Raw genomic sequence first — 55987 nt, forward strand, 5'->3', positions numbered from 1 at the left:
AAGCCGCTGCAGCAATCCATCCCCCAGGATGCCCGCTCATCCTACAACGTTGTAGACTCACGTCACGCGTGACGTACCGAGCATCACGGGAGGACCCTAGGGGGCGGCATGGCGGCCACACTCAAGGACGTTGCGCTGGCGGCAGGTGTCTCCATCAAGACCGTCTCGAACGTCATCAACGACTACGAGCACATCCGTGCCGAGACGAAACAGCGGGTCATGGAAGCCATCTCGGAACTCGGCTACAGCCCCAACCTCTCCGCCCGGAGCCTGCGCTCGGGCAGGACCGGCGTGATCGGCCTCGCCGTCCCCGAACTGTCGCTGAGCTACTTCGCGGAACTGGCCGACTCGATCATCAAGGCCGCCGGGCGGCGAGGGCTCAAGGTCCTGATCGAGCAGACGGGCGGCGACCGCGATCGCGAACTGGAGATCCTCTCGAGTCCCCGGCTCCAGATGACCGATGGCCTGCTGTTCAGCCCGCTCGGCATGTCCAACGAGGACGCCCATCACCTGGACGTGAACTTCCCGCTCGTCCTGCTGGGGGAGCGCATCTTCGGCGGGCCCACCGACCACGTGACGATGAGCAACGTCGAGTCCGCACGCGCAGCGACAGCGCATCTGCTGTCCAAGGGACGGCGTCGCATCGCCGTCGTCGGGGGGCATCAGGGCGAGGTCATCGGTTCCGCGGGGCTTCGGCTACGCGGCTACCGGCAGGCGCTCGACGAGGCGGGCATCCCCTTCGACCCCGCCCTCGTGGCCTATGCGACCCTCTGGCACCGGGCCAACGGCGCCACCTCCATGCGGGAACTGCTCGGATCCGGGGTGGAGTTCGACGCCGTGTTCGGTATGAACGACACCCTGGCCCTCGGTGCCATGCGCGTGCTCCAGGAGGCCGGCCGGAAGATCCCGGACGACGTCGCCGTCATCGGCTTCGACGATCTCGACGAGGGCAGGTACTCGCTGCCCACGCTGTCCACCATCGACCCGGGCCGGATCGAGATCGCCGACACCGCCGTGCTCGTCCTCCAGGAGCGCATCTCCGGACGGGAGGCCGACCTGCCGCCACGGGAGTTCGAGACGCGCTTCCGGCTGATCGAACGCGAGTCCTCGGCCCTGCCCGCATGACGTCCCCGTCGCCCGAGGACCTCCTTCCGACTGCTTGACACGGATGCCGGTCATCGACATGCTGTCTTTACATCGTTTACCTTCAACGATGTAAACCGCGGGATCGATTCCTCGCGGATGGACGAATCCACCCCTGCGGAAGCCCGCCGGGAAGGTAGCTCCCGCGGCCGGGAAGCAGCACCTCCGCCCGCCGCGGAACAGGATCCGCAGAGAGAGTTGCCCCATGCAGACTGCACGCCTCGCGCTCGACCCCCACTTCACGGTCGGCCGGATCAACCGCAACATCTTCGGCGGTTTCGTCGAACACCTCGGCCGCCACGTCTACGACGGTATCCACGAGCCCGGTCATGCCACGGCCGACGACGAGGGGTTCCGCGGGGACGTGATCGACCTCGTCCGGGAGTTGGGTGTCTCGACCATCCGCTATCCCGGAGGCAACTTCGTGTCGGGCTTCCGGTGGGAGGACAGTGTCGGTCCCCGCGAGCAGCGTCCCAGGCGACTGGACCTCGCCTGGCACTCGACCGAGACGAACCAGGTGGGCATGCACGAGTTCGCCTCGTGGCTCGGGAAGGTCGGCAGCGACCTCATGCTGGCGGTGAACCTCGGGACGCGAGGGACGTCCGAGGCCCTCGAGCTGCTCGAGTACTCGAACCTCCCCAAGGGCACGGCCCTCGCCGAGGCCCGCATGGCCAATGGTCGGCCGGATCCCTTCGGCGTGAAGATCTGGTGCCTCGGCAACGAGATGGACGGCTGGTGGCAGCTCGGCCATCGTTCAGCGGACGACTACGGCAAGCTCGCCTCCCGGACGGCGAAGGCCATGCGCCAGCTCGATCCGTCCATCGAACTCGTGGTGTGCGGTTCCTCCAGCGCCCACATGCCGACCTTCGGCGAATGGGAGCGGGTGGTCCTGTCGCACACGTACGACGACGTCGACTACATCTCCTGCCATGCCTACTACGAGGAGAAGAACGGCGATCTCGCCTCGTTCCTCGCCTCCGCCGTCGACATGGACCACTTCATCGAGTCCGTGGTGGCGACGGCCGACCATGTGAAAGCCGTCCGCGGCAGCTCGAAGACCATCAACATCTCGTTCGACGAGTGGAACGTCTGGTACCTCAGCCGGTTCGAGGACGTCGAGAAGATCCAGGGCCTCGACAACTGGCCCGTGGCCCCGCGCCTGCTCGAGGACCACTACTCGGTCGCGGATGCCGTCGTCGTCGGGAACCTCCTGATCTCGCTGCTCCGGCATGCCGACCGCGTGACCTCGGCCTCGCTCGCGCAGCTCGTCAACGTGATCGCTCCGATCATGACGGAGCCGGGCGGACCTGCATGGCGCCAGACCACGTTCTTCCCCTTCGCCCTCACCTCCGCGCTCGCCCGGGGGGTGGTGCTCGAGCTCAAGCTCGACGCCGGGACCTACGGAACCAGTCAGTACGGCGTCGTCCCGGTCGTGGACGCCGTGGCCACGCACGACGACGCCACGGGGGCCACCGCCGTGTTCCTCGTCAACCGTTCCCAGACCGAGGAGGTGACGGTGACCATCGACGTGGCAGCGCTCGACGACCTCGACCGGGTGGATGCGCAGTCGCTGTACGATACGGACGTGTATGCCAAGAACACCCTCGAGGAGCCCGAGCGCGTGACCATGAAGCCCAACACCTCCGCGACGCTGGAGCGGGGCGTCGTCACCATCACGCTTCCCGCCGTGTCCTGGACCGCGGTCAGCCTCGCATGAACCGGCCGGCCCCTACTGAATACAGGATCGAGGGTGGCGGCTATACGGCGGTCGTCCTCGGTCTCGGTGCCGCAGTCCGCGAACTCACGCACGAGGGGCGCGCTCTCGTCGTGGGCTTCGGCGCCGACGAGGAGATGCCCAACTTCCGGGGCGCCTTCGTGGCACCGTGGCCCAACCGCATCGAGGACGGCCGCTACTCGTTCGACGGCGCGGACTACGAACTGCCGATCAACGAACCCGAACGTGGAACGGCTCTGCACGGGCTCGTCTTCGACATCCCCTGGACCCTCGTGGAGCGCACCACCTCCGCGGTGACGCTCGCCTGCACCATCGTGCCGACCGAGGCCTACCCCTTCGAACTGGCTCTCGAAGTCCGGTTCGCTGTCGGGGACGAGGGCTTCAGGACGGACGTGACGGCGGTCAACACCGGGACCCGGCGTGCACCCTACGGCGTCTGCCCCCACCCGTACCTCGTAGGAGGAGCGTCGCCGCTCGACGAGTGGGTGCTCGAACTTCCTGCCTCGACGGTCCTGGCCGTCACCCCCGACCGCCTGCTGCCCGTGGCGAAGGAATCCGTGACCGGGACGCCCTTCGACTTCCGGTCGGCTCATCCCCTCGCGGACGTGCAGATCGATCACGCGTTCACGGACCTCACCCCCGACGCCTCGGGCGGGGTCGCCGTCCGCGTCACCGATCCAGTACACGGAACCGGAACCGCGATGATCTGGGACGAGAGCTGCCCGTGGGTACAGATCCACACGGCCGATCTTCCGCAGAAGCCCGAGAACACGCGCCTCGGGCTCGCCGTCGAACCCATGACCTGCCCGCCTGGAGCGTTCACCACCGGCGAGGACCTCGTGGTGCTCGAGCCCGGGGCATCTCATCGCACCGGCTGGACGATCGCCGCCCTCTGACGGGGGACGACCCTGGGGACCACGGTCTCGGCGACCACGGTCTCGGCAACCACGGACTTCCGGGACGCCGGGGTCTTCCGGAATGACGCGGACCGACCGGAAATCCCGGTCGCCCGGGGTTCCGGATCAGAGGTCCGCGGCCCCCGGGTCAGAGGTACGTGGGCCGCCGGTCGCCCGGGGTTCCGGATCAGAGGTCCGCGGCCCCCGGGTCAGAGGTACGTGAGCCGCCGGTCGTCCGAGGGAACGCCGTCCCAGCCGGTCAGGGCGAGCAGATCGGCGGTGATCGCCTCGCGCGGGCCGGCTGCCTGCACGATGCGATACGTCGGATACGTCGGGAGGCGCCGGTACGCCGACTGCAGCGACTCGAGCCCGGACCAGGTTTCGCGGTCCGTGGCGCGCCGGTTCACCCGCTCGAGGGCGACGTCGAGCGGGAGTTCGAGGTGGGCGACGACGTCGGGATCCGGCAGGACGCGCTGAAGCCACGGGAGGACGACGCCTCGGGGGAGGCCGCGTGCCTCACGCAGCGCGAACTGGCAGTCGAGTCCGCGATCGAGGATGGCGACGCCGTCGAACCGGAACAGGCGTACCTCGTTCAGGAGGACATTCACCACACGCGTGACGGTCTCCAGGAAATCCAGCAGCCTCGGTCCGGGTGTCCATCGCAGGGCGTGCCACCATCCGGACATGGTCCGCCTTCCGGCCGGGTTCTTCAGCACGAGAGCGGTGCCGCCCCTCTCGGTGATCGCGCGAGCGAGATCATGGGTTGCCGTGCTCTTGCCGGAGCCGTCGATACCGGTCAGGAGGATGCGCACGGGGTGAGCCTTTCGAGGAGGTGTATCTCTTTTCAACGGCACGCCGCCGTATCCCGTTCCCGCGCGGCGCAGCGGCGGCCCCTCACGCGGCGGTAGTGTCGGGTCCGGTACACCGCTGCTGAGGGGACAGAGCCATGCCTGACACGATCATCACAGCGGCCGCCGGGGGCTGCCTGGTGGCTGCCGGTGTCTATTTCACCTTCGCCGTGATGGTGATGCCTGCCCTCCTCACGGACGCGCGGACCGGGGCGGCGGTCATGCGAGCGGTCAATCGCCGGGCGGTGCGCCCGCCCTTCATGATCCTCTTCTTCGGGACGACCGTCCTCTGCATCGTGGTGCTGGTGCTCGGCATCGTCGGACGCGACCTCCTCGCAGGTCTGGGCGCAGCAGGCTATCTGGCGAGTGTGGCGATCACCATCGTCGGCAACGTCCCCCTGAACGACGCACTCGACCGAACGACGGACGACGAAGGCTCCTGGGCAGCGTTCGCCGGTCCGTGGTCGCGGCTGAACCTGGTCCGTGCCGGAGTGTCGGCACTCGGTGGTGCCCTCCTGCTGGTGTGTGTGCTGACCTGACGTGACGTGTACCCGGCTGCTGTCGCCGGTCGCGGCTGTGCACCAGGTCCGGGCACCTGGTCGATGCTCGGTGGTGCCCTCCTGCTGGAGCGTCTACTGGGCTGTCCAGGGACTGCATCGCCCGACGTGCGGCAGGGTTGCGGTCCTCTTCGGCGCAGGTGGTCGTCGTGGTCCTGCGCGCCGGTCCGCCTCCGCGCAGGACTGGCCGGGCAGCCGGACCGTCAACGCGCGGGAAGGTTCGTAAGGAGTTCGAGCTCGTCGGCACGCGTGAGCCCGGCCCTGCGATCCCGCTCGAGCCCCCGAGCGCGTTCGTCGTCGAGCGTGTCCTCGAGTGTCTCCCGAAGATCCCTGAGTGTTCCGCCCGCTGCCCGGAAGGCCGCGTTGCTGCGTCGGCAGAAACCCGCGAAATCCTCGGGCAGCCAGAGTGGCAGTGACCTCGGGCCGGACCAGTACGCCACGCCCTGGTCCACCAGCCACTCCGGTGTCGCTTCTGCCAGGGCACCCGCATGCCCTGCAATCGATCGCGCCCGGGCGAGGACGTCGCCGAACGCGTGGACGTCGCCGACGGCGTTGACGGCCCCGACCGTACCCCCGAGACCCGCCCTGATGGTCCAGGCGGCGAGATCACGTACGTCGATGACCTGCACGTACCGGTCGGCGAGGGTCGGTACGAGGACGTCCCCGTCGCCGGCGAGGGCGCAGCGCGAGACCCAGTAGCCGAACCGGTCGCTGCCGTCCCCGGGCCCGCAGATCAGGCCGGCACGGACCGTCAGGAGGCGGTCCGCGAGCACGTCGGCAGAGGCCTGCTCGCAGGCCGCTTTGGCCCGCGCGTAGTCGTCGTCTGCTCCATCGGTCGCCACGTCCACCAGCGCTGCGTCCTCGGCCGCGCCGGGCTCGCCGTTGGAGGCGTACACGGAGCACGAGGAGATCAGCGTCCAGTGCGCTGCCCGTGCTGCGAGGGCTTCGAGGGCGCCGGCGACGTGGTCGGTGTTCCAGGAGATCTCGACGACCTCGTCCCAGTCGACGCCGCTGACGTCGTCGTACGCGCCGGGCGCCGAGCGGTCGACGGCGACGAAACCGGCATCGTGCGGCGGTGGTCCGGAGGTACCCCGGGCGAGGCAGGTGACGTCGTGACCGCCCGCGACGAGCTGGGTGGCCACTTCGCGGCCGAACCACGCGGTGCCACCGAGGATCAGGATGCGACTCATGCACCCCACTCAACAGGAAGGGGCCGGTCCTGTCACCGTTCGTGCTGCGGGGGCCTGTCCGACGCCTCCGGGGGACGTGTCGATTCGACCACGCGCGCCGCAAGCAGTCGGGCCTCGCGCAGGCGTTCGGGGGAGCAGGAGCCCACGGGCGGCATCGAGAACTCGGCCGTCCCGCCGTCGTCGGAGTGCCGGGCGTGGGGATGTCCACCGCGCTGGAAGCACGGTAGCGCGACCACGATGCCGCCGACGGCGATCAGGAGGAGCGGGAAGCCCCGGGCGCCGGCGAACAGGGCGAGGATCCCGAGGGAGATACTGAGCATGCCGAGTGGAACAAGGAGCCTGGTCATCACACGTCCGTCGTCGTTGACTGATTGTGGTGGCACCGATAGTACTCCCGGCAACCCCGTATGCTGCACCCGCGCGGCCGTGTCCGTTCGAGGCGCTGCTGCGCCGTGGGTCCGGCGGGGAGCACCCGCCGCCTGCTCCACCGGTATGGACGCGGGTCGGCATGCCGGCGCGACCGATCAGGCCAGGATGCGCTGGTACAGCAGATGGTCCTGCCACGAGCCGGCGATGCGAAGATACGACGGCGCCGTGCCGATGAGCGTGAAGCCGGTCCGGTCCAGCACAGCCCTCGAGGATGTGTTCCCGGGTAGGACCGATGCCTGGACGCGGTGCAGCTCCAATTCGTCCCGCGCATACGTCAACACCGTCCCGACGGCGGCGGAGCACACGCCCCGACCCTGGAGGCGGGCGTCCACCCAGTAGCCGATGTGCGCGTTGAGGAAGGGCCCGCGGACGATACCCGTGAGGGTGATGGTGCCGACGATACGGTCCTCCGACGTCAGGACCCACGGCACGTCGGTGCCCGCTGCGAGGCCTTCGAGGCTGCCCGTGATCCGCTCCGCCTGGCCCTCGGGGGTGAAGAAGGCGTCGTCACGGGACGGCTCCCAGGGCGCCAGATGCCGGCGGTTCTCCCGGTAGGCCTGCGCGAGGGCGATCGGGTCGGCTGCGGTGAGGACCCGCAGGCCGACTCGGGACGGCAGGGTGGGAAGCGACACCGGGCAACAGTAGCGGACGTACGCTGCAGGGATTCGGTCGACACGGGGGCGACACGTCCGCCGGAGGCCGGTGTCCGTGCCTGCCGTGCCGGCGGCGTTCCTCCCCCTTCCCGACCGTTCTCCTCCGCTGGCACACTGTCTCCATGGCAGGAGCGCCGGACACCCGGGTCGACGACTACATAGCAGCGTTGCCGTCGTGGCAGCAGGACATCTGCCGCACGGTGCGCCGCCTCGTGCACGAGGCGGATCCGGAGGTGGCGGAGACGATCAAGCGCACCCGGCAGCCCTACTTCGTCCTCGAGGGCAACGTCTGCGCGTTGCTCGCCACGAAGGACCACGTCAACGTCTTCCTCTACGACGGCGGACTGGCCCCCGATCCGCAGGGCATCATCACGGGCGGCACCACCAACTCCACGGGACGGACGGTCGCGCTCTACGAGGACGGGCCGTTCGACGAGGACGCACTGCGCGAGATCTTCAGGGCGGTCATCGCCGACAACCGTGCGGGTGGTTGGCGCAGCATCAAGAAGCGTGCAAGCCTAGGCGAATGAGCCAGGTCGAGGACATCGTCATGCCCACGGGCACCCTCTCCGCCTACGTGGCGCGTCCGGAGGTGCCGGTGAAGGGCGGACTCGTCCTCGTCCACGAGGTATGGGGACTGGTCGCTCACACACGGGACGTCGCGGATCGTCTCGCGCGGGAGGGTTACGTCGTCGTCGCCCCTGATCTGCTCGCCGACCAGGGCATCACCGAGGAGAACACCGCCGGCATCGGAGAGGCCATCGCAGGCCCGGACGAAGCGGCGCGCAACGAGGCGCAGCCGAGACTGAGGACGCTCCTCGCGCCCCTGCGGAACCCCGAGTTCGGGGCGCTCACCACGCAGCGGGTGCGAGCGTGCTTCGACGTCCTGTACGACGACGCCGACGTCGCCGGGCGCGTGGGCATCACCGGATTCTGCTTCGGCGGAACCTACAGCTTCTCTCTCGCCGTCCACGAGCCGCGTCTGATGGCATGTGTGCCCTTCTACGGCCACGCCTCGTTCTCCGACGAGGAACTGGCCCGTATCGAGGCACCCGTCCTCGCCTTCTACGGCCAGGACGACGACGCGCTGATCACGGCGCTGCCGGCGCTCGAGGCAGCGATGGGTGCGGCGGGTGTCGACTTCACGCCCAAGGTCTACCCGGACGCCGGCCATGCCTTCTTCAACGACTCCAACCGGTTCGCGTATCGGCCCGGGCCCGCTGATGACGCGTGGAACCTGACCCTGGAGTTCCTCGCGCGGCATGTCGCCTGACACCGCCTGATGTCGCCTCATGTGCCGGAGCGACGGCGTCCGCCTTCCGCCGGCGGGCCCCCTCACCTACGGCCCGCCTGCCTCCTGCTGGTGTTCGTCGGTGGGACGGCGGGCACCCTTGCCCGCTTCGGACTCGCCGGGGTGCTCCCTACTCCGACGGGTCTACCGCTCGGGATCTTCCTGATCAACATCACGGGTGCCTTCGCCCTCGGATCGCTGCTCGAGGCACTTGCGCAGCGTGGCCCCGACGAGGGGGGTCGCCGGGCGCTGCGACTGCTCCTGGGTACGGGTTTCCTCGGTGGATTCACCACGTACAGCGCGCTCGCCGTCGACTCCGCACTCCTGTTCGGCTCGGGCCGGGCGGCCGAGGGATTCGCATACCTTGCCGTGTCGGTGCTCGTGGGACTGGTGGCAACGGGTGCCGGCATCGCCGTCGGAGCCCGTCTTCGCCGTCGCCCGGGGGCCGGCCAGGCGGCACCGTCGAGAGTCGCGCCGTGAGCATCTCCTTCGTCCTGGTGCTCGGCATCGCCGGCGGGCTGGGGGCGGTTGCGCGTTTCATGCTCGACGGCGTGATCGCGGCACCGGTGCGGGGGGTGATCCCCATCGGCACGATGACCGTCAACATCAGTGGGTCGTTCCTGCTCGGACTCCTCACCGGGCTGGTCCTTGCCTCGGCGCTCCCGTCGTCGTGGCTGTTCGTCGGTGGCACGGGGTTCCTCGGCGGCTACACGACCTTCAGTACGGCGAGCAGCGAGGCGGCACGCCTCATCCAGGCGGGTCGGATCAGGGCGGCGCTTCTCTCGGGGGTCGGAACAGCTGTGGTGGCCCTGGTGGCGGCAGGTCTCGGCCTGTCGATCGGGTCCATGGTCGCGGGATAGGCGGGATAGGCGGGATAGGCGGGATAGGCGGGTCCGGCGCGCCGGCAGGAGGGATGCGCAGCGGCACGGCTGGTCATCCTGGCGGACCGGGGAGCATCCACATCGCTTCCCGGTTCACGACGAGCGCCCGCTACCCCTGCCGAACGGCGTCCGCCTCCCAGTCCTCCGGTCCAGGAGCGGGATGCCCGGCTCGTCGGAAACAGGTCGCTGGCGGGTCGGGATGGAATCGGCGGCACCGTCGAGTTCGCTTCGAACCGCGGAACCTGCCTGCCAGTACAGGTTTCTTCGCGGGTGGGCGGTCCGTCTCTGGTGGACGGGCGGAGTGAACCATGGGATGCCACCGCGGGATTCGACGGTCCATGTGTCCTGATGGATGACATGGTGGTGCCGTGAGCACAGCAGTACCCCGTTGTCGATGCTGGTCGAGCCCCCGCGGGACCACGGCGTCAGGTGGTGGGCCTCGCACCAGTTGGCCGGGATGGAACAGTCAGGGAACGCGCACCCCTTGTCCCGTGCAACGAGTGCACGTCGCAGATGTGGCGGGAACAGTCGCTGCGCGCGTCCCACGTCGAGCACCTGCCCGTTGCCGCTCAGGACCAGCGGGATGATGTCGGCATCACAGGCGATCCTCCTGATGTTCCGGGCACTGACCTGCTCGGAGAAGACAGCATCGCCGGCCCGCTCGGTCTCGCCGATCAGGTCCTTGTAGTCGATGGTCACCATCACTTGCGGACGATGTCCACCGGTCGCCGGCAGTCCGCTCGTCGACAGGGCGATCCTGCAGGCCGACACGAGACCTTCGAGGAGCTGTTGCGCTCGCGTCGGGCTACCGTCGACCGATGTTCCCGACCCGGTCCCGCCCAGGGCGCGGCCGGGCGTGCATCCCGGCGCTCCAATACGTGTCGGACCGCTCGCCGTGGGTAGGACCCCGGTCGCCGCATCTCCGGCTGCCGCGCCCGGTGCTGCCTGGTCCGGTGTCCCGGGCGTTGCAGGACCCGTCGATCCCGGTCCTGCATCGTCCTCCGGATGATCGGCGCGCACCGAGGATCCTCTCGGATTGGCGGCCGCGTTTATGACCGTTGCGAGCTGTTCGAACTGCTCGTCCGTGGCACCGATCTCCAGGAGGTGCAATCCGTGGCGTCGTCCCTTGAGGAAGACGCCCTGACGTGCCCGGAGCACCTTGTCCGTGGGCTCCTGCCCGTCCTGGTCGAGGACCCCCTCCCAGCGGCGCGCGAGAATGCGGAGGATGTCCTCGTCGGTCTCGGTCGCCTGCCTCGTGAGGTGGTGCTCCATGTTCTCGAGCTGGTCGGGCGTCGCGAAGGACCGGACGCGCTCGAGGGCGTGCGCGACGACGGAGGCTGCTCGTCCGCTGATGACGAAGGAGCCCACGGCTTCGCCCAGTACCCCCAGGAGGGGAGGGACGGGGTTCCCGGTCGGCGACAGGCTCGGCAGCACGACCGCAGCCAGAGTGAGCCGGCGTCGCGCCTCGGTGCGGCTGATACCCAGCGTCTCCCTCAGGAAATCGGCACAGGTCCTGGAGCCGCCACCGACATCGGTCGGCGAGGCCGGTCCGGGATCCGACACCTCGTCCATCGCGCCGGACGGGATGGGAGCGCCTCCCGCTTCCGCGGCGAGTCCGTGCTGATCCGCGATGCGGGCGGCGAGGACCTGCAGGTGATCGACGACCTTCGACACCTGCTCCACATCGAGGACGAATTGGAGGGCATCCTGCCGTGAGAGCAGGTGGTGGTACTGGACCAGGCCGTGTGCACAGTCGCCGAGGAGGGCTCGGGCCTCGTCCAGGGAGGATCCCGATCGGGAGGGCTGCTTGATCGGTGTGACGGCCATGGCGCGATTCTATCGAACAAGCGTTCTATTAAGCACGGTGGGGGAGCCGTTGTGGAGCGGTGATCGAGGACTGGTTCTCCACAGGACGGCCGCAGTCGGGGTCCGCGTGCGCCGGGGTCAGGGCTTGTCGATGACCAGATGGCGTACGCCGTCGAGGGTGAGGACCTGGCGGTCACCCTGATCCGTGAGGCAGAGCAGTACGGCGGTGCATGTGGGGCATCGCAGCACCATGCCGGGCGCCTTCGTATAGAGCAGTGCAGCAGCAAGGGGGCCGGAGGATCCGCAGCCTGCGCACATGCACTCCGCGCTCGTCAGGTCGGAGACGAACTGGTCGAGTGCCCCCGCCAGGGCATTGCCGTCGAGGTGGTCCTGGTCGAGGGGATGCTGCCCGGTGCTGTCCATCGCGGTCCTTCCCTATCCTCCGTACCGCTCCGTGCGGATGCGGTCGGCGTCGTGCCCGTCGTCGACGAGCCACGCGGCAACGGCCTCGACGAAGCCCGTCGAGCCGCAGATGTAGATGACAGGTTCGTCCTCCGGCGGGAAGCAGGACGCCGTGACGGCCTCATGGGTCAGGCGGCCCACCGGCCGGCCGTCGGGAGCCTCCCGGGAGTACGCGATGTCGATCACGACCTGAGGATCCTCCTGCCCGATCACATCGAGCTCACCCCGGTAGAACACATGGTCGGGGCTGCGCACCGAATACAGCAACCGCGCGGGGACGGCCGATCGGGCCTCGGAATGCGAGCGGAGCATGGCCATGAGGGGCACGACGCCTGAGCCGCCGGCGATCAGCTGCAGCGGGCCGGCACGATCGGGCGTCCACGTGAACCAGCCGCCCACCGGACCGCGGACCTCCAGCTGGTCACCGACGGCCAGCACGTCGACGAGGAAGGGGGAGACCTCGCCGTCGTCGAGCTCCTCGACCGTCAGTTCCAGCTCGCGCGGTGGCACCCACGCCGCCACGGAGTACGACCGCACGGCCTGATACCCGTCGTCGGCGGTGAGCCGCAGGTCCACGTGCTGACCGGGGACGCCGGCGACCATGTCCGGGAAGCGGAGCCTCAGGGTCCGCGCCCGGGCGGTCTCCGCGCGGACGGCACTGACCTCGGCGACCTGCCACGACCGCCTCACCAGTAGCGTTCCTCGCGCCACGGGTCCCCGTACATGTTGTAGCCGTTGGTCTCCCAGAAGCCGGGCAGGTCCTGGTCCATCAGCCGGATCCCGTTCACCCACTTCGCGCTCTTCCAGAAGTACAGATGCGGCACCAGCAACCTGGCCGGTCCGCCATGTGCGGACTGCAGGGGTTCGCCCTCGAACTCGGACACGATCCAGGCCTTGCCGTCGAGGAGGTCGTCGAGTGGGACATTCGTCGTGTAGCCGCCGTAGGAGTGCACCATCGTGTACTCGGCCTCGGACTCCACGTCCTCGAACAGGGTGTCGAGGGAGACCCCGCGCCAGGTGGTGCCCACCTTCGACCAGTGCGTCACGCAGTGGATGTCGGTCGTGACGTCCTCCTGCGGAAGTGCCTGCATCTGCTCCCACGTCCACTGGTGGGTCTCGCCCGGGCCCGCCACGATCTGGAAGGACCAGTCACGGAGGAGGACCTGGGGAGTGGGGCCGGCAGACATCACGGGGAAGCCGTCGGTGAGGTACTGGCCCGGCGGGAGGTCCGCGTCCCGGTTCTGCCGTCTGCCGGTGAAGCCTGAGGTCGGTACAGCCATGCGGTACTCCCGTCAGAGTAGGGCGCGCCGGGTCGATGGTACGAAAACGTAGTGCAACGATCGGATGCTGTCCAGAGCGGGAGGGCGGCAGCCCACCCCGCGGACTAGGGTGGAAGGGTGCCCAAGGAAACCTTCGATCTGCGTGCGATCGCGGTGGGCGCCTATGGTCCGTCGCTGCTGTACGGGGTAGCCACCGGGGCCATCCTGCCCGTCATCGCCCTCACGGCCCGCGACCTCGGTGCCGACGTGGCTACCGCGGCCCTGGTGATCACGCTGTCCGGTGTCGGCTCACTCGTCACCAACGTCCCCGCAACGCTGATCGCCACGCGCTTCGGCGAGAGGAAGGCGCTCGTGGGTGCCGCGGTCTGGTGTGCGGCGGCGATGTTCCTGGCACTCGCCGCCCCCAGCCTGCCGGTGTTCGCCGCCGCGGTCTTCATGGTGGGCATGGCAGGGGCGGTGTTCGGCCTCGCGCGCCAGAGCTACCTGACCGAGGCGGTACCGCCACATTTCAGGGCTCGGGCGCTGTCCACGCTCGGCGGCGTCACGCGGATCGGTGTGTTCGTGGGCCCCTTCGCCGCAGCCCTCGCCATGAGCGCACTCGGGCTCGACGGCGCGTACTGGGTGGGGGGTGTGGCGAGCCTGGCTGCTGCCGCGCTCAGCTGGCGTGTCCCCGAACTCGGGGTACCCGGCCGGACTGTGCCCGGCCGGGTACCCGTGGAGGGCGCGGAGGCCCTGGCTCCGACGGTGCGTTCCGTCCTGCGCAGTCACCTCCGCATCTTCGTGACCGTGGGTGTGGGGGTGCTGCTCATCGCCGCGGTGCGCGCGACCCGACAGGCCGTACTGCCCCTGTGGGCGGAGGACATCGGACTGGACGCCTCGTCCACCGCCCTGATCTACGGACTGTCCGGGGCCATCGACATGCTGATCTTCTACCCCTCCGGCAAGATCATGGACGTCAAGGGCCGTCGCTGGATCGCGGTGCCGTGCATGCTCATCATGGGCACCGCCCTCGCGCTGCTGCCCCTCACCGGCGACGCGGCGGGGCTGCTCCTCGTCGCGCTGCTCATCGGCTTCGGCAACGGCATCGGATCGGGCATCGTGATGACGCTCGGCGCGGACCTGTCGCCGTCACCGGGGCGCCCGCAGTTCCTCGGGCTCTGGCGCCTCCTGACCGACACGGGAACCATGGGCGGACCCGCACTGCTCGCCCTCGTGACAGCCCTGGCGACGCTCTCCGCGGGCATCTGGGCGACGGCTGTGCTCGGCTTCCTCGGCGCGGCGGTCCTCTGGTACTGGATACCGCGTGCCGCCCCCGGATCGGCCGAACCGGCAGCGACACGCAGCTGAGGGCAGCGACGGAGGGCAGGACTGCAAGGACCGCGACGATGGGCTGGAGCGGTCGACGACGGCTCCCGGCGCCGACCAGGCCGGTAGGGCTGCAGAGCCTCGGACGCGACGTCGGCGCCCACCTCCAGTGCCCGGCGACGGCCGGACGGGCCGGCCGCCCCGCGGGCCGAACCCGTTCTCAGCGCTTCCCGCGACGAACGACGGCACGGCCTCCCAGGACGGCTCCCGCCGCGGCGACGACCCACGGTCCTCCCACGACGATCGGGTCGATCCACTGGTGGTTGACGTCCACGCGCTTCTTGCCGAAGCGCGACGCGATGCCGTGCCTCCGCCCCTCGGACAGCACGCCCGTCTCGGTGATGGGGTTGTCGGGGCGGAGCGTCGCGAACGAAACCACGTGCGCACCCCATGCGTCCACGCGGTCGCCGAGCAGCAGCAGCAGCCAATGGGCCGCACGACCCTCGCCGTAGCGGTAGGCATAGCGGCGGATGGAGCCCGAGACGCCGTGGAGAGGGGCGCTCGTCCCGAAGACGGGAGGAAGCTGCCCGTGCTCGATCGATCGTTCGCGGCCCTCCCGGTTCGGCTGCTCGTCGGGGTAGTCCCAGTGTGCCCCGGTGCTCCCGGGGTCGTAGATCTCGCGCGGGAACGACGGACGGTCCTTGGGGTCGAGGTCCACGCCCCAGCCGGGGATCCGGGCCCGAAGAGCCTCGGCGGTGGGGATGTCCTTCGGTTTGTTCGCGACGTAGGGCGTCGAAGGCCCGGATGCTGCCATGGTGGTCTCCTAGCTGGGGTTCGCGATGATGAGCGGCTTGATGCAGTTGTCGAGTTTCGCCGAGAAGATGTGATATCCCTCGGCGATGTCCGCGAGAGGGATGCGGTGCGTCACGATGTCGTTCGGCTTCAGGTAGCCGTTCTGGATGTGTTCGAAGAGGCGTGGCCACTGCCGCTTCACCGGTGTCTGGTTCATGCGGAGCGTCAGTCCCTTGTTGAGCGCATCGCCGAACTTGACCGCACTGAAGATGGGACCGTAGGCGCCGACGACGGACACCGTCCCGCCCTTTCGCACCGAGTCGATGGCCCAGTTCAGGGCGATGGGCGAGCCGCCCTGGAGCTTGAGCTTGGTGCCCGTGACCTGCTGGATGAAGTTGCCGTCCGCCTCCGCGCCGACGGCGTCGATCACGACGTCCGCACCGAGGTAGTCGGTGGTCTTCTTCATCTCGACGATGATGTCGTCGTACTCGGCGAAGTTGAAGGTCTCCGCCTGGGCGAAGGTGCGTGCCTTCTCCAGCCGGTACTCGAGGTGGTCGATGACGATCACCCGGCCGGCCCCCATGAGCCAGGAGGACTTCGCGGCGTAGAGACCCACGGGGCCGGCACCGAACACCACGACGGTGTCGCCCTCGACGATGTCGCCGAGCTGCGCCCCGAAGTATCCGGTGGCCAGGGCGTCGGTGAGCAGGACCGCGTCCTCGCTGTCCATCCAGTCCGGGATGATGGTGGGCCCGACATCGGCGAACGGGACGCGCACGAACTCGGCCTGGCCGCCGTCGTAGCCGCCCGTGGTGTGGGAGTAGCCGTAGATGCCGCCCACCGCGGTGGCATTGGGATTGACGTTGTGGCAGTTCGAGAACAGGCCGCGGGCGCAGTAGTAGCAGGACCCGCAGTAGACGTTGAAGGGCACCATCACCCGGTCGCCGCGCTCGAGGTTCTGCACCGACGGCCCCACCTCCTCGACGACGCCGATGAACTCGTGCCCGAAGGTGTGGCCGATCCGCGTGTCCGGCATGAGGCCGTGGTAGAGGTGCAGGTCCGAGCCGCAGATCGCGGCGGTGGTGACCTTGATGATGGCGTCGTTCGGATGCTCGATCCTGGGCATCGGCTTCTCCTCGACCCGGATCTTGTAGGGCCCGCGGTACACCATGGCTTTCATCGGTCGCCTCTTTCCGTCGCTGGTCCGGCCAGCGTGGCACCGTCGCGGCGGTGCTTCAACGGGCGGCGGACAGGCGGAAAAGGGCGTGCGGAGCAGGCCGGGGGGTGTTACGGACGCCGGACCCGGGAGGCCGTCCTGCCGGCCTGTGCCGCGAAGAGCCAACCCGCGGACGCGGAGAGGGTGAAGCCGACGCCAATGATCCAGGTGAGTCCCCACCAGAAGAACAAGGGGACGCTCGCGGTCCCCGGCAGGGGTGCGGGCCCGATGGCGTGCACGGATACATAGAGCACGGCGGACACGGCGAGCGCACCGAGTCCTGCGATCCAGCACAGCAGCAGCCAGCCGCGTGACGACGCCCAGTGCGCGCCGAAGCCCTCCCAGTTGTTCCAGTGGTCGCCCGTCCTCATGACCACGAGACCGCCGAGTAGCGTCCACGTGCCGACCACGAGGAGGGCGGCGACGACGTCCGCGGGACGGTGCCAGAGGTTGATGAACGTGGCGGCTCCGGCGAGCACCGAGTAGGCGCCGCCCAGGGCCGCGGCGGCGGGACGCCAGCGGGGGGTCACGATGACGAAGACCGCCGCGGCGGCCGAGGCCGCGAGCGTCGTATGCCCTGAGGGCAATGAATTGAAGTCGAGCGTCGCGACCCCGCGGTCGGGCCGGTCGAGGACCACGTTCTTGAGGAGCTGGGTGGTCAGGTTGGACGCCACGATGACCGCGACGGCGATCGCCGCCGCACCGTACCGTGCTCGGCGCACGATGACGAAGAGGATGGCCGCTGCCGCGACGACCACGGAGATCGTGGGCAGCGTGTCGAGGAACCCCAGGAACGGCAGCTGGGTGTCCGGCGCCGCCACTCCGGCCTCGCGCCAGGCGGACTCGTCCGCGAACTGGCCCGTGGTGGTACGGACGAACGCCCAGTAGGTCCAGCCCAACGCCACGGCGCAGGCCACGGCGGCCAGGACGAACAGCAGCGGTGAGCGTGCGGCCCGGTCCGGTCCGGTGGAGGTTCGTTGTGACGACATCGCCTCCATGGTTTCATACGATCCTCCGCGTCCCGTCCCCGTCCCGTGACCCCCGTGGTCGCCGCGAGGCTCACGTAGCCTGAGGTCGTGCATCAGCTCCAGCCTTCCCGTCCGTCGCTGCCCCTGCCCTCCCTCGAGGAGCTGACCGCCTCCGCGCGCGTGGTCTCGGTGCCGATGCGCGTGCGGTTCCGCGGCGTCCTCGTCCGCGAGGCGCTCCTGGTCCACGGGCCGGCCGGATGGGGCGAGTTCTGCCCCTTCCTCGAGTACGACGACGCGGAGTCCGCGCCCTGGCTCGCGTCCGCCGTCGAGGCCGCCTGGCACGGCTTCCCGGAGCCGGTCCGTGCCTCGGTCCCTGTCAACGCCACGGTCCCGGCCGTCGGCCCGGCCGCCGTCGAGGACGTCCTGTCCCGCTTCGGGGCGGTGGGCGCCGTCAAGGTCAAGGTCGCCGAGAAGGGGCAGGAACTGGCGGACGACGTCGCGCGGGTCGCGGAGGTGCGGCGGCTGCTGCCCGCTGCCGGCATCAAGATCGACGCCAACGGCGGCTGGACGGAGCAGGAGGCCCTCGACGCCCTCGACGCCCTGAGCCGCTTCGGCCTGCAGTACGTCGAGCAACCGGTCGCGGACATCGCCGGGCTGCGCGCGGTACGGCTCGAGCTGCGCCGCAGAGGGGCGGGGATCCTCGTCGCGGCCGACGAGAGCGTGCGTCGCCAGGAGGATCCGCTGCGCGTGGCGCGCGAGGACGCCGCCGACCTCCTCGTCATCAAGGCTCCGCCGCTCGGCGGTGTGCGGAGGGCGCTCGACATCATCGCTGCGGCAGGGCTCCCTGCCGTGGTGAGCTCAGCCCTGGACACGTCCGTCGGGATCCGCGCGGGAGTGGCCCTCGCAGCCGCCCTGCCCGAGCTGCCCTATGCCTGCGGGCTCGCCACGGTGTCGCTCATGGCGGGCGACGTCACAGAGGATTCCCTCGTGCCCCGGGACGGGCAGCTCCCGGTGCGCGACGTCGTCGTCTCGGAGGACAGACTGGAGGGCTTCGCCGCAGGCCCGGACCGGACGCGGTGGTGGCTCGAGCGCCTCGGCCGCACCCACGCCGTCCTCGTCGCGTCCCGGCAGGATGCTCCGGCCTAGGCGGGCAGCCGGTCGACACGACGGTGTCGTCGAGGTCATCGAGCCGGCCCTGTTCGGGCGTCGTTCACACGGCGTTCACCGGGCGGACCCCCGACTGTTCAGGTGCCCTCGACAGGCTGAGGACGAACGCCCGTTCATCCTGTCGAGAGGTACCACCCCCATGACTGATACCACGCGCCGCCTGCTGCCCATGCTCGGCCACACCAAGGGGAAGCGCAGCGCCGTCACCTGTGCACTCAAGTGTGACAACGCGTGCTCCGACGCCGTCTGCAACACGTCGAGCAACAACTACTTCCGGGACGTCGTCTCGCGCGAATTCTCGCGCCGCAGTGCCCTCGGTGCGGGCGCCGCAGGCGCACTGACGCTCCTCGTCACGTCCCAGACGGGTGCCGGCTCCGCCCACGCAGCCCCCGGCGGCGCCCAGGCGAACGCACTGGCCTTCAACGCCATCGCACCGGTGGACGCCCTGGTCGACGACATGACGGTGCCGCAGGGCTACGGCTGGAAGCCCGTCATCCGCTGGGGCGACCCGCTCTTCCGCACCTCGCCGACCTTCGACGCGGACAAGCAGACCGCTGCGGCACAGGCGCTGCAGTTCGGATACAACTGCGACTACACCGACGTCCTCGAGATCGCCGGGAGCAAGGGCCGCCGTGCGGTGCTGTTCGCCAACCACGAGTACACGAACGAGAACATCATGGTGCCCCCGACCACGCCCGCGGCCGAGGTCCGCGGCATCGGGAAGGCGGCCCACGGGCTGTCCGTCGTGGAGCTCGAGCGCAAGAACAAGAACAAGCCGTGGTCCTACGTCCAGGGCGCCCCGCTGAACCGCCGCTACCTGACCACCACCGCGTACGAGGTGACCGGCCCCGCCGCCGGGTCCGACCTGCTGAAGACCAAGGACGATCCGGCCGGACGCAGCATCCTGGGAACCCTCGGCAACTGTGCCGGCGGCACCACCCCGTGGGGCACGATCCTCTCGGGCGAGGAGAACTTCAACGGCTACTTCGTGGCGACGGGCACCAGCGACGGCGACCGCCGCTACGGCATCACCAGCAAGCCGACGGCGCGCGGCTGGGAGATCGACGAGCCACGCTGGGACACCCGCAACGCCGGCTACGAGAACGAGAAGCACCGCTTCGGCTACATCGTCGAGGTCGATCCGTTCGACCCCACCTCCACGCCGAAGAAGCACTCGGCGCTCGGCCGCTTCAAGCACGAGGGCGCCAATGTGACCGTCGCCGGCGACGGCCGCGTCGTCGCGTACATGGGTGACGACGAGCGATTCGACTACCTGTACAAGTTCGTGTCGAAGAACAAGGTCCAGCCGGGCACGAGCCCCGCGGCGCGCAGGGCCAACATGACGCTGCTCAGCGAGGGTTCGCTGTACGTCGCGCGCTTCCAGGGCAACTCCGTGGCCGAGATCAACGGCAGCGGCACCCTTCCGTCGGACGGCGCGTTCGACGGCGTCGGCGAGTGGCTGCCGCTCCTCGTCGACAACGAGTCGGTGGTCGCGGGCATGACGGCCGCCGAGGTCTCGGTCCTCACACGCATCGCCGCGGACAAGATGGGCGCCACGAAGATGGACCGCTGCGAGGACGTCGAGCCGAACCCGCGGACGGGCAAGGTGTACGTGGCATGCACCAACAACACGAACCGCGGCGTCGGCACCAATGCCGTCGCCGACGAGGCCAACCCGCGAACCGCGAACCGCGACGGACACGTCGTCGAGCTCACCGAAGCGGGCGGCAATGCGACAGGCACCCGCTTCACCTGGAACCTGCTGCTCGTCTGCGGTGATCCGGCCCGCAACCCCTCCACCTACTTCGCCGGCTACCCGAAGGACAAGGTCTCGCCGATCTCCTGCCCCGACAACGTGGCCTTCGACTCGGCGGGCAACCTCTGGATCTCGACGGACGGCCAGCCGAGCACGGTGGGCTTCGCCGACGGCCTGTTCAAGGTGGGACTCGAGGGCGCCGAGCGCGGCCGCGTGCAGCAGTTCCTCGCCGTCCCGCGCGAGGCCGAGACCTGTGGTCCGGTCATCCACGACCAGGACGGCAGCGTCTTCGTGGCGGTGCAGCACCCGGGTGAGGAGGGCAGCTGGGCCGCGCAGTCCTCGCTGTTCCCCGACTACGTGCCGCTCGGGGGCCGGCCCGCTCCCGGCGAGTCCGCCGTGCCGCGCCCGTCGGTCGTCCAGGTCTACAAGGCGTCCGAGGGTCGCCGCGACGAGGACCACACGGGACGCGGGCGCGCACGGCAGGGCAAGCCGCGCCGCTAGGGCGACACCGCCGACCGCGATGGCGTAGAGCCACCGACACCGGAACCCGACGCACCCCGCCTTTCAGGCGGGGTGCGTCCATGTCCGGTCGGAAGCGCCGGTCGCAAGGGCAGGGGTGGAAGGATGGAACGGTGACCGATCCCGTGCCCTTCCCGATACCCGCACCCCTGCCCGCACCGGCGACGCCTCCCGCACCCCTCGACTCCGCGACCTCGGCCGCCCGCGCCGTCCGGTCCCTTCTGGCGGGCGGAGTGACGGACGTCGTCGTCGCGCCCGGGTCCCGCAGCGCACCGCTCGCCTATGCGCTCGCCGAGGCCGAGGCCGCAGGACTCGTGCGGCTCCACGTGCGGATCGACGAACGGTCCGGCGCGTTCACCGCGCTGGGCCTCGCACTGGGCGCCCGGCGTCCGGCCGCCGTGGTGACGACGTCGGGCACCGCAGTGGGTGAGCTCCTGCCCGCCGTGATGGAGGCGAACCATGCGGCGGTGCCGCTCGTGGTCGTCTCCGCCGACCGGCCCGCCGAACTGCGCGGTACCGGGGCCAACCAGACCACGGTGCAGCCGGACCTCTTCGGTGTGCACGTGCGCTTCGGCGCCGACATCCCGGCCGGGGATGACCCGGAACGGCTCGTGGGGGAGGCCCTCCATGCCGCCGTCGGCATGCCCTCGGGGGGTGTGCCCTCACGCCCGCCCGGCCCGGTGCACCTCAATCTCGCCTTCCGCGATCCCCTCGTGCCCGAAGCCTCCGGTGACGATCCCCGCAGGAACCCGCTGGACGACGCGCCGCACGCGACTCCCGGGATCCCGGCCGGGAGCGATGGTGCGGAGGCTGCCGTGCCGGCCGGAACAGGTCTCCCCGGTCCCGCAGCGGGCGGGGCGGGCCGGACCCACGGCGCCACCGTCGTCGTCGCCGGGCACGGGGCCGGAGAGCTCGCCGCCGTCTTCGCCGCACACCTCGACCTCCCGCTGCTCGCGGAGCCGTCGTCGAACTCCCGCTTCGGCAGCAGCGGCGTCGCACCGTACCGGCTGCTGCTCGAGCAGTTCGGGCCGGCCATCACGCGGGTCGTCACCTTCGGGCGTCCCACCCTGTCCCGTCCGGTCACCGCCTTACTGGCCAGGGCCGACGTCGAGCACGCCCTGTACCTGCCCGAGCCCGTCGCATGGTTCGAGGAGGGCCGGCGCCCCGAGCGCATCATCGACAACCTGCCCGAACTGCTCGACTTCGCCGGGCGCGGCGGGGACGGCTGGCTGCGGTCCTGGCGGCAGGCGGGCGCGACGGCGGAGGCGGCGATCCAGTCGCTCCTGGCCGACGAGGAGCACCTCACGGGTCTGCACGTGGCCGATGCGGTCTGGGAGCACACGGACGGCAACCTGGTGCTCGGGTCCTCCAACCCCATCCGCGACGTGGACCTCGTCGCGGCCACCGACTGGCACCCGCTGGAGGTCTTCGCCAACCGGGGGCTCGCGGGGATCGACGGCACCGTCTCGACGGCCACGGGGGTGGCGCTCGCCGCAGGTATCCCCACGCGTGCCCTGATGGGGGACATCACCTTCCTGCACGACGTCGGCGGCCTGCTCCTCGGCAGCGGTGAACGCCAGCCGGACCTGCAGATCGTGGTCCTCAACGACGGCGGCGGAGGTATCTTCGGGCTGCTCGAGCACGGCGCGGACTCGACGACAGCCCGGTACGGTGCCGCCGTCGAGCGCCTCTTCGGCACCCCGCACGCGGTGGACATCGCAGCGCTCGCCGCCGCCCACGGGCTGCCCTACGAGCGGGCGACGACCCTCGACGAGCTGGACACGGCGATGGAGCGGCCCATCACGGGCCGCTCCATCCTCGAGGTCCGGGCGGACCGCACGACGCTCCGGGACCTGCATGCCCGTGTCCGCCGGGCAGTGGCGGACGCGGTCGCCCGGCCCTGACGAGAGGTCAGAGCACCTTCGACAGGAACAGCTTCGTCCGCTCGTGCTGGGGGTTCCCGAGGACGTCCTCGGGCTTGCCCTGCTCCACCACGACGCCGCCGTCCATGAACACGACGCGGTCGCCGACCTCGCGGGCGAACCCCATCTCGTGCGTGACGACCATCATGGTCATGCCCTCCCGGGCCAGCTGCTTCATGACCTCGAGAACGTCGCCGACGAGCTCCGGATCCAGGGCGCTCGTGGGCTCGTCGAACAGCATCATGTCGGGATCCATCGACAGGGCGCGGGCGATGGCGACGCGCTGCTGCTGGCCGCCGGAGAGCTGGGCGGGGAAGGCATCGGCCTTCTCGGCGAGCCCCACCTTCGCGAGGTTGCGGCGGGCGACCTCCGTCGCCTCGGCCTTGCCACGCTTCTTGGCGCGCTGCTGCGCGAGCGTCAGGTTCTTCAGCACCGTGAGGTGCGGGAAGAGGTTGAACTGCTGGAAGACCATGCCGATGCGCGTGCGCACGCCGTCGAGGTCCGTCTCGCTGTCCGTGATGTCGACGCCCTCCACCATGACGGTGCCGCTGGTGGGTTCCTCGAGGCGGTTGACGCAGCGGAGCAGCGTGGACTTGCCGGAGCCGGACGGCCCGATCACGCACACCACCTCGCCCTGGTCCACATGGAAGTCGATGCCCTTCAGCACCTCGTTGCTGCCGAAGTTCTTGCAGAGCTCCCGGACCTCGATCGCGGGGACTGTCGTCGAACGTGCACCCGATGCTGCGTGGGCCACCGGAATCACCGGCCTCTCTTGTTGTGTCGTTCGAGCTTCGCCACCAGCTGGGTGAGTGGGAGGGTGATCACGAGGTACAGCAGTGCTGCCACCACGAGCGGTGTGGAGTTCGCCTGGCTGGTGAGGGCGTCCCGTGCGAACGTGGTCAGCTCGCGGTCGCCGATGGCCATGCCCGCGATGAACAGGAGCGAGGTGTCCTTGATCAGGATGACGAGCTCGTTGGTCAGCGGCGGCGTGATGATCCGGAACGCCTGGGGGAGGACGACGGTCAGCATGGTCCATGCGGAGTTCATGCCGAGGGAGCGCGCGGCCTCGACCTGGCCCTTCGGCACCGCCTCGATGCCGGCGCGGATGGTCTCGGCGATATAGGCGGCCGAGACGACGATGAGCCCGATCAGGCCCGCACCGGCGTTGCCGCCCGGCGGGCGCCAGCCGAAGGCGATGGGGACGGCGTACGCGAACCCGAAGATCACCAGCAGCGCCGGAAGCCCCCGGAACAACTCGATGTACGCGGTGGCGAGCCAGCGGTACGGCAGTACCGGCGAGAGCTTCATGAGCGCGAGCAGGAGGCCGAGCAGCATGCCGCCGACGAACGCGATGGCCGTGTACACGATGGTGTTCTTCGCGGCGATCGTGACGATCTCCGGGAAGGCCGCGGCCGCGACCTCGGGGTCCAGGAAGCTGGACTGGATCCGGCCCCAGTCGGCGGCGAGGATGATGAACAGGACGACGGCGGCGAACACCGCGTAGAGGACGCCCTGGATGAGGCGTCTGCGTGTCGATCGTTTCACGCGGGGGAACTACCTTCCTTCGGGAAGTGGCACCCGCGCGGCCGGGCGTCGGAGCGACGGCGGCCGCGCGGGTCGGGTGGGGCTACTCCGCGAAGTAGGAGTCGTAGATTTCCTGGTACCTGCCGTTGTCACGGATGGCCGCGAGCTGCTCGTTCACGGCGGTGACCAGCGCCTCGCTGCCGTCCTTGGCCATGATGAAGCCGTACTTCTCGTCCGTCGGGTACTCCTCGGCGATCGTGAAGGCACCGTCCTCGGTGTGGCCGATGTTCACGGGCAGGTCCTGCAGCAGGGCGTCGACGTTGCCGGCCTGGACGGCGGCGTACATCTCGGCGTCCGAGGGGAACTGGATCAGCTCGGCCTCCGGTGCGTTCTCCTCCGCGTACGTCTCGCCGGTGGTGCCCTGCTGGACACCCACCTTCTTGCCCGCGAGGTCGTCGATCGACGCGATGTCGGAGTCGGCCGGGACCAGGAGGGACTGCAGCGAGTCGTAGTAGGGGTCCGAGAACGCGAGGTTCGCCTGGCGCTCCTCCGTGATGGTGACGGCGCTCGCGCCGATGTCGCACTGGCGGGCAGCGAGGACCGCGCCACTCTGCAGGCCGTTGAACTCGACGTCCTGCACGGCGAGTTCGAGGTCCATCCCCGATGCGATCTCCTTCATGAGGTCCATGTCGAAGCCGGTGTACTCACCGTTCTCCTCGAACTCGAAGGGCGGGTAGGGGATGTCCGAGCAGACGGTCAGGGAGCCCTCGGACACGAGGTCCAGGCCGCCGGCCTCGCCGGAGGCCGCGTCGTCGGAGCCTCCGCCGCACGCGCTGAGCGCGAGGGCGCCGGCGGCCATGGCGGCCAGCATTGCGGATTTCTTGGAAAGCATGGGTACCTCACTAGGGCGGACGAAGTGCATGTGAAAAAGGTCCTGCTGATTCTAACGACGAAAACGAGATGTGCATCACGGGCTACGGATATTGCCTACTGGTAACCACGATCGCCTGCTTCAGAGGGACAGGCCGAGCGCCTCGATCATGGGCCGGAACTTGCTCCAGGTCTCCGCGAGTTCCGCCTCGGGCTGGGAACCCTCGACGATCCCGCAGCCCGCGTACAGCCGGACCCGCGTGGGTGTCTCCACGACGGCGCCACGCAGGGCGATGCCCCACTCGCCGTTGCCTCCGGCGTCGATCCAGCCCACCGGACCCGCGTACGGGCCGCGCTGGAGGTGCTCGAGCTCCCGGATGAGCGCCCCGGCCACCGTCGTCGGTGTGCCGCACACCGCGGCCGTCGGGTGGAGCGCCTGGACCAGGGCCAGCGACGTCGGCACCTGGCCGTCGTCGTCCACCACGAGCTGCGCCATCACGTCGGAGGCGAGATGCCATACATTCGGCAGCTGCAGGACGAAGGGTTCGCTGTGCGAGGTCATCGAGCTCGTGAACGGCCCGAGTGTCTCGGTGAGCGAGTCGATGGCGATCTGGTGCTCGTGGAGCTGCTTCTCGGACCCCGCCAGCACGCGCTCGGCGTAGTCGGGGTCGCCGGCGGGGGCATTGGCCCGGTCCAGTGTTCCGGCGAGTACGCGGGCGCGGGCCGTGTTGTCCTCCACCTTGATGAGCATCTCCGGCGTCGAGCCGATCAGGCCGTCGACGGCGTAGGTCCAGCAGTCCTCGTACCGGACGGCGAGCTCGCGCAGTACCTGCGCCGTGGCCACGGGCGAGTCGAGGTGCGCGACGACGTCGCGGGCGAGCACGAGCTTGCTGAGCTCTCCCGCCCGCACGTGCTTCACGCCCTCGGCGACCGCGACCTCGTACTGGTCCTCGGTGAGCACTCCGGGGCCGAGGTGGTCGCCCGGGCTGGGGGTGCGGTCGGCATCGGGCTCCGCGAGGTAGGCGGCGAGGGCCGCCTCCGCAGCCTCCGCGGTGAGTTCCGCCTCGGCGTCGTCGGTGATGTAGGTGAGCCAGCTCGTCCCCTCGCTGCAGCCGACCACCACCTCGGGGACGATCAGGCGCGACTCGTGGGCGGACGTCTTCGAGAAGGCGAACGAGCCGAAGGCGATCAGTCCCGATCCGGGGACGGAGAGTTCGTCGAGCACTTCCGCGCCCGCGAGCTCGCGGCGCCACCACTCCTGGGCGCGGGTGAAGCGGTCCGGGCCGGTGACGGTGAAGCGTGCGGTCTCCCCATAGGCGACGAGTCCGCCACCGCGGCGGATCCAGGTGTGGGCGTCATTGCGGACGACGTACTCGAGCAGGCCCGACCGCGGGTCCATGCTGCGCGCCACCGTGATGCTGCGGAGGCCGCGGGAGTGTCCGGGCGCAGGCGTCAGCGCGGTGAGGGACGGTGTGCTCATGATGCTCCAAGCGTACTCCGCGGCGCCATGCGGGACCGGCGCCGCGGTGCGGGGTCCGTGCGGGGGTCTGCGGGTCAGCGCGGCCCGGCGGGGGCGTCGCAGGATCACACCCGGCCGGGAGAGCGCCGGTCCCGGGGCGGAGTGTCCCGAGCCGACGACTCCGGCCGTGGCGGATCGGCGGCGACCGGTCGAAAGGGCTTCGGTCCGGCGGCGGATCGGCGGCGGATCGGCGGCGGATCGGTGGAGGATTAGGCGTTGTGTCGTTGTTTGAGACAATGGCGAGGTGAATCGTGCATCGCTGGAGAAGCGTCCTGACGAAGTGGCAGCCATGTTCGACGATGTGGCCCCCCGGTACGACGTCGTCAACGACGTCCTGTCGGTGGGTCAGACCCGCCGCTGGCGGCGCATCGTGGTGGACGCCGTCGGCGCTGAACCGGGCCAGCGGGTGCTGGATCTCGCTGCCGGTACCGGCACCTCGAGCGAGCCGTACGCGGATGCGGGCATCGACGTCGTCGCCTGCGACTTCTCGCTCGGCATGCTGAAGGTCGGCAAGCGCAGGCGTCCGGACATCGCGTTCGTGGCCGGCGACGCCACGAACCTGCCTTTCGCGGACAACTCCTTCGACGCCTCGACCATCTCCTTCGGGCTCCGCAACGTCAACGAGCCGAAGAAGGCGCTCGCCGAGATGCTGCGCGTCACCCGGCCGGGCGGGCGGCTCGTCATCGCCGAGTTCTCGCAGCCCACGGTGGCGCTCTGGCGCACCACCTACACCGAGTACCTGATGCGGGCGCTTCCGGCGATCGCCCGGAAGGTCAGCTCGAGCCCCGATGCGTACGTGTACCTCGCCGAGTCGATCCGCGCCTGGCCGAACCAGGACGAACTGGCGGCCTGGCTCGCCGAGGCCGGCTGGAGGGACGTCGAGTACCGGAATCTGAACGGCGGGATCGTCGCGGTGCATCGCGCCACCAAGGCACCGGCCGCACCCGGCGAGGAGCCGCTCCGGCCGGGGCAGGTCCGCCTGCGCCGCACGTCGGCGGCAGCGTAGATGACCGTCCTGATCGTCGGCGCGGGGCCGGCGGGGTCCACCGCGGCCTACTACCTCGCGAGCGCGGGCATCGAGGTCACGGTGCTCGAGAAGACCCATTTCCCCCGCGAGAAGGTGTGCGGCGACGGACTGACGCCCCGCGCAACCCGTGAACTGCAGCTCCTCGGGCTCCCGCACGACGAGAGCGAGGGGTGGCGTCGCAACAAGGGCCTGCGCCTCATCGCCGGCAAGCGCACCGTGGAGGTGCCCTGGCCCGAGCTCAGCGACTTCCCCGACTACGGGCTCGTCCGCACGCGCCTCGGCTTCGACGAAGCCCTCGCGCGGCACGCCCGCTCCGCCGGCGCCACCATCCTCGAGGGTCACTCCGTGACGGCGGCCCTGCGCGACGACACCGGCCGCGTGACGGGGGTGACGGCCAACCTGCTCGACGCCGACGGACGCAAGACGGGCGAGACGCGCACCTTCACCGCCGACGTCGTCCTCGCCGCGGACGGCAACTCGACGCGCACCGCCGTGAGCCTGGGACTGCAGAAGCGCGACGACCGCCCCCTCGGTGTGGCCGTCCGCACGTACTTCACCAGCCCGCGCACCGACGACGACTGGATGGAGGGGTGGCTCGAGCTCCCGGACGCCACGGGCAGGCCGCTGCCCGGCTACGGCTGGGTCTTCGGCGTGGGCGACGGCACGTCCAATGTGGGCCTCGGCATCCTCAACTCGTCGGCCGAGTTCGGCAAGCTGGACTACAAGCAGGTCCTCCGGGACTGGACCGCGGGCATGCCCTCGGAGTGGGGGTTCACCCCGGAGAACCAGGTCGGCGAGATCAGGGGTGCGGCACTCCCCATGGGCTTCAACCGGACGCCGCACTACAGCCCCGGCCTGTTGCTGCTCGGTGATGCCGGCGGCATGGTGTCCCCGTTCAACGGCGAGGGCATCTCCTACGCGATGGAGTCCGCGCGGTACGCCGCGGAGTTCATCGAGCGGGCACAGGGCGTGGCCTCACCGCTCGGACGTGATCAGGTGATGTCGGGCTATGCGCCGCATGTCCGTGCGCAGTGGGGGAGCCATTTCACGCTCGGGCGCGTCTTCGCGCAGCTGATCGGCAAGCCCGCCGTGATGTCGCTGGCCCTCCGTACGGGCATGCCGGTACCCGTGCTCATGCGGTTCGTCGTCCGGATGCTCGCCAACCTGACGGACGCGGGCGGCCGCGGCTTCGAGGACCGCGTCATCCACCTGCTCGAGTCGCTGGTGCCGCCCACTTCCAACCAGCCGTCCCTGGCCGGCTATCTGCGTGCGCAAAGCGCTTCCCCACTTGGTTAGGCTTAGACGGTGACACAATCCTTCAACTCCGGGTGGGCCAGCGTGGGCCATGCCAGCGCGCTGGACACCGCTGACATCCCGGACGACGGCGCGCTGCGCCTGCCTCCCGGCTTCGCGCTCATCGCCGAGGACCCGGACCTGGGGCCGTCCGTCTCGTCGTGCCTCGCGGAGGTGGAGAAGCAGCTCCGCGGTGCCATCGCCAATTCCGACCCCCTGGCCGATGCCACGAGCCGGCACCTCGTGGAGGCCGGCGGTAAGCGCATCCGCCCCCTCCTGACGATCCTCGCGTCCCACCTCGGCAACCCGACCCGTGCCCAGGTGGTGCAGGCAGCCGTCGTCGTCGAACTGACGCACCTCGCCACGCTGTACCACGACGACGTGATGGACTCCGCCCCGTACCGCCGCGGCGCCCCGACGGCGCACGAGGTCTGGGGCAACTCCGTGGCCATCCTCACCGGGGACCTCATCTTCGCGCGGGCGTCGATCCTCGTCTCCGAGCTCGGAGGTGAGGCGCTCGGCATCCAGGCGCGCACCTTCGAGCGCCTGTGCCTCGGACAACTGCACGAGACCGTCGGTCCGCGCGAGGGCCAGGACGACCTCGAGCACTACCTCTCGGTCATCGCCGACAAGACCGGCTCCCTCGTGGCCGCCTCCGGGCAGCTCGGGGCGCTCTTCGCGGACACCTCGCGGGAGGTCGTCGACGTCATGGTCTCGTACGGCGAGAAGGTCGGCGTCGCCTTCCAGCTCGCCGACGACGTCATCGACGTGACGGGCCTCAAGGTGAAGTCGGGCAAATCGCCGGGGACCGATCTGCGCGAGGGTGTGCCCACCCTGCCGGTCATCCTGCTCCGGCGCGCTGCCGCGGCGGGCGACCGCTCCGCTGCGGACGTCGTCGCGCTCGTGGACGGCGACCTCTCCTCCGACGAGGCCCTCGCCGGCGCCGTGGCTGCCGTACGCTCGTACCCGCAGACGCAGGAGGCGTGGGCCGTCGCGCAGCAGTGGGCGGACGATGCCGTGGCCGCCCTCGACCCCCTGCCGGACAGCGTGGTGAAGCGGGCACTGGCCAGCTTCGCGCAGGCAGTGGTCAGCAGGGACGTCTAGCCCCGAACGGCTTCTCGTCGTCGCTCCTGGTGCTCCGGTCCGCACAGGACGGGACGCGGCGTGTCCCGGTCCGACATCCGCCCGGCCGGGCGGATGTCCGGGAACGACGCCGGCCCCGGGGTCGGCGTGGCCGGCTACCGCGCCGGGAGGAACGCCCTCAGCTCGTCGGCCTTCCGCGCCCTGACCGCCGGATCCACGACGGGCCGCTTCGGCGTGAAGTAGAAGCCGTCGTCGTGCCAGCGGGGCAGGACGTGCTGGTGGTAGTGCCACACGTGCTGGCTGCCGGCGGGCTCGTTGTGCTGCCGCGTCGAGACGCCGTCAGGGGTCCAGGCGAGCTTGATCGCCACGGCGATGTCGCGGGTGAGGGTCATGATGCGGGCGGCGACGTCGTCGGACAGTTCGTACAGCAGTTCGACGTGCTCGCGCGGGGTGATCAGGACGTGGCCGGGGTGCGGCTCGAACCCGTGCGACGCGATGAATGCCAGCACCAGGTCGTCGGAGTACACGACGTCGCCCGGGCGGCAGAGGTTCCTCGGGTTGTCGAAGTCCCCGCGCGCCAGATCGCAGAACGGGCACTGGTAGCCCTCGGGTGCGTGGTGGTCGAACTCCATCAGTCGTCCTCGTCCTCGTCGTCCTCCTCGAAGACCCACTCGAAGAGGTCGAGCACGTACTCGGTGAAGGTCCCTTCCTCGCTCTGCCACTCGCCGCGTGCGTTGTTGCGCCGCCACACGATCGGGTCGGGGACGTCGAGCTGGTCGGCCCTCATGCCCCAGGTGAACTGCTCGTCCTCGTCCTCGAGGAAGAGCAGGTAGCCGTCCTCGATCTCGAGCTCGTCCGGATCCCAGAAGAAGTGGAACGCCTCCATGATGTCCTCGGTGGCACCCACCGCACGGTAGAACTCGCGCAGTGCCAGCGGCAGGCCGAAGTCCTTGCCCTCGATCATGTCGGCGAGTTCGTCCTCGGACAGGCCGTCTTCCTCGACCCACTCGTCCTCGAAGTAGGAGGGCACGAGGGCGCGGAATTTGTCGGCGAACAGCTCAGTCACAAGTACTCCAGGAGAAGTGGTGGGGGATGCTCCCATCCTAGCCCGACGCGTCCGGCACGCAGGCTACTTCCGGGTGCCGGACGTCCTCGCCGCGAGCGGGGCGTGCCAGCCGTACCGCCACGCGAGGACGCGCAGGGAGAAGACGAGCGACGCCGCGACGGTACCCGTGACGAGCGTGAAGGACTCGGTCAGGTACAGCACGGTGACGATCGTGGCGCCCAGCATCGCGGGGAGCGCGTAGATGTCCCGTGGATCGAAGAGCTGCGGGATCTCGTTGGCGACGACGTCGCGCAGCAGTCCGCCGCCCACGGCCGTGGTGACGCCCAGCAGGATGGCGGACACCGGGTGGAGGCCGACGTCGAGCGCCTTCACGGTGCCGGTGATGCAGAACAGGGCGAGCCCGGCGGCGTCGAAGAGGACCAGCACGCGCTTGACCCGCTCCACGCCGGAGAAGACGAAGAAGACCACGACCGTGGCGAGCAGCGGCGGCAGCAGGTACACCGGTTCGGTGAAGGCCGCCGGAGGGACGCCGATGATGAGGTCCCGGGCCACGCCTCCTCCCAGCGATGCGAGCGAGGCGAGGAGGAGGGACCCGACGATGTCGAACCCCTTGCGTGCCGCCAGGAGCGACCCGGAGACGGCGAAGAAGAACACGCCGAGGAGGTCGGCGGCGAGGGCGATGTGTGAGGCTGTATCCATGTCTTCCTTCGGCGGACCGGTGCTGCTGGGGCCGGGGGCACACCGGTCGGTCGGCGGCGCCGGAGCCCTGACCAGCATGACAGAGGCAGCGAGGACGGTGCGCCCGGTGCCCGGCAGCTCGGCAGCGGTGAGGACCGTGCACCCGGTACGGGCTCGCAGGATGATCACCGACGGCGGCTGCGCTGCGCCCGGCGCTAGGCTGGCCCCATGACGAGCGGACACGCAGCAGGCACCGAGGTCGTGGAACCGAGTGCCCAGGACGGCTCGCGGGCGATGCGCCTGGCGTCCCGGCTGATCGGCCTCCTGCCGACGAAGAGGAACCTCAGCGGCACGGACTGGGTGAACGCCAAGTACCCGGACCGCACGTATCCGTCGGTTGCTGCCATCCCGTGGACGTTCAAGCAGACGCACACCATCCAGGGGAAGCGGATCGACGGCGTCCGCACCGTCACGGTGCGTCCCCTCCTCGGAGCGACGCGCTCGCACATTATCTACACGCACGGCGGGATCTACATCAACGAGCTCGGCCGGCCGCACTGGTGGATCATCGCCGAGCTGACGAAGCGCACGGGCGCGGCCGTCACCGTGCCCCTCTACCGCCTGGCGCCCGAGAGCACCTACCGGCAGGCGTTCCCCTACCTCGTCTCGGTCTACCGCGACGTCCTGAGGACGGCCGAGCCGGAGGACGTCACGATGATGGGCGACTCCGCCGGCGGGGCACTCGCCATAGCGCAGCCCTGGGCCTTCCGGGACGCCGGGCTACCGGCACCCGGCCGCGTCATCGCCTTCTCACCGTGGCTCGACGTCACCGCCACCAACCCCGAGATCCCGAAGTACGACGCCGTCGACCCCATGCTCTCCGTGCCCGGCGGGGTGCAGGCGGGCCTGTGGTGGTCGGGCGGCGACGACCCGAGGACGCCCCTGGTCAGTCCGGCCTGTGCTCCCGGGGACATGCTGGCGACCGTGCCGGTCACGCGGATCTACCAGGGCACGCGGGACGTGTGCATGGCGGACGCCACCGTCTTCCGGGACAGAGCGGTCGCGGCGGGCGCGGACGTCACCCTCAGGGTCTACCCCGGCGGGTTCCACGTGTTCCCCGCGTTCCCCCGCCTGCCGGAGTCCCGGGAGGTCTACGCGGACATCGCAGCGTTCCTCGGGCGTCCGGCCCTGCCCTGAGCTCAGGCCCAGACCCAGACCCAGACCCAGACCCAGCCCGGCCCTAGCCCTAGCCCAGCCCAGCCCGGCCCGGCCCGGCCCTGGCCCAGACCCGGCCCTGACCAGGTTCTGCGGCTCGGCGTGCCCGACGACGCTCCGGCGGGCCGCCGGATTCCTGTCAGGCCCCGCCGGAGTCCCGGGACAGGACCCAGATATTGGTGTCGCCTTCGCGCTCCACCGTCACGGTGGTGACGAGTGCGCGGATCATGAAGAGGCCCCGGCCGGATTCGTCCTCGTGGGGCAGCGTGCCGTCCTCGGGGAAGACCTCGGCGGGGGGCGGATCCAGGTCGGGCACGGGGTCCATCGCTTCGGCGCCGATCTCGCTGATGACGGCACGCAACCGCTCTGCGGAGACGGTGAGCTCGACGCCGAGGAGCAGGGTGGCCCCCTCGGCAGGGACACCGTGCTGCACCACGTTGCTCGCGGCCTCGATCACGGCCGTGGCGAAGGCCATCTGGTCGAGCGCCGGAACGAAGGCTGCGTCGTTCCAGAGCTGGTCGAGGATGCCGTGGAGGTCCTCGATGGCCTGCTCGGAGGCCGGCTCCTCGAGGGTGCGACGCGCCAGGACGTCATTCACCGGCGAAGGCTTCCTCGGGCGTGCGGTGCGGAGTCAGGACCCGATGCATGCTGGTGAGTTCCAGCACCATGGTGACCTGCGGCTGGGCGGCTGCGATGCGGAGGTCACCACCGGACTGCCGTGCCAACTTGAGGCAGCCGATGAGGGCCCCGAGACCGGACGAGTCCATGAAACTGGTGCCGGCGAGATTCACCACGATCCGCTTCCCGCCCGCACTCACGACGTCACCGACGATTTCCCTCAGTCGGGGCGCAGCGACCATGTTGAGGCGACCCGTGGCTGACACCTCCGTGTAGCTTCCCTTGTCCTCCGTGCTGAATTCCATGTGCATCTCCTCTTCGGATGGCTCTCCGTGGTAGCGGGTCGGTGGCACCGGGCCACGGGGTCAGATCGGGAAGCGCCTGAGCACGACGACCGTCACGTCGTCGGCGACCTCGGGGACGTCTGCAAGGGCCAGCAGCGCGGCACAGGCGGCATCGGCGCTGCCCATGGCGGTCACCACCCCGGCCACGGCGTCCGTGAACTGTGCGACCGTCTCGTAGATGTCCATCAGGCCGTCGCTCACGATGGCCAGGGAGTCGCCCGGCTGGAGGATCGCCGTGCCCGGCGACCAGGTCTGGTCGGGCCATGCTCCGACCGGCGGCCCGGCCGACGGGAGTCGCGTGACGCCTCCGTCCGCCGCGACGTGCAATGCGAGTCCGTGGCCGGCGTCGACATAGCTCACGGTGCCCGTCGCTGCGTGGAGGCGTCCGTGGAACAGCGTGACGAAGGAGTCGTTCTGGTCGAGGTCCGCCTCGGTGGCACGCGCTGCGGTGGCGAAGGCCGTCTCGATGCTCGGCTGTGCCGCGACGGATCGCATGGTCGCCCGGACCGTGGCCGCGATGAGTGCGGCGCCCATGCCCTTGCCCATGGCATCCGCCACGGTCAGGTGCAGTCCGTCCCGCGTGCCGTACCAGTCGTAGAAGTCCCCGCCCACGCTCCGGGACGGCCGGAAGCGGCCCGCGAGCTCGTAGTCCTCGAGGGTGAGCTGGTCGCGGGGGAGGAGGTTCTGCTGCACCTCGGCGGCGCGCAGCCGGTCATCGGCATTGACGACGTCGGCCTCCGCCTGGCGGCTCTGGCGTCGGAAGAGGGACTTGATGCGCGCCACGAGCTCGCGCGGGCTGAACGGCTTGCTGATGTAGTCGTCCGCACCGGTCTCGAGACCGGTCAGGCGCTCGATCTCGTCGGTGCGCGCGGTGATCATGAGGATGTAGGCGTCGGAGAAGGTGCGCACCTCCCGGCACACCTCGACGCCGTCGCCGTCGGGGAGGTTGAGGTCCAGGGTGATCAGGTCCGCACCGGCGCGGGCCTTCTCGAGGCCTTCACGCGCCGTGGCGGCCTCGGAGACCTCGAAGCCCTCCCGCGTCAGTACTTGGACGAGCAGGCCCCGGATGTCGACGTCGTCCTCGACAACCAGCGCGCGGCGAACCTGGGGAGCGACAGTCATGGTGCTCATTAAACGCTACGCGGGACCATCTCCAGGACGCGCGACGAGGCACGGCCGGAATGACCGGGCCATTGCGCCGAACTTGATGCGATCTTGAGGCTCACACCACTGTTCCGGGCCCGGAAGCGAAGGACTGCCGCGCTATCCTGTGGCTGGCAGGCCACGGCACGCCGCCCGTCAAGCAGAGGCGGAAGAACTCGACGACGGACAGGGGAACGGCCGCAGATGGACAAGGTGCTCTCCTACCTGACGCTCGATAGGGGGCAGTTCCATGAGCTGACCCTGCGGGCACGCGTCATCCTCACCCAGCTCCCACTCTCCCTCACGGTGCTGCTGATCCTCGTGGGCGGCGTCCTCTTCCACCGCGACCTCTTCGAGAGCCGGTCCTTCCTCGTCGGGGTGGGACTGCAGGCACTGCTGCTGGTGGTGTGCGTGCTCGTGCCCTGGGACCGCCTCCCGCATGCGAGCTTCCTGGTCATCCCGCTGCTCGACTTCATCCCCATCGGACTCATGCGCTACGGCGCGGGAACGGTCATCACCGGTGTCGGGCTCCTCGCCGTGTTCCCCGTCATCTGGCTGGCCGCCTCCGGGCTCTTCCCGCGGGCCGCCCTCACGGCGGGGTTCCTCGGTTCTCTCGGCGTGGTGTGGGTGCCCGTCTTCGTGACCGACGCCGAGGTCTCCTCCCAGTCGCTCACGCAGTCCTTCCTGCTCCCGTTCATCATGCTCGCGATCGGCGTGACCATCCGGGTGATGACGGCGAGCATGATGGCCCAGCAGGCGGTGGTCGAGGAGAAGGACCGCGCACTGCAGGTGCTCCTCGAGGAGAGTGCGCGCCGCGAGCGGCTGCTCGACACCGTGGTCAACAGCGTCGATGTCGGCCTGGTCGCTCTCGACGACGCCGGACGGCCGGTCCTGACCAACCGCAAGCTCGAGAAACTCCGTGCGCTCACCGGCGGTGCCGGCGATACCGCCGAGGAGGACCTGCGCATCTACCAGCAGGACGGCGAGACGGTGATGCCCGCGACGCGGCGTCCCACGCGGCGCGCCGCCGAGGGGCAGGTCTTCTCCGACTACCTGCTGTGGTGGGGTGAGCGGCCCGGCCAGCGGGTCCTCTCGACCTCGTCACGCGTGATGACCAACCAGGCCGGCACACGTGAGGGATCCGTCGTGACGTTCAACGACGTCACCGAACTCGTCGCCGCCCTCAATGCGAAGGACGAGTTCGTGGCGACGGTGTCCCATGAACTGCGGACTCCGCTCACCGCGATCCGGGGCTACCTCGAACTGCTGACGAGCATCCCCGACCTCGAGCCGGAGGTCGCCTCCGGTCTCGAGGTGGTGTCGCGCAATTCGGAGCGCCTCCACAAGCTCGTCGTGGACCTGCTGTCCGCGGCGGAGGGGCCGCCCGAGATCACACCGGCGCCCACCGACTTCTCCGGCCTCGTGAGCCGTCGGATCGCGCAGGCCGAGGAGGGCAACAGCAACCCGCTGGTGCGCTTCGAGGACCTCACCGATGCGGGTCTGGTGGCACTCTGTGACGCGTCCCGCATCACCCAGGTGCTCGACAACCTGCTCTCGAACGCCATCAAGTACTCGCCGGACGGCGGCCGCGTGACCGTCCGTGCCGCCGAGGTGGACGGCGAGGTGGAGTGCAGCGTGACCGACGAGGGCAGCGGCATGTCGCCCGAGGAGTTGGAGGGCGTGTTCTCGAAGTTCTTCCGCACCTCCGGGGCGCGCAACGCCGCCATCCCGGGCGTGGGCCTCGGGCTCGCGATCGCCCAGGGCATCGTGCAACGGCACGGCGGCACGATCACCTGCCGCAGCGTGGAGGGCGAAGGGTCGGTCTTCACGTTCCGGCTGCCGCTCGCGCACATCGAACAGGGCCGGCCCCTGCAGGCCCAGTAGGGTCGGGCTCCGGCGGGCCGGAGCAGGCTCTCAGGCCGCCCGCCCCAGGTCCACGGTCACCGTGGTCCCGCCGCCCGGCGTTCCCGTCACGCTGATCGACCCGTCATGGGCGGCCGCGATCCGGGCGCAGGTCGCGAGACCGATCCCGTTGCCTGCCGGATCCCCGTCGCGATGCAGGCGGACGAGGGGCTCGAGCACCCGCTGGCGGTCGGCCGGGTCGATGCCCTTGCCGTGGTCGATGACGCGCAGCACCTGCGTCTCGCCGACGCTCCCGACCACCTCGATGCGGGGAGGACTGCCGGGCGTCGAGTACTTGATCGCGTTGGAGACGAGGTTCTGCAGGAGGGCGGTGACCTGTGCCTGATCCACGCACAGCTGCACGTCCCGCACCGTGATGACCGCTTCGGAGGCGCTGCTGAGGGGGAGGACGTCCTGCAGCACGGCGTTCATCATCGTGTCGAGGCGTACGGCACGGCGGGTGATCGACCCGCCGATCCGCGAGAACTCGAGGACGTCCTCCACCGTGGCCAGCATGCGGCTCGCGCTGCCGCGGATGATGCTGAAGTAGCGTGCTGCGGGCCCGGAGGATTCGACGTCGTCGTCCTGCTCGCTGAGCTCGGCGTACCCGAGGATCGCGGTGAGGGGGTTCTTCAGGTCGTGGCTGACGCGGGCCGCGAATCCGGCGAGGTCCTCGTTGCTGCGCCGCACCACCTCGAGCGCCTCGACCAGCTGCCGCGTCTTGAACTGCAGCTCGAGGACCTCCACCACCTGCCGGGCGAGGATCTCGAGGGCCTCCTGCTGTTCCGCGTCGAAGTCGAGCACCTCGGGGGAGAAGACACAGAGGGACCCGAGGGCGTGGCCCTCCTGCGTGACGAGCGGCACCGACGCGTAGGACCGGACGTTGGCGATGCCACCGTTGACGAAGGGGTTGTCGGCGAAGCGCGGGTCACGGGACGCGTCGGCGAGCGCCGTGATCGAGCCCGAGGTGAAGACCTTCGAGCACATGGAGTCGTCCCGCGAGCAGACCGCCGGATCCACCCCGGCAGCCGCGATCTGGTGCTGCTGGTCCGCCGTGATGATGTTGATGACACCCGCGTGCATCCCGCTCACGCGCACGGCGAGCTTGACCAGGTTGAGGAGTTCCGGGGGCGTCTCGTAGTCGACCCTGTCCACCGGCACGCCGCCGGCCTCCCCGTAGGGAAGCCGGTAGTCCTGGAGGACCGCCTGACGGGCGAGCTCCTGCAGAACCGATCCGTCGACATGGAGCAGTGACATGGAGACCCCCGAAGGACGATGAGACCGGTGCGTGAGGATCCAACTATCGCATGCACCGGGCTGCGGGCGTGCCAGCCGCTCTTCGCGCCTTCTCCCGACGCGGGCGGGGTGGCGGGCCACCCCGCCCGCTGGCGTTCACCCGAGAGCACGGATCCGCAGGGCGAGGTAGAGGTGCACGCGGTCCGCGGTGACGGCGGGATCGTATCCCGTGAGCGTGACGACCTGCTGCAGCCGGTACCGGACGGTGTTCCGGTGGAGGCCCAGCGCCGCGGCGACGGCGGCCACCGATCCGTCGAGGTCGAGGTAGCGCTGCAGGGTGGCCAGCAGGCCCGCGCCGTGCGCCTCGTCGAAGGTCTCGAGCGGGCTCAGTGTCTCGGCGGCGAGAGCGGCGAGGGGCACGTCGGCACTGGTCATGAGGAGCGACGTGAGGCTCAGTCGGTCCGCGACGTTGAGCGCCTGGCCGCGCTGCAGGGCCTCGCGGGCCTCGAAGTAGCTCCAGCGCAGCCCATTGGGCTGCGCGTACGAGCCGCCGACACCGATCCGCGCCGTCAGGCCGGCACCGTGCAGGTAGCGGCCGAGGTCGGCCGGATCGGGCGTGGCAGGCGTGGGGAGGACCAGGACGAGGCGTTCGTCGACGAGGCCCGCCGACACGCCGTCCCAGCCGTCGGGCAGGGGCAGCGTGCGGAGCGCCCGCCGCTGGCCCGAGGCGACGTCGACGATCAGCACGCCGTGCCGCAGCGCGGTGTCGATGCCCGCACCCGCGAGCCTCGCCGCGGCCTCCGCTCCCGCGAGCGTACCGCGCACCACGTCCTCGAGCAGCTGGCCCACCGCGTTCCGCATGCCCGTCCGGTTCCGGGCCTGGTTGGTGAGGTCGACCGAGATCAGGTTCTGCGCGTACTCCACGACCGCGGTGCGGGAGTAGGGTTCCGCGATGGCCAGGGTGCAGCGGTCCTTCAGGCCGGTGGCGATCGGGAGGCGGTGCCAGGTCGCCGAGGCCGCGGGGTCGCCTGCGGTGGCGGTGCCGGCAACGCCCGGAGTGCGCCCCCGCCTGCCGGGACCCGAGGCGCCCGCGATGCGCGCGCCGTACTGGAACAGGGCGACGTCGGTGCGGAGCATGCGGGCGAGCTCGCCGAGCAGGGCGCCGAGGCCGCCGGGCCCGAGCAGGGCCGAGGCCAGGACCGCGTGCCCCTCCAGGAGTTCCTCCAGGCCCGCGAACCGGTCGGCGGACAGGGCGTCGGCCACCCTCTTGCCGATCGCGATGAAGGGGACCTCGTAGGGCACGCGGAAGGCGGGCAGTCCGACGTCGTCGGCCTCCGCGAGCACGGCGGCAGGGATCCGCTGGTGGGTGAGGCCCACGCCGAACCCGATGGCGAGTGCTCCCGCCTCGTGGGCGCGCCGGACGAACGCCCGCTGGGCGGCCCCGGTCTTGAGCCGCACGCCCGTGGTCAGGACCACTTCGGCCCCGTTGAGGAACGGGCGTGGATCCTCCAGCTCGGTCACCGCGACCCATTCGATCGGATGGGGTGGAGCCTCGGCACGGCCCTCCGCGACGAGCCCGAGCGCGGCATCGGAGAGGAGATCGGGAAGGGTGATGGCCATGCCACCAGTTTAGGCGTCCACTGTGCTCCTGCACCGCCTGCAGGCGCGGTCACTGTGCAGGTATCCGTGGCAGCGGTTCTGCCCCGCCGGGTACCGTTCTCTCGATACCCGCGGCCCGGATGCTTCCGGGCTCCGCGCGGACACGACCTCTCGAAAGGCACTGCACCGTGGCTGAGACCCTTCAGAACTACATCGACGGGGCGTTCGTGACGCCCGCCGGCACCGAGCTCCTGGACATCGTCAACCCGACCAACGGTGAGGTGGTCGCACAGTCGCCCGTGTCCTCACCCGCGGACGTCGACGACGCCATGCGGGCGGCCGCTCGAGCCTTCACCACGTGGAAGCGGACCACGCCGAGCCAGCGCCAGCTCATGCTGCTCAGGCTCGCCGACGCCGTCGAGGGCGCGAGCGACGAGCTCGTCGAGGCACAGCACCGCAACACGGGCCAGGTGCGCGAGATGATCGCCGCCGAGGAAGTAGCCGTGGGCGCCGACCAGCTCCGGTTCTTCGCCGGTGCGGCACGCATCCTCGAGGGCAAGTCCGCGGGGGAATACCTCGAGGGCCACACCTCGTACGTGCGCAGGGAGCCCATCGGCGTCGTCGCCCAGGTTGCGCCCTGGAACTACCCCTTCCTCATGGCGATCTGGAAGATCGGGCCCGCGCTCGCTGCCGGCAACACCGTGGTCCTCAAGCCCAGCGACACCACGCCCGAATCGACGCTGGTGCTGGCACGGCTCACGCAGGGCATCCTGCCCGACGGCGTCCTGAACGTGGTACTGGGCACCGGCGAGACCGGAGCCGCCATGATCGAGCACCCCGTCCCGGGCCTCGTGTCCATCACGGGTTCCGTCCGCGCGGGCATCGCCGTCGCCACGAGCGCGGCGAAGGGCCTCAAGCGCGCCCACCTCGAGCTCGGCGGCAAGGCACCCGCCGTCGTGTTCGCTGACGCCGACCTCAAGCGGAGCGCGGCCGCGATCGCCGAGTTCGCCTTCTTCAACGCAGGCCAGGACTGCACGGCGATCACCCGTGTCCTCGTGCAGGAGGGGGCGCACGACGAGTTCGTCGCCGCGATGGTCGAGCACACCGCCACGCTGAAGACCGGCAATGCCGACGACTCCCAGAACTACTTCGGACCGCTCAACAACATCAACCACTTCAACGCCGTCAACGCCGTCATCGATGCGCTCCCCGCACACTGCAGCATCGCGACCGGCGGCAAGCGGGCGGGCGACAAGGGCTACTTCTTCGAGCCGACGATCATCACGGGTGCCCGCCAGGACGACACCGTGGTGCAGCAGGAGACGTTCGGGCCGATCGTCACGGTGCAGACCTTCACCACGGAGGAGGAAGCCGTGGAGCTCGCCAACGGCGTGGACTACGCCCTCGCCTCCAGCGTCTGGACCACGGATCACGGGACGGCCATGCGGGTCTCGCGCGATCTCGACTTCGGCGCGGTCTGGATCAACACGCACATCATGCTCACCGCCGAGATGCCTCACGGCGGCTTCAAGAACTCCGGCTACGGCAAGGACCTCTCCATGTACGGCGTGGAGGATTACACCAGGATCAAGCACGTCATGAGCGTGCTGGACGCGTAGCCGTCCCCCCGAGACAAGGAACCCAGATGACCACCTTCGCAACAACCCCCGGCACCGCCGCGCCGCGCTTCAGGCTCGAGCAGAAGCGCCGCATCACCGGCGACTTCCCCGGCCCCAGGTCCACAGAGCTGGCCGCGCGCCGCGCCGCCGTCGTCGCCAAGGGCGTCGCCTCCGGCGTGCCCGTCTACGTGGCGGACGCCGACGGCGGCATCATCCACGACGTCGACGGCAACTCCTTCATCGACCTCGGCGCCGGCATCGCCGTGACGAGCGTCGGCGCCTCCGACCCGGCGGTCGTCGGCGCCGTCAAGGAGCAGGTGGAGCACTTCACGCACACGTGCTTCATGGTCACGCCCTACGAGGGCTACATCGCCGTCGCCGAGCAGCTCGCGGAGCTCACCCCGGGTGACTTCGAGAAGCGGACCGTCCTGTTCAACTCGGGCGCGGAAGCGGTGGAGAACGCCGTGAAGGTCGCGCGCCTCGCGACCGGCCGGGACGCCGTCGTCGCCTTCGACCACGCCTACCACGGCCGCACCAACCTGACCATGGCACTCACGGCCAAGTCCATGCCGTACAAGACGAACTTCGGTCCGTTCGCACCGGAGATCTACCGCGTGCCCATGAGCTACCCCTTCCGTGAGGAGAACCCGGCCATCACGGGTCCCGAGGCGGCGCAGCGCGCGATCACCATGATCGAGAAGCAGCTCGGTGCCGAGTCGGTCGCCGCGATCATCATCGAACCCGTGCAGGGTGAGGGCGGTTTCATCGTGCCCGCCGAGGGGTTCCTCCCGGCGCTCTCTGAATGGGCCACGGCCAACGGCGTCGTGTTCATCGCCGACGAGGTGCAGTCCGGCTTCTGCCGTACGGGAGAGTGGTTCGCCGTGAACCACGAGGGTGTCGTCCCGGACATCATCACCATGGCCAAGGGCATCGCCGGCGGCATGCCGCTCTCGGCCATCACGGGCCGGGCGGACCTGCTCGACGCGGTTCACGCCGGCGGACTCGGCGGCACCTACGGCGGCAACCCGGTGGCCTGCGCCGCGGCCCTCGCCGCGATCGGGACCATGAAGGAGCAGGACCTCGCCGGACGGGCCCGCCACATCGAGGAGCAGGTCACGGAGCGCTTCGCCGCCCTCCAGGCCGATCTGGGGGAGCGCGGCATCATCGGCGAGCTCCGCGGCCGGGGCGCCATGCTGGCGATCGAGTTCGTGGAGGCGGGCAGCAAGGCACCGAACGCCGCTGCCACGAAGGCCATCGCCGCGCAGTGCCTGCGCGAGGGTGTCATCATCCTGACCTGTGGCACCTACGGCAATGTGATCCGCCTGCTGCCGCCGCTCGTCATCACCGACGAGCTGCTGGCCGACGGTCTCGACGTGCTCGAGCGCGCGATCCGCGCGGTCGACGCCGGCTGACCCGGGCAACCGGGACGGCGAAGGCCCCGCAGCGCTGCTGCGGGGCCTTCGCCGTGTACGGGTGGATGTACGGTGGTCAGCCGACCGGGATGAGGGCCCGGAACTGCGGGTTCTCGGCTAGGAAGGCCTGGGCGTGCCGGCAGTAGGGGATGGGGGCGAGACGACGCTTGTGGGCGCTCAGCAGGGCCTGGCGGATGAGTACGGGCTCCAGGCCCGAGCGGCCGTAGGTCGGCCCGACGACGGTCTCGAGCAGGCGGATACGGCCTGCCCGCATGTCGTACTTCACGTAGCCGACCATGACGCCGTCGTGGAACAGCTCGAAGCGTGAACTCACGGTGTTGTCGCGGAACTTCTCGCGCAGCTTCGCGCTCTCCGTCTGCTCGGCGGCACGTGCGTCACGGCCCTCGAGGGCCTCGGCCACGGCCTCGTAGTCCTCCCGCACGCCGAACGGCGGGAAGTCCACGTCGAGGATGCGGTACAGCTGGTTGGACAGGATGCGGAGTTCGCGCGTGCTGATGGCGGAGAGATCCGTCGGGACCTCGGGAGCCTCGGGGGCCGGGGGTCCGGGCACGACGGCTGCGTCGGCGAAATCCCTGTCCTGCAGGTCGGACGAAGTGCTCCAGCTGCCACGCTCGGCGTACTGGGTAACGGTGTCAGGGGAAAGGGGTGCAAGAGTCATGGCGACCTCGAAAATAAGTGGTTCGGCAGGCCGCTGCTTGACCGCTCTCCGAAGGTAACAGATCCCTTGCGTCCCGTAAAGCTAGGCCATCTAGCAATCGGCGGATCCTCCCCCCGTCGGGTCGGGGACTTCCACGCAGGGATGCGGTTCATCGGTGCATCCGGCCAGGCCCGCCCCGACCTGCTCGAGAAGTACCCGGCGACCTCCGGTCCGGGACCGACTCAGCGGTTCCCGTAGATCAGGACGTGGAAGCGGCCAACTGCTGGCGGAGCCCGGCGATCATGCCGTCCAGGCCCGCCCGGAAGGCCGCATCGGCCGCGCTCTCCGTGCCGGCGGCCGCGGCGGCGCTGCGCACGGCGGCGGTGAAGACGGGGAACGCGTCGGCCAGGGCTCCCGAGTCGAAGATGTCACCGGGTGCGGTGACGTCGAGTGCCGAGCCGTAGATGAAGGACTCCAGCGCGACGATCGCCGGCACGATGCGGTCCTCGGGCCAGCCCGCCCGCTGGAACCCCCGCGCGACCTCCTCGTACATGCGGAGGGTCTCGGGCGCGTCGGTGACGGGCAGCACCGCGATGACCGGGACGAGCGGCGCATGCCGGGCGAAGACCGCGCGGTAGGACCAGGCCCACCGCCGTACCGCCTCGTCCCAGGGCCGGTCCGCGAAGGCGTCGAACTCGACCATGGTCATGACGTGGTCCTGCACCCAGCCGAGCACCTCGCGCTTCGACTCCGCATGGTTGTAGAGCGCGGACGGGGCCACCCGGAGCCGTCGCGCCACGGCCGACATTGTGAGTCCCTCGTAGCCCTCGCTCTCGATGAGGGCGAGTGCCGCGCCGGTGATGCTGTCCTTGGACAGGAGGCTGCGGGGAGGGCGCCCGGCACGCCGCGGCGCCGGCGTTGTTGCGGTCATGGAACCAGCCTCCTGTTGCGGTGCCGTCAACTCTACGGTCGCTCCCTTCCCTCAGGGGACGCCCGTGGCTATAGTAGGGCAAAATAATGAACGACATTCATTTTGTGGTCCGCGTCATGCGGCCGGGAGGATTCCATGGACATCATCGAGCGCGACGTCGTCATCATCGGAGCGGGCCCATCGGGCCTGACCGCAGCACGCGAACTGACGAGGGCCGGCCATACGGTCGCCGTCGTCGAGGCCCGGGACCGCGTGGGCGGGCGCACGCACACGGACGTCGTCGACGGCGCCGTCCTCGAGGTGGGCGGGCAGTGGGTGTCTCCCGACCAGACCGCGCTGATCGGGCTCCTCGACGAACTCGGCATGGACACGTTCCCGCGGTACCGGGAGGGCGACTCGGTCTACATCGGCCCCGACGGCAGGCCCGTCCGCTACTCGGGGGAGATGTTCCCCGTCAGCGACTACACCCGCGAGGAGATGACCCGGCTCATCGACGTCCTCGACCGGCTCGTGGCAGAGGCGGGCCCCGAGGCGCCGTGGAACCACCACGACGCCCGCGCGCTCGACACCATTTCCTTCCACCACTGGCTGCGACAGCAGTCCGACGACGAGGAGGCGTGCGACAACATCGGGCTCTTCATCGCCGGCGGGATGCTGACCAAGCCCGCCCACTCCTTCTCAGCCCTGCAGGCGATCCTCATGGCCGCGACCGCGGGTTCCTTCTCCCACCTCGTGGACGAGGACTTCATCCTCGACCGGCGCGTGGTCGGCGGCATGCAGTCCGTCTCCGAGCGCATGGCCGCGGAGCTGGGTGAGGACGTGATTCTCTCCAGCCCGGTGCGGACGCTCCGCTGGAGCGGCATGGACGGGCAGGGCGGCCCCGAGGGGGTCACGGTCGTCTCGGACACGACGACGGTGAACGCGCGGTACGCCGTCGTCGCCGTCCCACCGAACCTCTACTCGCGCATCAGCTACGAGCCCCCGCTGCCGCGCCGCCAGCACCAGATGCACCAGCACCAGTCGCTCGGGCTCGTGATCAAGGTGCACGCCGTGTACACCACGCCGTTCTGGCGCGAGGAAGGGCTCTCCGGGACCGGCTTCAGCGCCGGCTCGGTGGTGCAGGAGGTCTACGACAACACGAACCACGAGGACCCGCGGGGCACCCTGGTGGGGTTCGTCTCCGACGAGAAGGCGGACGCGATGTTCGAGCTCCCGCCGCACGAGCGCCGCGAGCGCATCCTCGGCTCGATCGCGGGCTTCCTCGGCCCGCAGGCCCTCGACCCGGAGGTGTACTACGAATCGGACTGGGCGTCGGAGGAATGGACCCGCGGCGCCTACGCCTCCAGCTACGACCTCGGCGGTCTGCACCGCTACGGCCGCGACCAGCGCACACCGGTCGGACCCGTCTACTGGTCGTGCTCGGACATCGCGGCCGAGGGCTACCAGCACGTGGACGGCGCCATCCGCATGGGGCAGCGCACCGCCGCAGCCGTCCATCTCGCGCTGGCCTCCGGGCTGCAGCCCACCGGCACCGGGAGGGCCTGATGCGCTACATCGTCGGCTACACCGCGGACGAGCGCGGGCACGACGCCGTCTGCCTCGCCGTGGCCCTCGCCCGGCGCCAGGACGCGGACCTCGATCTCGTCCTCGTGACGCCCGAACACTCCCTCTACGCGGGCACCTACCCGCCGGACAAGGGCTTCGACAGCCTGCTCTCCGAGCAGATGCGGGAGTGGATGGACGAGGGGCTCGCCCTCGTGCCCGACGACGTCCGTGCACGTGGCGTCGTGATCCGGGCGGAATCGAACGCGGAGGGCCTCATCCGGGCGGCCGAGGACACCGAGGCCTCCCTGATCGTCATCGGGGCCAGCTCACGCGGCCTCGCCGGGCGGTTCAGCGTGGGCAACGTGGCCCGCAGCCTGCTCCACGCCTCACCCGTCCCCGTCGCGCTCGCGCCGAGGGGCTACCGCCGCACCGACCCCGTCACGCGCCTCACCTGCGCGGTGGGCCGGCGTGCCGGGGCCGACGCCGTCATCTCCGTGGCTGTTTCCTCAGCCCACCGCCGCGGCCTGCCGCTCCGCCTCGTGTCCCTCATCGCACTCGACGCCGGCCAGCCGGATCCGGGCGGAGCGGAGGACGACGCGAACCGACGGCTCGCGGAGGCGTCGGCGTCGCTGGCCGCGGGCGGGCGGGTGAGCGTGGAGACGGCGCGGGGTGCGTCCATCGAGGAGGCCATCGAGTCCATGGCGTGGGACGAGGGGGAGGTGCTGCTGGTCGGTTCCAGCCGCCTCGCGCAGCACGCGCGAATCTTCCTCGGGTCCACGGCCGCCAAGATCCTGCGTACGCTGACCATCCCCATGGTCGTCGTCCCGCGTACGTACGCAACGCCCGGCACCACCTCCGGACCGGGCGCCTTACCCACAGAGGCGGACGCATGAGTATCGACGAGACAACACAAAGGGGATCAGGACTCAGCAGCAAGGGCCTCGATTCGGGGACCGTGGGCCTGCTGGGCGCCGTCGTCATCGGGGTGTCCTGCGTGGCCCCCGCCTACACCCTGACCGCGGCCCTCGGCCCCACCGTCGCAGAGGTGGGGGTGAACCTGCCGGCCATCTTCCTGGTCGGCTTCATCCCCATGCTGCTCGTGGCCCTCGGCTACCGGGAACTGAACAGCGCGATGCCGGACTCCGGGACGACCTTCACCTGGGCCACGCGGGCGTTCGGCCCCTGGATCGGCTGGATGGGCGGCTGGGGGCTCATCGCCGCGACCGTGATCGTGCTGTCCAACCTCGCCGCCGTCGCGGTCGACTTCTTCTACCTCCTGATCTCGCAGGTGCTCGGCGATCCCGCGATCGCGGAACTGACGCTCGACCTGCCGGTGAACATCGCGACGACGCTCGTGTTCATCGCCCTCGCCTGCTACATCTCCTACCGGGGGATGCAGGCCACCAAGACCGTGCAGTACGTGCTCGTCACCTTCCAGCTCGTGGTCCTCGCCTGGTTCGCCATCGCGGCCTTCATCCACGTCGGCAACGGCACCGCCTTCGACGCCACCGGCATCAGCGCCGACTGGTTCAACCCCTTCGCCGTCGGCTCGTTCTCCGCCTTCGCTGCGGGTGTCTCGCTCTCGATCTTCATCTACTGGGGCTGGGACGTGACGCTCACGATGAACGAGGAGACCACCGACCCTGACAGGACACCGGGCCGCGCGGGAGCGCTGACGGTGATCGTGATCGTGGTCATCTACCTCACGGTGGCGCTCGCGACCCTCGCCTACGCCGGGGTGGGCGACGGCGAACTCGGCGCAGGCAACCCGGACAACCAGGAGAGCATCTTCGCGACGCTCGCCGGCCCCGTCATGGGGCCCTTCGCCATCCTCATGTCGATGGCGGTGCTGAGTTCCTCGGCCGCGTCCCTGCAGTCGACCTTCGTCTCGCCTGCCCGCACGCTGCTCGCCATGGGCCACTACAAGGCACTGCCGAAGGGCTATGGACGCATCAGCCCACAGCACAAGTCGCCGAGCTACGCGACGGTGGCCGCGGCCGTCGCCGCCGCGGGGTTCTACGTCTTCACGCGCCTGGTGTCGGAGAACGCGCTGTGGGACACCATCACGGCCCTCGGCCTGATGATCTGCTTCTACTACGGCATCACCGCGCTGGCGTGCGTCTGGTACTTCAGGGCCCAGGCCTTCGCGAGCGCCCGCAACGTCTTCTTCAAGTTCCTGGCGCCGCTGCTCGGCGGCGTGATCCTGCTGGTCATGTTCTTCAAGACGGCCGTCGACTCGATGGACCCCGAGTACGGGTCCGGGTCCGAGCTCTTCGGGATCGGCATGGTGTTCATCCTCGGGATCGGCGTGATCCTGCTCGGTGCGGTGCTCATGCTCGTGTGGTCGCGCATCAACCCGGCGTTCTTCCGCCAGGAGGTCCTGACCCGGGGGGCGGCGCCGCGCGACTAGCGGCCCGGATCGACGGCGTGTCGCCCTGCGACACGGCCGGCTACCCGGGAGACCGGGAACGACGGCGGGTGTCATGAAGAGAAATGCGGCGCAGGACCGGTCCCGCTGCGCCTCGATCCGCCTAGCATTCCAGCATGGAGGGACCCGCCGGACCGGCGACCGGCACTGAGCGACGAGCCGCGCTCGACGACGTCGAGCAGGAGGCTGCCCTGATCTGCCGCAGCGAGCAACGGGTGTGCCGTGCCGTCGCCCGCAGGATCGACCCGGCGATGGAACCCGCCGCCTACAGCGTCCTCGCGGCCGCCCGGACGCTGGGCCCCTGCCGGGTGACCGACCTCGCCGCGACGCTGGGCATGGGCGCCCCCTGGGTGAGCGGCCATGTGGCGGCGCTGCAACGGCTCGGCCTCGTGGAGCGCGGAGCGGCGGGTGACGACGAGCGTTCGCGCCCCGTGGTCCTCACGGGGGAGGGGACCCGCCGGATCGACGACGCCCGGCAGAGCAGGAGGCGCTCCTTCCGGAGGCGACTCGCGGCATGGGACCCGGCCGACGTCGTCGAACTCGTGGGCCTGCTCTCCCGGTTCAACGCGGCGTACCTCACGGCGGAGCTGCCGGACGCGCCCGTTCCCCGAGGTGGTAGCGGGACTTCCGGGAGGGCGGGCCGGTCAGTAGAGTGACGCCAGACCTCCCGCGGTGGCAGGGGTCCTTCCAGAATCGGGGCAGAATGAGCCAGTTCCCTTCCGACAGCCGGCCTCCGGGGGAGCCGACGAACCGCTCCGGCAAGGGCCTCGCAACGGGTGCCCTGGGGCTGTGGGAGTCGACGGTGATCGGTCTCGCCTCGACCGCGCCGGTGTACTCCCTCGTCGCGACCCTCGGTTTCGTCGTCCTCGCCGTCGGGGCCCAGGCCCCGATCGCCTTCATCCTCGCCTTCGTCCCGATGGTGTTCATCGCCTTCGCCTACCGCGAGCTCAACGAGGCCGTGCCCGACTGCGGGACCTCCTTCACCTGGGCGACCAAGGCCTTCGGGCCCTGGGCGGGATGGATGGCGGGATGGGGTGTCGCCGTGGCGGGGATCATCGTGCTGGCGAACCTCGCGCAGGTCGGCGGCACGTACCTCTGGCTGCTCGTCGGCGACGGCTCCCTCGCCGAGGACCCGCTGCTGGTCACGATCACCGGCGTCGTCTTCATCGCGCTCATGACGGTGGTCAGCTACCGCGGTGTGGAGATCGGCGCGAAGCTGCAGAACGTCCTGCTGGGCGTCCAGTACGCGGCGCTGGTGCTCTTCGTGGTCCTCGCCCTCGCCGGTGCGGCCGGCGGGACCGTCGCGACCGCCACGCCGCCGTCCTGGGACTGGTTCAACCCGTTCGCGTTCGAGAGCGTCGAGGGATTCACCGAGGCGATCCTCCTGGCCCTGTTCGTGTACTGGGGCTGGGACGCGTGCCTCGCCCTGAACGAGGAGACGAGGGACGCCCGGCGCATCCCCGGCCGTGCGGCGCTGCTGTCGACCGTCCTGCTGCTGGTGACCTACGTGGGCGTGACCGTCGCGGCCATGATGTACGCGGGCGTCGGGGAGGAGGGTATCGGCCTGGGCAACGAGGCGAACTCGGAGGATGTCTTCCTCGCCCTCAAGGACGCCGTCCTCGGGCCCTGGTCGTGGCTGCTCGTCGTGGCCGTCCTGGTCTCGGCCGTCTCCTCCACACAGACCACCATCCTGCCCACAGCGCGCGGCACGCTGTCCATGGCCGTGTACGGGGCCCTGCCCGCGCGCTTCGGCACGGTGCACCCCCGCTTCAGGACGCCCTCGTTCTCCACGCTCGTGATGGGCATCGCGGCGATCGCCTACTACGTGGTGATGACGATCATCAGTGAGAACATCCTGGCCGACTCGATCCTCTCCCTCGCCCTGGCCATCGCCTTCTACTACGCGATCACCGGCTACGCATGCGTCTGGTACTTCCGGCGTGAACTGTTCACGTCGCGCCACAACGTCGTCTTCCGGTTCCTCCTGCCCCTGATCGGCGCCGTGCTGCTCACCGCGGCCTTCGTCCGGTCGGCGATCGACATGGCCGACGTCGAGTACGGCTACAGCGTGCTGTTCGGCGTCGGCGGTACCTTCGTCACGGGCATCGGCTCCCTGGCCCTGGGCCTGGTCCTCGCGGTCGTCTGGCGCAGCAGGTCCGGATCCCGGCCCTTCTTCCGGGGGCAGAGCCTGAACGAGGACACACCGGTGCTGGTACCCGACGCACCCGACGTGTACCGGCGCTCGATCGACGGCGGACTCTCCTGATGCGGATCCTGATCATCGGCGCCGGCGGCGTGGGTTCCGCTGCGGCCCGCATCGCCGTGCGCCGCACCTTCTTCGAGCAGCTGGTGGTCGCCGACTACGACGTCGCACGTCCACAGGCGCTGGTCGCCGAACTGCAGGATCCCCGCCTCGTGGCCGCGTCGGTGGACGCGTCCTCGGCGGAGGCGGTTGCCGGCCTGATCCGGGGGCACGGTGCCACCCATGTCCTCAATGCTGTGGACCCGCGGTTCGTGATGCCCATCTTCGACGGATGCCTCGCCGCCGGCGCCACCTACCTCGACATGGCGATGAGCCTGTCCGTGAAGCATCCGGACCTACCGTACGAGAAGACGGGGGTCATGCTCGGACAGGAGCAGTTCGACGCCGCAGAGCAGTGGGAAGCGGCAGGCGGACTGGCCCTGGTGGGGATCGGGGTAGAGCCCGGGCTGTCGGACGTGTTCGCGCGCTACGCGGAGGACGAGCTGTTCTCGTCGATCGACGAACTCGGGGTCCGCGACGGGGCGAACCTCACGGTCGAGGGCTACGACTTCGCGCCCTCGTTCTCGATCTGGACGACCATCGAGGAGTGCCTGAACCCGCCCGTCATCTTCGAGCGGGACCGCGGATGGTTCACCACCGAGCCGTTCAGCGAGCCCGAGGTCTTCCAGTTCCCCGGGGGCATCGGAGCGGTGGAGTGCGTGAACGTGGAGCACGAGGAGGTGGTCCTCATGCCCCGGTGGACGAAGGCGCGCAGGGTGACCTTCAAGTACGGGCTGGGGGAGGAGTTCATCGATGTCCTGCGTACCCTGCACAAACTGGGTCTCGACTCGACCGAGCCACTCGAGGTGAAGGGGGTCAGCGTCTCACCCCGCGACGTCGTCGCTGCGGCCCTGCCCGACCCCGCCACGCTCGGCGACCGGATGCGCGGGAAGACCTGCGCGGGCCTGCTCGTCACGGGCCTCGGGAAGGACGGTGCGCCGCGGACCGTGTACCTCTACCACGTCGTCGACAACGAGTGGACGATGGCCGAGTACAACTCGCAGGCCGTGGTGTGGCAGACGGCCGTCAATCCCGTGATCGCCCTCGAGCTGCTCGCCTCGGGACGGTGGACGGGGCGCGGGGTGCTGGGGCCGGAGGCCTTCGACGCGCGGCCTTTCCTCGACCTCCTGGCAGCCGACGCCCCCGCCGGCTACGGATCGCCCTGGGGCCTGGAGGAGCGCTGAGGGCTCTCCGCGCGGACGCGTCCTGGGCTCGTGCACCCGCGGCACCGTCCGTGTCCACGCCGGGGAGGTACGCGCCGTCCCCGGAACGGGCTAGGCCGGGGCGGACACCGGCTCGGTCGGCTTCTCGAGCCGTGGCTGGCGACGCACGCTCCGCAGCATGTCGACCGTCAGGAGGATCAGTGCCACCCAGACGAGGCTGAACCCGATCCACCGTTCGAACGGCATGTCCTCACCGAGCACCAGCAGTGCGAGGAGGAACTGGAGCACGGGGGCGAGGTACTGCAGGAGGCCGATCGTCGTCAGCGGGAGGCGGCGGGCGGCGGCACCGAAGAAGATGAGCGGCACGGCCGTGATGACGCCCGAGGCGGCCATGATCCAGAAGTGGCCCGCCCCCTCGGTCACGAGGGTCGCCTCGCCGGTCGAGCCGAGCCACAGCATGACGCCTGCCGCGATGGGCGTCAGCACCAGCGTCTCGATGCTCAGGCTTGACACCGCGTCCACCCGGGAACCCACCTTCTTCTTCGCGAACCCGTACAGGCCGAACGAGAACGCGAGCGTCAGCGCGATCCACGGCACCGCGCCGTAGCCGACCGCGAGCACGACCACCGCAAGGACGCCGATGCCGATCGCGGTCCACTGGAGGGGCCGCAGCTTCTCGCGCAGCACGATCACGCCGAGCAGGACCGACACGATGGGATTGATGAAGTAGCCCAGCGCGGCTTCGATGGCCTGGCCGGAGGTCACGCCGTAGGTGTAGACGAGCCAGTTCACGGCGATCAGCAGCGCCGCGATCGTGAGTGTCCCGACGATCTGCGGGGTGCGCAGGGCCGTGAGCACGGGACGCCAGGACCGCAGGGCGGTCAGCAGGAGGGCGCAAAAAATGAGGGACCACAGGACGCGGTTGGCCACGATCTCGACCGGACCGGCCGGGGCGAGCACGAGGAAGTACAGGGGCAGCAGACCCCACAGTCCGTAGGCCCCGATCCCGAAGAGGACGCCGACGGAGTTCTCGCTCCGCGCCGGACGACTGACCTTTGCGCCTGTTCCACTCACGACGTCGTGAACCGGACAGCGCGAACGTTTATTCCCACGGTCCGGTTCCCTCCATGCACCGCCGGGCCGGCGGAGGAGATCCCTGCCACTGTTTTACACCGTGCCGCCCGGCGGCATTTAGAATAGGGAAATGTGCGCTTATTTCTGCGCGACGGTATCCACCAGGATCATTTCCACCGGGAAGAAGGCTCATCAGTGTCTACCTCAGCTGCGGCTCGACCGCTGCGGGTCGCGATCATCGGCGCCGGTCCGGCAGGCGTCTACGCCGCCGACATCCTGACGAAGTCGAACGAGGTGCAGGGCGGGGACTTCGCCGTCAGCATCGACCTGTTCGACCAGTACCCGGCGCCCTACGGTCTCATCCGCTACGGCGTCGCACCTGACCATCCGCGGATCAAGGGGATCGTCAACGCCCTGCACAAGGTGCTCGACCGCGGGGACATCCGCTTCCTCGGCAACATCAACTACGGCCGGGATCTCACGCTCTCCGACTTCCGCCGCTTCTACGACGCGGTGATCTTCGCGACGGGTGCCATCCGGGATGCCGACCTGGACATCCCGGGCGTCGAGCTCGACGGTTCGTTCGGTGGCGCCGACTTCGTCTCCTGGTACGACGGCCACCCCGACGTCAGCCGCGACTGGCCGCTGGAGGCCAGGGAGATCGCCGTGATCGGCAACGGCAACGTGGCCCTCGACGTGGCGAGGATCCTCTCGAAGCACGCCGACGACCTGCTGTCGACGGAGATCCCGGACAACGTCTACCAGGGGCTGAAGGCGTCCCCCGTCACCGACGTCCACGTCTTCGGTCGCCGCGGACCCGCCCAGGTGAAGTTCACGCCCCTGGAACTGCGCGAGCTGTCCCATTCGCGTGACGTGGACATCGTCCTGTACCCGGAGGACTTCGATTTCGACGCGGGGTCCGAAGAACAGATCGCCACGAACAACCAGACGAAGACGATGGTGAAGACGCTCACCAACTGGCTCGTCGAGGACGAGCCGACGGGCGCGTCCCGCCGCCTGCACCTCCACTTCCTGCACTCGCCCGTCGAGATCCACGATTCCCCCGAGACGCCCGGCAAGGTCGCGGGCATGAAGTTCGAGCGGACCGAGCTCACCGGCGACGGCAACGTGCGTGGTACCGGGGAGATCATCGACTACCCCGTCCAGGCGGTGTACCGGGCCATCGGCTACTTCGGCTCGGAACTGCCCGAGGTCGGGTTCGACGGGAGCCGCGGTGTCATACCCAACGAGGGTGGCCGCGTGATCGACCAGGACGGGCAGCCGGTACCGGGCATCTACGCCACAGGGTGGATCAAGCGTGGGCCCGTGGGCCTCATCGGGCACACCAAGGGTGATGCGCTGGAGACGATCGGGTTCCTCCTCGAGGACCGGCTCAACCTCCCGCCCGCGGAGGACGCGTCCGAGGACGCCATCATCGGTCTCCTCGAGGAACGCGGCGTCCGCTACACGACCTGGGACGGCTGGCTGAAGCTGGACGCGCACGAGCTGAAGCTCGGGGCCAACTTCGTGAACACGTCCGGCAACGCGGAACTCGTGCGAGAGCGTGTGAAGCTCGTACCCCGCGAGGACATGGTTGCCATTTCTCGCGGCGAGTAGTCCCGCTACACTGTGACCTGTCCCACGCTTCCACGCGGGGACAGGTCACGAAGCGGAGTGCCGATGACGTCGTCCCGTTCCATCCCTGTAGCCGAGTTGTCCTCCGTCGCGCTGCAGCGGGAGGCCCTCGCCGCCCATGAAGCCCTGGGTAGCGGTGCGGGCGTCGACGGCAGGCTGCGCGGGATCGTCCGCGACTCCTGGCTCAGGTCCCTGGCATTCCTGCCGAGCCCGTCGACGGCGGGCGCCAGAATGTTCTGTTCCGAGGAGGAACTCGAGGCGTACCGGCAGGGGCACCCCCTTGCGGCGATCATGCCTGTGATCGACCGGCTGCTCGTCCAGCCGAGTCTCGAAGCAGGGATGCTCGTCGCCGTCGGCGACGAGAACGGCAGGCTCCTGTGGGTCGACGGCGATCGCGAACTGCGTCGCCGGGCCGAGGGGATGTTGTTCGTCCCCGGGGCCGACTGGTCGGAGGCGACCGTCGGGACCAGTGCGCCGGGTACGGCCCTGGCCCTCGAGCGCAGCGTGCAGATCGCGGGAGCCGAGCATTTCAGTCCCCAGGTGCATCCGTGGAGCTGCACCGCGGTTCCCCTGCACGACCCGGACTCGGGGACCGTCCTGGGCGTCATCGACATCACGGGGACGGCCGACGCCGTGGGGACCCATACGCTGTCCCTCGTGGAGGCGGCGGTCGCTGCCGCGGAGGCGCAGTTGAGCATCCACCGACTCCAGGGCCGCCTGCCGAGGGCGAAGCGGGCCCGGCCGGCACGCGTACCGGCCGCCCTCTACCGGAACAGCCTGCAGATCCTGGGGACCGACCATGGTGTGGTGCATGCCGGCGGAGCGTCCCTCGAACTCAGCCTCCGCCACGCCGAACTGTTGACCCTCCTGGCCCTGCATCCGGAGGGCCTCACGGCGGACCAGCTCGGCACCATGGCGTACCCCGAGGACGCCTCGGGCACGACGGTCCGGGCGGAGATGCTGCGGCTGCGCAAGGTCCTGGCCGAGCACGGCAAGGCGATCGTGCCGCAGTCCCGGCCGTACCGCCTCCCGGGAGAGCTGGTCGTCGACGCGGTCCAGGTGCTGAACTACCTGCATCGCGGAGCGCACCGCATGGCGCTCGCCATCTACCGGGGCCCGGTCCTGCCGCGCTCGCAGGCCCCGGCCATCACCCGTCTGCGCAGCGAGGTATCCACCCTGCTGCGGGATGCCGTGCTGACCGACGGTGCACCGGAGACGGTCCTGGATTACCTCGCGCTCCCGGAGGCGGAATACGACGTCGAGGCGTGGCAGCTGGCGCTGCGGGTC

The 55987-nt window shown here is 69.9% G+C and carries 53 protein-coding genes (1 of these 53 running past the window's edge); 27 read left to right on the forward strand and 26 right to left on the reverse strand.

Annotation, left to right across the window (positions count from 1 at the left end; genetic code table 11):
• Positions 1-108: 108 nt before the first annotated feature.
• The 3 genes from CXQ97_RS10000 to CXQ97_RS10010 all read left to right on the forward strand — a co-directional run bounded on the left by CXQ97_RS10000 (position 109) and on the right by CXQ97_RS10010 (position 3774).
• Entirely contained in the window at positions 109-1125 is a 1017-nt protein-coding gene (locus CXQ97_RS10000; protein ID WP_104180720.1) for a LacI family DNA-binding transcriptional regulator, read from the forward strand.
• Positions 1126-1348: 223 nt separating this feature from the next.
• Positions 1349-2860, forward strand: a complete 1512-nt coding sequence (locus tag CXQ97_RS10005; RefSeq protein WP_104180721.1) for an alpha-N-arabinofuranosidase — start codon at positions 1349-1351, stop codon at positions 2858-2860.
• The gene (locus CXQ97_RS10010) at positions 2857-3774 is read left to right on the forward strand and encodes an aldose 1-epimerase family protein (protein ID WP_104180722.1); all 918 of its coding nucleotides are present in this window, start codon (positions 2857-2859) and stop codon (positions 3772-3774) included. The genes CXQ97_RS10005 and CXQ97_RS10010 overlap by 4 nt, the downstream gene beginning before the upstream one ends.
• 209 nt (positions 3775-3983) lie before the next feature.
• Here the strand turns inward: CXQ97_RS10010 and CXQ97_RS10015 are convergent, their stop codons facing one another.
• Positions 3984-4586 (reverse strand): thymidylate kinase, encoded by a 603-nt coding sequence (locus tag CXQ97_RS10015; RefSeq protein WP_104180723.1) that lies wholly within the window; start codon positions 4584-4586, stop codon positions 3984-3986.
• A gap of 134 nt (positions 4587-4720) precedes the next feature.
• Here CXQ97_RS10015 and CXQ97_RS10020 point away from each other — a divergent pair, with 134 nt between their 5' ends.
• Positions 4721-5161 carry an anthrone oxygenase family protein gene (locus CXQ97_RS10020; RefSeq protein ID WP_104180724.1) on the forward strand — a complete coding sequence of 147 codons (441 nt, stop codon included), beginning with the start codon at positions 4721-4723 and terminating at the stop codon, positions 5159-5161.
• 221 nt (positions 5162-5382) lie between these two features.
• Here CXQ97_RS10020 and CXQ97_RS10025 read toward each other — a convergent pair whose 3' ends face one another.
• From CXQ97_RS10025 to CXQ97_RS10035, 3 genes are all read right to left on the reverse strand, one after another.
• Positions 5383-6369, reverse strand: coding sequence for an NAD-dependent epimerase/dehydratase family protein (locus tag CXQ97_RS10025; protein WP_104180725.1), 987 nt, complete (start codon positions 6367-6369; stop codon positions 5383-5385).
• Between the two features lie 32 nt (positions 6370-6401).
• Positions 6402-6716 carry a hypothetical protein gene (locus CXQ97_RS10030; RefSeq protein ID WP_146069621.1) on the reverse strand — a complete coding sequence of 105 codons (315 nt, stop codon included), beginning with the start codon at positions 6714-6716 and terminating at the stop codon, positions 6402-6404.
• 177 nt (positions 6717-6893) lie between these two features.
• Positions 6894-7430, reverse strand: coding sequence for a GNAT family N-acetyltransferase (locus CXQ97_RS10035; RefSeq protein WP_104180727.1), 537 nt, complete (start codon positions 7428-7430; stop codon positions 6894-6896).
• A gap of 143 nt (positions 7431-7573) precedes the next feature.
• On the opposite strand from CXQ97_RS10035, the gene CXQ97_RS10040 reads away from it, so the two are divergent.
• From CXQ97_RS10040 to crcB, 4 genes are all read left to right on the forward strand, one after another.
• On the forward strand, positions 7574-7981 hold the full coding sequence (locus CXQ97_RS10040) for a DUF1801 domain-containing protein (RefSeq protein WP_104180728.1): 408 nt from the start codon (positions 7574-7576) through the stop codon (positions 7979-7981).
• The gene (locus tag CXQ97_RS10045; protein ID WP_104180729.1) at positions 7978-8724 is read left to right on the forward strand and encodes a dienelactone hydrolase family protein; all 747 of its coding nucleotides are present in this window, start codon (positions 7978-7980) and stop codon (positions 8722-8724) included. The genes CXQ97_RS10040 and CXQ97_RS10045 overlap by 4 nt, the downstream gene beginning before the upstream one ends.
• Positions 8725-8814: 90 nt before the next feature.
• On the forward strand, positions 8815-9222 hold the full coding sequence (locus CXQ97_RS10050; protein ID WP_258062468.1) for a CrcB family protein: 408 nt from the start codon (positions 8815-8817) through the stop codon (positions 9220-9222).
• Positions 9219-9602 (forward strand): fluoride efflux transporter CrcB, encoded by a 384-nt coding sequence (gene crcB, locus CXQ97_RS10055; protein WP_104180731.1) that lies wholly within the window; start codon positions 9219-9221, stop codon positions 9600-9602. The genes CXQ97_RS10050 and crcB overlap by 4 nt, the downstream gene beginning before the upstream one ends.
• A gap of 114 nt (positions 9603-9716) precedes the next feature.
• Here the strand turns inward: crcB and CXQ97_RS10060 are convergent, their stop codons facing one another.
• The 4 genes from CXQ97_RS10060 to CXQ97_RS10075 form a co-directional block, all read right to left on the reverse strand.
• Complete coding sequence (locus CXQ97_RS10060; RefSeq protein WP_104180732.1) at positions 9717-11450, reverse strand: HNH endonuclease signature motif containing protein; 1734 nt, start codon at positions 11448-11450, stop codon at positions 9717-9719.
• Between the two features lie 117 nt (positions 11451-11567).
• Positions 11568-11852 (reverse strand): DUF6510 family protein, encoded by a 285-nt coding sequence (locus CXQ97_RS10065; protein ID WP_104180733.1) that lies wholly within the window; start codon positions 11850-11852, stop codon positions 11568-11570.
• Between the two features lie 12 nt (positions 11853-11864).
• Positions 11865-12581, reverse strand: coding sequence for a ferredoxin reductase (locus CXQ97_RS10070; RefSeq protein WP_258062469.1), 717 nt, complete (start codon positions 12579-12581; stop codon positions 11865-11867).
• On the reverse strand, positions 12578-13171 hold the full coding sequence (locus CXQ97_RS10075; RefSeq protein WP_104180735.1) for a sulfite oxidase-like oxidoreductase: 594 nt from the start codon (positions 13169-13171) through the stop codon (positions 12578-12580). The genes CXQ97_RS10070 and CXQ97_RS10075 overlap by 4 nt, the downstream gene beginning before the upstream one ends.
• A 117-nt stretch (positions 13172-13288) precedes the next feature.
• Between CXQ97_RS10075 and CXQ97_RS10080 the strand changes: the two genes are divergently transcribed.
• Positions 13289-14518 (forward strand): MFS transporter, encoded by a 1230-nt coding sequence (locus tag CXQ97_RS10080; protein WP_104180736.1) that lies wholly within the window; start codon positions 13289-13291, stop codon positions 14516-14518.
• A 178-nt stretch (positions 14519-14696) separates the two neighbouring features.
• On the opposite strand, the gene CXQ97_RS10085 is transcribed toward CXQ97_RS10080, so the two are convergent.
• The 3 genes from CXQ97_RS10085 to CXQ97_RS10095 all read right to left on the reverse strand — a co-directional run bounded on the left by CXQ97_RS10085 (position 14697) and on the right by CXQ97_RS10095 (position 17473).
• Positions 14697-15290, reverse strand: coding sequence for a hypothetical protein (locus CXQ97_RS10085; protein WP_104180737.1), 594 nt, complete (start codon positions 15288-15290; stop codon positions 14697-14699).
• Positions 15291-15299: 9 nt separating this feature from the next.
• On the reverse strand, positions 15300-16448 hold the full coding sequence (locus CXQ97_RS10090; protein WP_104180738.1) for a zinc-dependent alcohol dehydrogenase: 1149 nt from the start codon (positions 16446-16448) through the stop codon (positions 15300-15302).
• A 107-nt stretch (positions 16449-16555) separates the two neighbouring features.
• Positions 16556-17473, reverse strand: a complete 918-nt coding sequence (locus CXQ97_RS10095) for a phosphatase PAP2 family protein (RefSeq protein WP_146069622.1) — start codon at positions 17471-17473, stop codon at positions 16556-16558.
• 87 nt (positions 17474-17560) lie between these two features.
• Between CXQ97_RS10095 and CXQ97_RS10100 the strand changes: the two genes are divergently transcribed.
• The 3 genes from CXQ97_RS10100 to menD all read left to right on the forward strand — a co-directional run bounded on the left by CXQ97_RS10100 (position 17561) and on the right by menD (position 22798).
• On the forward strand, positions 17561-18598 hold the full coding sequence (locus CXQ97_RS10100; protein ID WP_258062470.1) for an o-succinylbenzoate synthase: 1038 nt from the start codon (positions 17561-17563) through the stop codon (positions 18596-18598).
• Between the two features lie 160 nt (positions 18599-18758).
• The gene (locus tag CXQ97_RS10105; RefSeq protein ID WP_104180740.1) at positions 18759-20876 is read left to right on the forward strand and encodes a PhoX family phosphatase; all 2118 of its coding nucleotides are present in this window, start codon (positions 18759-18761) and stop codon (positions 20874-20876) included.
• A 155-nt stretch (positions 20877-21031) separates the two neighbouring features.
• Positions 21032-22798 (forward strand): 2-succinyl-5-enolpyruvyl-6-hydroxy-3-cyclohexene-1-carboxylic-acid synthase, encoded by a 1767-nt coding sequence (gene menD / locus CXQ97_RS10110; protein ID WP_258062487.1) that lies wholly within the window; start codon positions 21032-21034, stop codon positions 22796-22798.
• A gap of 7 nt (positions 22799-22805) precedes the next feature.
• On the opposite strand, the gene CXQ97_RS10115 is transcribed toward menD, so the two are convergent.
• The 4 genes from CXQ97_RS10115 to CXQ97_RS10130 form a co-directional block, all read right to left on the reverse strand.
• Positions 22806-23570: an amino acid ABC transporter ATP-binding protein gene (locus CXQ97_RS10115; protein WP_104180866.1), complete on the reverse strand. Its 765-nt coding sequence runs from the start codon at positions 23568-23570 to the stop codon at positions 22806-22808.
• Between the two features lie 5 nt (positions 23571-23575).
• Complete coding sequence (locus CXQ97_RS10120) at positions 23576-24361, reverse strand: amino acid ABC transporter permease (protein WP_104180742.1); 786 nt, start codon at positions 24359-24361, stop codon at positions 23576-23578.
• Between the two features lie 82 nt (positions 24362-24443).
• On the reverse strand, positions 24444-25232 hold the full coding sequence (locus tag CXQ97_RS10125) for a transporter substrate-binding domain-containing protein (RefSeq protein WP_104180743.1): 789 nt from the start codon (positions 25230-25232) through the stop codon (positions 24444-24446).
• Between the two features lie 120 nt (positions 25233-25352).
• On the reverse strand, positions 25353-26690 hold the full coding sequence (locus tag CXQ97_RS10130; RefSeq protein ID WP_104180744.1) for an isochorismate synthase MenF: 1338 nt from the start codon (positions 26688-26690) through the stop codon (positions 25353-25355).
• Positions 26691-26973: 283 nt separating this feature from the next.
• Here CXQ97_RS10130 and CXQ97_RS10135 point away from each other — a divergent pair, with 283 nt between their 5' ends.
• Genes CXQ97_RS10135 through CXQ97_RS10145 form a run of 3 tightly spaced genes read left to right on the forward strand, consistent with a single transcriptional unit; the run spans position 26974 to position 30153 of the window.
• The gene (locus CXQ97_RS10135) at positions 26974-27735 is read left to right on the forward strand and encodes a demethylmenaquinone methyltransferase (protein WP_104180745.1); all 762 of its coding nucleotides are present in this window, start codon (positions 26974-26976) and stop codon (positions 27733-27735) included.
• The gene (locus tag CXQ97_RS10140) at positions 27736-29052 is read left to right on the forward strand and encodes a geranylgeranyl reductase family protein (RefSeq protein WP_104180746.1); all 1317 of its coding nucleotides are present in this window, start codon (positions 27736-27738) and stop codon (positions 29050-29052) included.
• A 42-nt stretch (positions 29053-29094) separates the two neighbouring features.
• Positions 29095-30153: a polyprenyl synthetase family protein gene (locus CXQ97_RS10145; RefSeq protein ID WP_258062488.1), complete on the forward strand. Its 1059-nt coding sequence runs from the start codon at positions 29095-29097 to the stop codon at positions 30151-30153.
• A gap of 134 nt (positions 30154-30287) precedes the next feature.
• On the opposite strand, the gene CXQ97_RS10150 is transcribed toward CXQ97_RS10145, so the two are convergent.
• The 3 genes from CXQ97_RS10150 to CXQ97_RS10160 form a co-directional block, all read right to left on the reverse strand.
• Positions 30288-30764: an HIT family protein gene (locus CXQ97_RS10150; RefSeq protein WP_104180748.1), complete on the reverse strand. Its 477-nt coding sequence runs from the start codon at positions 30762-30764 to the stop codon at positions 30288-30290.
• On the reverse strand, positions 30764-31198 hold the full coding sequence (locus CXQ97_RS10155; protein WP_104180749.1) for a hypothetical protein: 435 nt from the start codon (positions 31196-31198) through the stop codon (positions 30764-30766). The genes CXQ97_RS10150 and CXQ97_RS10155 overlap by 1 nt, the downstream gene beginning before the upstream one ends.
• Before the next feature lie 63 nt (positions 31199-31261).
• A complete protein-coding gene (locus CXQ97_RS10160) occupies positions 31262-31897 on the reverse strand; it encodes a trimeric intracellular cation channel family protein (protein ID WP_104180750.1) in 636 nt (211 codons plus the stop codon).
• Between the two features lie 207 nt (positions 31898-32104).
• Between CXQ97_RS10160 and CXQ97_RS10165 the strand changes: the two genes are divergently transcribed.
• Positions 32105-33073, forward strand: coding sequence for an alpha/beta hydrolase (locus tag CXQ97_RS10165; RefSeq protein ID WP_104180751.1), 969 nt, complete (start codon positions 32105-32107; stop codon positions 33071-33073).
• Between the two features lie 157 nt (positions 33074-33230).
• Here CXQ97_RS10165 and CXQ97_RS10170 read toward each other — a convergent pair whose 3' ends face one another.
• Genes CXQ97_RS10170 through CXQ97_RS10180 form a run of 3 tightly spaced genes read right to left on the reverse strand, consistent with a single transcriptional unit; the run spans position 33231 to position 35175 of the window.
• Positions 33231-33689: an ATP-binding protein gene (locus CXQ97_RS10170; RefSeq protein WP_104180752.1), complete on the reverse strand. Its 459-nt coding sequence runs from the start codon at positions 33687-33689 to the stop codon at positions 33231-33233.
• Positions 33682-34014: an STAS domain-containing protein gene (locus tag CXQ97_RS10175; protein WP_104180753.1), complete on the reverse strand. Its 333-nt coding sequence runs from the start codon at positions 34012-34014 to the stop codon at positions 33682-33684. The genes CXQ97_RS10170 and CXQ97_RS10175 overlap by 8 nt, the downstream gene beginning before the upstream one ends.
• 60 nt (positions 34015-34074) lie before the next feature.
• Positions 34075-35175 (reverse strand): SpoIIE family protein phosphatase, encoded by a 1101-nt coding sequence (locus CXQ97_RS10180; protein ID WP_104180754.1) that lies wholly within the window; start codon positions 35173-35175, stop codon positions 34075-34077.
• Between the two features lie 225 nt (positions 35176-35400).
• Here CXQ97_RS10180 and CXQ97_RS10185 point away from each other — a divergent pair, with 225 nt between their 5' ends.
• A complete protein-coding gene (locus CXQ97_RS10185; RefSeq protein WP_104180755.1) occupies positions 35401-37080 on the forward strand; it encodes a cell wall metabolism sensor histidine kinase WalK in 1680 nt (559 codons plus the stop codon).
• Positions 37081-37110: 30 nt separating this feature from the next.
• Here the strand turns inward: CXQ97_RS10185 and CXQ97_RS10190 are convergent, their stop codons facing one another.
• Positions 37111-38355, reverse strand: a complete 1245-nt coding sequence (locus tag CXQ97_RS10190) for a GAF domain-containing sensor histidine kinase (RefSeq protein WP_104180756.1) — start codon at positions 38353-38355, stop codon at positions 37111-37113.
• Between the two features lie 135 nt (positions 38356-38490).
• Positions 38491-39954, reverse strand: coding sequence for a PucR family transcriptional regulator ligand-binding domain-containing protein (locus CXQ97_RS10195; RefSeq protein WP_104180757.1), 1464 nt, complete (start codon positions 39952-39954; stop codon positions 38491-38493).
• A gap of 167 nt (positions 39955-40121) precedes the next feature.
• Here CXQ97_RS10195 and CXQ97_RS10200 point away from each other — a divergent pair, with 167 nt between their 5' ends.
• Positions 40122-41552 carry an aminobutyraldehyde dehydrogenase gene (locus CXQ97_RS10200; RefSeq protein WP_104180758.1) on the forward strand — a complete coding sequence of 477 codons (1431 nt, stop codon included), beginning with the start codon at positions 40122-40124 and terminating at the stop codon, positions 41550-41552.
• A 26-nt stretch (positions 41553-41578) separates the two neighbouring features.
• Positions 41579-42964 (forward strand): 4-aminobutyrate--2-oxoglutarate transaminase, encoded by a 1386-nt coding sequence (gabT, locus tag CXQ97_RS10205; protein ID WP_104180759.1) that lies wholly within the window; start codon positions 41579-41581, stop codon positions 42962-42964.
• 76 nt (positions 42965-43040) lie between these two features.
• On the opposite strand, the gene CXQ97_RS10210 is transcribed toward gabT, so the two are convergent.
• On the reverse strand, positions 43041-43643 hold the full coding sequence (locus CXQ97_RS10210) for a GNAT family N-acetyltransferase (protein ID WP_104180760.1): 603 nt from the start codon (positions 43641-43643) through the stop codon (positions 43041-43043).
• A gap of 238 nt (positions 43644-43881) precedes the next feature.
• Positions 43882-44553, reverse strand: a complete 672-nt coding sequence (locus CXQ97_RS10215) for a TetR/AcrR family transcriptional regulator (protein WP_104180761.1) — start codon at positions 44551-44553, stop codon at positions 43882-43884.
• A gap of 135 nt (positions 44554-44688) precedes the next feature.
• Between CXQ97_RS10215 and CXQ97_RS10220 the strand changes: the two genes are divergently transcribed.
• From CXQ97_RS10220 to CXQ97_RS10245, 6 genes are all read left to right on the forward strand, one after another.
• On the forward strand, positions 44689-46098 hold the full coding sequence (locus tag CXQ97_RS10220) for an NAD(P)/FAD-dependent oxidoreductase (protein ID WP_104180762.1): 1410 nt from the start codon (positions 44689-44691) through the stop codon (positions 46096-46098).
• On the forward strand, positions 46098-46991 hold the full coding sequence (locus CXQ97_RS10225) for a universal stress protein (protein ID WP_104180763.1): 894 nt from the start codon (positions 46098-46100) through the stop codon (positions 46989-46991). The genes CXQ97_RS10220 and CXQ97_RS10225 overlap by 1 nt, the downstream gene beginning before the upstream one ends.
• Positions 46988-48508, forward strand: a complete 1521-nt coding sequence (locus CXQ97_RS10230) for an APC family permease (protein ID WP_104180764.1) — start codon at positions 46988-46990, stop codon at positions 48506-48508. Before CXQ97_RS10225 ends, CXQ97_RS10230 begins: the two co-directional genes overlap by 4 nt.
• 134 nt (positions 48509-48642) lie before the next feature.
• Positions 48643-49182 carry a MarR family winged helix-turn-helix transcriptional regulator gene (locus CXQ97_RS10235; protein ID WP_104180765.1) on the forward strand — a complete coding sequence of 180 codons (540 nt, stop codon included), beginning with the start codon at positions 48643-48645 and terminating at the stop codon, positions 49180-49182.
• A 47-nt stretch (positions 49183-49229) separates the two neighbouring features.
• Positions 49230-50792, forward strand: coding sequence for an APC family permease (locus tag CXQ97_RS10240; RefSeq protein WP_104180766.1), 1563 nt, complete (start codon positions 49230-49232; stop codon positions 50790-50792).
• Entirely contained in the window at positions 50792-52012 is a 1221-nt protein-coding gene (locus CXQ97_RS10245; RefSeq protein WP_104180767.1) for a saccharopine dehydrogenase family protein, read from the forward strand. Before CXQ97_RS10240 ends, CXQ97_RS10245 begins: the two co-directional genes overlap by 1 nt.
• Before the next feature lie 90 nt (positions 52013-52102).
• On the opposite strand, the gene rarD is transcribed toward CXQ97_RS10245, so the two are convergent.
• Positions 52103-53065, reverse strand: coding sequence for an EamA family transporter RarD (gene rarD, locus CXQ97_RS10250; protein WP_104180768.1), 963 nt, complete (start codon positions 53063-53065; stop codon positions 52103-52105).
• Positions 53066-53260: 195 nt separating this feature from the next.
• Between rarD and CXQ97_RS10255 the strand changes: the two genes are divergently transcribed.
• Positions 53261-54682, forward strand: coding sequence for an FAD-dependent oxidoreductase (locus tag CXQ97_RS10255; RefSeq protein WP_181035035.1), 1422 nt, complete (start codon positions 53261-53263; stop codon positions 54680-54682).
• Positions 54683-54745: 63 nt separating this feature from the next.
• Positions 54746-55987, forward strand: partial view of a GAF domain-containing protein gene (locus CXQ97_RS10260; protein WP_104180769.1) — the 5' portion only. 111 nt of this gene lie beyond the right edge of the window; the window shows 1242 of its 1353 coding nt (coding positions 1-1242); its start codon is at positions 54746-54748; the stop codon falls past the right edge of the window.

Origin of the sequence: Arthrobacter sp. B0490, from assembly GCF_002929355.1 — a bacterium.
Taxonomy (GTDB): domain Bacteria; phylum Actinomycetota; class Actinomycetes; order Actinomycetales; family Micrococcaceae; genus Arthrobacter_D.

What these genes read in the sequence shown, in the direction of transcription:
- CXQ97_RS10225 (WP_104180763.1), top strand. Translation starts at nt 46,098, where the DNA reads ATGCGCTACATCGTCGGCTACACCGCGGACGAGCGCGGGCACGACGCC.
- CXQ97_RS10140 (WP_104180746.1), top strand. Translation starts at nt 27,736, where the DNA reads ATGACCGTCCTGATCGTCGGCGCGGGGCCGGCGGGGTCCACCGCGGCC.
- CXQ97_RS10185 (WP_104180755.1), top strand. Translation starts at nt 35,401, where the DNA reads ATGGACAAGGTGCTCTCCTACCTGACGCTCGATAGGGGGCAGTTCCAT.
- CXQ97_RS10005 (WP_104180721.1), top strand. Translation starts at nt 1,349, where the DNA reads ATGCAGACTGCACGCCTCGCGCTCGACCCCCACTTCACGGTCGGCCGG.
- CXQ97_RS10130 (WP_104180744.1), bottom strand. Translation starts at nt 26,690, where the DNA reads ATGAGCACACCGTCCCTCACCGCGCTGACGCCTGCGCCCGGACACTCC.
- CXQ97_RS10165 (WP_104180751.1), top strand. Translation starts at nt 32,105, where the DNA reads ATGACGAGCGGACACGCAGCAGGCACCGAGGTCGTGGAACCGAGTGCC.
- CXQ97_RS10190 (WP_104180756.1), bottom strand. Translation starts at nt 38,355, where the DNA reads ATGTCACTGCTCCATGTCGACGGATCGGTTCTGCAGGAGCTCGCCCGT.
- CXQ97_RS10215 (WP_104180761.1), bottom strand. Translation starts at nt 44,553, where the DNA reads ATGACCGCAACAACGCCGGCGCCGCGGCGTGCCGGGCGCCCTCCCCGC.
- CXQ97_RS10045 (WP_104180729.1), top strand. Translation starts at nt 7,978, where the DNA reads ATGAGCCAGGTCGAGGACATCGTCATGCCCACGGGCACCCTCTCCGCC.
- CXQ97_RS10025 (WP_104180725.1), bottom strand. Translation starts at nt 6,369, where the DNA reads ATGAGTCGCATCCTGATCCTCGGTGGCACCGCGTGGTTCGGCCGCGAA.
- CXQ97_RS10075 (WP_104180735.1), bottom strand. Translation starts at nt 13,171, where the DNA reads ATGGCTGTACCGACCTCAGGCTTCACCGGCAGACGGCAGAACCGGGAC.
- CXQ97_RS10125 (WP_104180743.1), bottom strand. Translation starts at nt 25,232, where the DNA reads ATGCTTTCCAAGAAATCCGCAATGCTGGCCGCCATGGCCGCCGGCGCC.
- CXQ97_RS10230 (WP_104180764.1), top strand. Translation starts at nt 46,988, where the DNA reads ATGAGTATCGACGAGACAACACAAAGGGGATCAGGACTCAGCAGCAAG.
- CXQ97_RS10240 (WP_104180766.1), top strand. Translation starts at nt 49,230, where the DNA reads ATGAGCCAGTTCCCTTCCGACAGCCGGCCTCCGGGGGAGCCGACGAAC.
- CXQ97_RS10175 (WP_104180753.1), bottom strand. Translation starts at nt 34,014, where the DNA reads ATGGAATTCAGCACGGAGGACAAGGGAAGCTACACGGAGGTGTCAGCC.
- CXQ97_RS10150 (WP_104180748.1), bottom strand. Translation starts at nt 30,764, where the DNA reads ATGGAGTTCGACCACCACGCACCCGAGGGCTACCAGTGCCCGTTCTGC.
- CXQ97_RS10105 (WP_104180740.1), top strand. Translation starts at nt 18,759, where the DNA reads ATGACTGATACCACGCGCCGCCTGCTGCCCATGCTCGGCCACACCAAG.
- CXQ97_RS10180 (WP_104180754.1), bottom strand. Translation starts at nt 35,175, where the DNA reads ATGACTGTCGCTCCCCAGGTTCGCCGCGCGCTGGTTGTCGAGGACGAC.
- CXQ97_RS10060 (WP_104180732.1), bottom strand. Translation starts at nt 11,450, where the DNA reads ATGGCCGTCACACCGATCAAGCAGCCCTCCCGATCGGGATCCTCCCTG.
- CXQ97_RS10020 (WP_104180724.1), top strand. Translation starts at nt 4,721, where the DNA reads ATGCCTGACACGATCATCACAGCGGCCGCCGGGGGCTGCCTGGTGGCT.
- CXQ97_RS10000 (WP_104180720.1), top strand. Translation starts at nt 109, where the DNA reads ATGGCGGCCACACTCAAGGACGTTGCGCTGGCGGCAGGTGTCTCCATC.
- CXQ97_RS10090 (WP_104180738.1), bottom strand. Translation starts at nt 16,448, where the DNA reads ATGAAAGCCATGGTGTACCGCGGGCCCTACAAGATCCGGGTCGAGGAG.
- CXQ97_RS10040 (WP_104180728.1), top strand. Translation starts at nt 7,574, where the DNA reads ATGGCAGGAGCGCCGGACACCCGGGTCGACGACTACATAGCAGCGTTG.
- CXQ97_RS10095 (WP_146069622.1), bottom strand. Translation starts at nt 17,473, where the DNA reads ATGTCGTCACAACGAACCTCCACCGGACCGGACCGGGCCGCACGCTCA.
- CXQ97_RS10160 (WP_104180750.1), bottom strand. Translation starts at nt 31,897, where the DNA reads ATGGATACAGCCTCACACATCGCCCTCGCCGCCGACCTCCTCGGCGTG.
- CXQ97_RS10245 (WP_104180767.1), top strand. Translation starts at nt 50,792, where the DNA reads ATGCGGATCCTGATCATCGGCGCCGGCGGCGTGGGTTCCGCTGCGGCC.
- CXQ97_RS10235 (WP_104180765.1), top strand. Translation starts at nt 48,643, where the DNA reads ATGGAGGGACCCGCCGGACCGGCGACCGGCACTGAGCGACGAGCCGCG.
- CXQ97_RS10210 (WP_104180760.1), bottom strand. Translation starts at nt 43,643, where the DNA reads ATGACTCTTGCACCCCTTTCCCCTGACACCGTTACCCAGTACGCCGAG.
- CXQ97_RS10010 (WP_104180722.1), top strand. Translation starts at nt 2,857, where the DNA reads ATGAACCGGCCGGCCCCTACTGAATACAGGATCGAGGGTGGCGGCTAT.
- gabT (WP_104180759.1), top strand. Translation starts at nt 41,579, where the DNA reads ATGACCACCTTCGCAACAACCCCCGGCACCGCCGCGCCGCGCTTCAGG.
- CXQ97_RS10065 (WP_104180733.1), bottom strand. Translation starts at nt 11,852, where the DNA reads ATGGACAGCACCGGGCAGCATCCCCTCGACCAGGACCACCTCGACGGC.
- CXQ97_RS10220 (WP_104180762.1), top strand. Translation starts at nt 44,689, where the DNA reads ATGGACATCATCGAGCGCGACGTCGTCATCATCGGAGCGGGCCCATCG.
- CXQ97_RS10030 (WP_146069621.1), bottom strand. Translation starts at nt 6,716, where the DNA reads ATGACCAGGCTCCTTGTTCCACTCGGCATGCTCAGTATCTCCCTCGGG.
- CXQ97_RS10085 (WP_104180737.1), bottom strand. Translation starts at nt 15,290, where the DNA reads ATGGCAGCATCCGGGCCTTCGACGCCCTACGTCGCGAACAAACCGAAG.
- CXQ97_RS10195 (WP_104180757.1), bottom strand. Translation starts at nt 39,954, where the DNA reads ATGGCCATCACCCTTCCCGATCTCCTCTCCGATGCCGCGCTCGGGCTC.